The sequence below is a fragment of the Qipengyuania sp. 902 genome, assembly GCF_051195295.1.
Taxonomy (GTDB): Bacteria; Pseudomonadota; Alphaproteobacteria; order Sphingomonadales; family Sphingomonadaceae; genus Qipengyuania.
In genome coordinates, this window is record NZ_JBNJLJ010000003.1 from 55,831 (window position 1) to 110,720 (window position 54,890).

At 63.2% G+C, this 54,890-nt stretch carries 55 protein-coding genes, 4 tRNA genes and 1 other RNA gene (2 of these 60 only partly in view); 22 read left to right on the forward strand and 38 right to left on the reverse strand.

Going from position 1 to position 54,890, the window contains the following annotated elements:
• A protein-coding gene (gene frr, locus ACSH0F_RS09845) for a ribosome recycling factor (RefSeq protein ID WP_278327121.1) crosses the window boundary here: on the reverse strand, positions 1 to 477 show its 5' portion. Its footprint begins 81 nt before the window's first position; 477 of the gene's 558 nt are visible here — the first part of the coding sequence; the start codon lies at positions 475 to 477; the stop codon falls past the left edge of the window.
• Between the two features lie 12 nt (positions 478 to 489).
• Positions 490 to 1,215 (reverse strand): UMP kinase, encoded by a 726-nt coding sequence (gene pyrH / locus ACSH0F_RS09850; protein WP_435202315.1) that lies wholly within the window; start codon positions 1,213 to 1,215, stop codon positions 490 to 492.
• Positions 1,216 to 1,269: 54 nt separating this feature from the next.
• Between pyrH and ACSH0F_RS09855 the strand changes: the two genes are divergently transcribed.
• On the forward strand, positions 1,270 to 1,404 hold the full coding sequence (locus ACSH0F_RS09855) for a hypothetical protein (RefSeq protein ID WP_435202317.1): 135 nt from the start codon (positions 1,270 to 1,272) through the stop codon (positions 1,402 to 1,404).
• A 198-nt stretch (positions 1,405 to 1,602) separates the two neighbouring features.
• On the opposite strand, the gene tsf is transcribed toward ACSH0F_RS09855, so the two are convergent.
• Both tsf and rpsB read right to left on the reverse strand, forming a co-directional pair.
• Positions 1,603 to 2,529, reverse strand: coding sequence for a translation elongation factor Ts (gene tsf, locus ACSH0F_RS09860; RefSeq protein WP_435202319.1), 927 nt, complete (start codon positions 2,527 to 2,529; stop codon positions 1,603 to 1,605).
• Positions 2,530 to 2,646: 117 nt separating this feature from the next.
• Entirely contained in the window at positions 2,647 to 3,396 is a 750-nt protein-coding gene (gene rpsB, locus ACSH0F_RS09865; protein ID WP_278327124.1) for a 30S ribosomal protein S2, read from the reverse strand.
• Between the two features lie 121 nt (positions 3,397 to 3,517).
• Between rpsB and ACSH0F_RS09870 the strand changes: the two genes are divergently transcribed.
• Together ACSH0F_RS09870 and ACSH0F_RS09875 are read left to right on the forward strand one after the other, a co-directional pair.
• On the forward strand, positions 3,518 to 3,745 hold the full coding sequence (locus ACSH0F_RS09870; RefSeq protein WP_435202321.1) for a hypothetical protein: 228 nt from the start codon (positions 3,518 to 3,520) through the stop codon (positions 3,743 to 3,745).
• A 2-nt stretch (positions 3,746 to 3,747) separates the two neighbouring features.
• A complete protein-coding gene (locus ACSH0F_RS09875; RefSeq protein WP_435202323.1) occupies positions 3,748 to 3,990 on the forward strand; it encodes a hypothetical protein in 243 nt (80 codons plus the stop codon).
• Here ACSH0F_RS09875 and ACSH0F_RS09880 read toward each other — a convergent pair.
• The 4 genes from ACSH0F_RS09880 to ACSH0F_RS09895 form a co-directional block, all read right to left on the reverse strand.
• Positions 3,974 to 4,801, reverse strand: coding sequence for a CDP-alcohol phosphatidyltransferase family protein (locus tag ACSH0F_RS09880; RefSeq protein ID WP_435202325.1), 828 nt, complete (start codon positions 4,799 to 4,801; stop codon positions 3,974 to 3,976). The two genes, ACSH0F_RS09875 and ACSH0F_RS09880, sit on opposite strands and share 17 nt — an antisense overlap.
• A complete protein-coding gene (locus ACSH0F_RS09885; RefSeq protein WP_435202327.1) occupies positions 4,798 to 5,550 on the reverse strand; it encodes a phosphatidylserine decarboxylase in 753 nt (250 codons plus the stop codon). The genes ACSH0F_RS09880 and ACSH0F_RS09885 overlap by 4 nt, the downstream gene beginning before the upstream one ends.
• A gap of 39 nt (positions 5,551 to 5,589) precedes the next feature.
• Positions 5,590 to 6,732, reverse strand: coding sequence for a beta-ketoacyl-ACP synthase III (locus tag ACSH0F_RS09890; protein ID WP_435202329.1), 1,143 nt, complete (start codon positions 6,730 to 6,732; stop codon positions 5,590 to 5,592).
• Between the two features lie 63 nt (positions 6,733 to 6,795).
• Entirely contained in the window at positions 6,796 to 8,016 is a 1,221-nt protein-coding gene (locus tag ACSH0F_RS09895) for an MFS transporter (protein ID WP_435202331.1), read from the reverse strand.
• Between the two features lie 92 nt (positions 8,017 to 8,108).
• Between ACSH0F_RS09895 and ACSH0F_RS09900 the strand changes: the two genes are divergently transcribed.
• Entirely contained in the window at positions 8,109 to 8,447 is a 339-nt protein-coding gene (locus tag ACSH0F_RS09900) for a tRNA-binding protein (RefSeq protein ID WP_435202333.1), read from the forward strand.
• On the opposite strand, the gene ACSH0F_RS09905 is transcribed toward ACSH0F_RS09900, so the two are convergent.
• From ACSH0F_RS09905 to ACSH0F_RS09920, 4 genes are all read right to left on the reverse strand, one after another.
• Entirely contained in the window at positions 8,444 to 10,411 is a 1,968-nt protein-coding gene (locus ACSH0F_RS09905) for a tetratricopeptide repeat-containing sulfotransferase family protein (RefSeq protein ID WP_435202335.1), read from the reverse strand. The two genes, ACSH0F_RS09900 and ACSH0F_RS09905, sit on opposite strands and share 4 nt — an antisense overlap.
• A 79-nt stretch (positions 10,412 to 10,490) precedes the next feature.
• Positions 10,491 to 13,136 (reverse strand): TonB-dependent receptor, encoded by a 2,646-nt coding sequence (locus ACSH0F_RS09910; RefSeq protein WP_435202337.1) that lies wholly within the window; start codon positions 13,134 to 13,136, stop codon positions 10,491 to 10,493.
• 360 nt (positions 13,137 to 13,496) lie between these two features.
• A complete protein-coding gene (locus ACSH0F_RS09915) occupies positions 13,497 to 15,182 on the reverse strand; it encodes a BCCT family transporter (protein ID WP_435202339.1) in 1,686 nt (561 codons plus the stop codon).
• Positions 15,183 to 15,339: 157 nt separating this feature from the next.
• Positions 15,340 to 15,425, reverse strand: a tRNA-Tyr gene (locus ACSH0F_RS09920).
• Positions 15,426 to 15,577: 152 nt separating this feature from the next.
• Between ACSH0F_RS09920 and rlmB the strand changes: the two genes are divergently transcribed.
• Positions 15,578 to 16,372: a 23S rRNA (guanosine(2251)-2'-O)-methyltransferase RlmB gene (rlmB, locus tag ACSH0F_RS09925; protein ID WP_435202341.1), complete on the forward strand. Its 795-nt coding sequence runs from the start codon at positions 15,578 to 15,580 to the stop codon at positions 16,370 to 16,372.
• Between the two features lie 98 nt (positions 16,373 to 16,470).
• Here rlmB and ACSH0F_RS09930 read toward each other — a convergent pair whose 3' ends face one another.
• The 8 genes from ACSH0F_RS09930 to ACSH0F_RS09965 all read right to left on the reverse strand — a co-directional run bounded on the left by ACSH0F_RS09930 (position 16,471) and on the right by ACSH0F_RS09965 (position 25,873).
• Positions 16,471 to 16,743, reverse strand: a complete 273-nt coding sequence (locus tag ACSH0F_RS09930; protein ID WP_305932216.1) for an HU family DNA-binding protein — start codon at positions 16,741 to 16,743, stop codon at positions 16,471 to 16,473.
• A gap of 252 nt (positions 16,744 to 16,995) precedes the next feature.
• Positions 16,996 to 19,389 (reverse strand): endopeptidase La, encoded by a 2,394-nt coding sequence (gene lon, locus ACSH0F_RS09935; protein WP_435202343.1) that lies wholly within the window; start codon positions 19,387 to 19,389, stop codon positions 16,996 to 16,998.
• A 130-nt stretch (positions 19,390 to 19,519) separates the two neighbouring features.
• Positions 19,520 to 19,849 carry a YbaB/EbfC family nucleoid-associated protein gene (locus tag ACSH0F_RS09940; protein ID WP_305933467.1) on the reverse strand — a complete coding sequence of 110 codons (330 nt, stop codon included), beginning with the start codon at positions 19,847 to 19,849 and terminating at the stop codon, positions 19,520 to 19,522.
• A gap of 7 nt (positions 19,850 to 19,856) precedes the next feature.
• Positions 19,857 to 21,698, reverse strand: a complete 1,842-nt coding sequence (locus ACSH0F_RS09945; protein ID WP_435202345.1) for a DNA polymerase III subunit gamma/tau — start codon at positions 21,696 to 21,698, stop codon at positions 19,857 to 19,859.
• A gap of 93 nt (positions 21,699 to 21,791) precedes the next feature.
• Positions 21,792 to 21,886, reverse strand: an RNA gene (ffs, locus tag ACSH0F_RS09950) — signal recognition particle sRNA small type.
• Between the two features lie 34 nt (positions 21,887 to 21,920).
• Complete coding sequence (locus ACSH0F_RS09955) at positions 21,921 to 22,199, reverse strand: ETC complex I subunit (protein WP_435202347.1); 279 nt, start codon at positions 22,197 to 22,199, stop codon at positions 21,921 to 21,923.
• Between the two features lie 116 nt (positions 22,200 to 22,315).
• A complete protein-coding gene (hrpB, locus tag ACSH0F_RS09960; protein WP_435203151.1) occupies positions 22,316 to 24,787 on the reverse strand; it encodes an ATP-dependent helicase HrpB in 2,472 nt (823 codons plus the stop codon).
• A 69-nt stretch (positions 24,788 to 24,856) separates the two neighbouring features.
• Complete coding sequence (locus ACSH0F_RS09965; RefSeq protein WP_435202349.1) at positions 24,857 to 25,873, reverse strand: polyprenyl synthetase family protein; 1,017 nt, start codon at positions 25,871 to 25,873, stop codon at positions 24,857 to 24,859.
• Between the two features lie 67 nt (positions 25,874 to 25,940).
• On the opposite strand from ACSH0F_RS09965, the gene ACSH0F_RS09970 reads away from it, so the two are divergent.
• A complete protein-coding gene (locus ACSH0F_RS09970; RefSeq protein WP_435203153.1) occupies positions 25,941 to 26,249 on the forward strand; it encodes a chorismate mutase in 309 nt (102 codons plus the stop codon).
• Here the strand turns inward: ACSH0F_RS09970 and ACSH0F_RS09975 are convergent.
• The 4 genes from ACSH0F_RS09975 to ACSH0F_RS09990 form a co-directional block, all read right to left on the reverse strand.
• Complete coding sequence (locus ACSH0F_RS09975) at positions 26,246 to 27,724, reverse strand: ATP-binding protein (protein WP_435202351.1); 1,479 nt, start codon at positions 27,722 to 27,724, stop codon at positions 26,246 to 26,248. The genes ACSH0F_RS09970 and ACSH0F_RS09975 overlap by 4 nt on opposite strands.
• Entirely contained in the window at positions 27,675 to 28,352 is a 678-nt protein-coding gene (locus ACSH0F_RS09980; protein ID WP_278327142.1) for a response regulator transcription factor, read from the reverse strand. Before ACSH0F_RS09980 ends, ACSH0F_RS09975 begins: the two co-directional genes overlap by 50 nt.
• Before the next feature lie 97 nt (positions 28,353 to 28,449).
• Positions 28,450 to 28,752: a PepSY domain-containing protein gene (locus ACSH0F_RS09985; RefSeq protein WP_435202354.1), complete on the reverse strand. Its 303-nt coding sequence runs from the start codon at positions 28,750 to 28,752 to the stop codon at positions 28,450 to 28,452.
• Positions 28,753 to 28,824: 72 nt separating this feature from the next.
• Positions 28,825 to 29,559, reverse strand: a complete 735-nt coding sequence (locus tag ACSH0F_RS09990; protein ID WP_435202356.1) for an SIMPL domain-containing protein — start codon at positions 29,557 to 29,559, stop codon at positions 28,825 to 28,827.
• Positions 29,560 to 29,701: 142 nt separating this feature from the next.
• On the opposite strand from ACSH0F_RS09990, the gene ACSH0F_RS09995 reads away from it, so the two are divergent.
• Genes ACSH0F_RS09995 through ACSH0F_RS10005 form a run of 3 tightly spaced genes read left to right on the forward strand, consistent with a single transcriptional unit; the run spans position 29,702 to position 33,687 of the window.
• A complete protein-coding gene (locus ACSH0F_RS09995; protein WP_435202358.1) occupies positions 29,702 to 31,267 on the forward strand; it encodes an amidohydrolase family protein in 1,566 nt (521 codons plus the stop codon).
• Between the two features lie 42 nt (positions 31,268 to 31,309).
• A complete protein-coding gene (locus tag ACSH0F_RS10000) occupies positions 31,310 to 33,112 on the forward strand; it encodes an ABC-F family ATP-binding cassette domain-containing protein (RefSeq protein WP_435202360.1) in 1,803 nt (600 codons plus the stop codon).
• The gene (locus ACSH0F_RS10005; RefSeq protein WP_435202362.1) at positions 33,109 to 33,687 is read left to right on the forward strand and encodes a uracil-DNA glycosylase family protein; all 579 of its coding nucleotides are present in this window, start codon (positions 33,109 to 33,111) and stop codon (positions 33,685 to 33,687) included. Before ACSH0F_RS10000 ends, ACSH0F_RS10005 begins: the two co-directional genes overlap by 4 nt.
• On the opposite strand, the gene ACSH0F_RS10010 is transcribed toward ACSH0F_RS10005, so the two are convergent.
• Positions 33,672 to 34,145: a DUF6456 domain-containing protein gene (locus tag ACSH0F_RS10010; RefSeq protein WP_435202364.1), complete on the reverse strand. Its 474-nt coding sequence runs from the start codon at positions 34,143 to 34,145 to the stop codon at positions 33,672 to 33,674. The genes ACSH0F_RS10005 and ACSH0F_RS10010 overlap by 16 nt on opposite strands.
• A gap of 89 nt (positions 34,146 to 34,234) precedes the next feature.
• Between ACSH0F_RS10010 and ACSH0F_RS10015 the strand changes: the two genes are divergently transcribed.
• Positions 34,235 to 34,807: a helix-turn-helix domain-containing protein gene (locus ACSH0F_RS10015; RefSeq protein WP_435202366.1), complete on the forward strand. Its 573-nt coding sequence runs from the start codon at positions 34,235 to 34,237 to the stop codon at positions 34,805 to 34,807.
• Entirely contained in the window at positions 34,804 to 35,994 is a 1,191-nt protein-coding gene (locus ACSH0F_RS10020; RefSeq protein ID WP_435202368.1) for a glycosyltransferase, read from the forward strand. The genes ACSH0F_RS10015 and ACSH0F_RS10020 overlap by 4 nt, the downstream gene beginning before the upstream one ends.
• Before the next feature lie 9 nt (positions 35,995 to 36,003).
• Here ACSH0F_RS10020 and secF read toward each other — a convergent pair whose 3' ends face one another.
• From secF to yajC, 3 genes are read right to left on the reverse strand one after another with little or no spacing between them, the layout of a single operon-like run.
• Positions 36,004 to 36,981 (reverse strand): protein translocase subunit SecF, encoded by a 978-nt coding sequence (gene secF, locus ACSH0F_RS10025; RefSeq protein WP_435202370.1) that lies wholly within the window; start codon positions 36,979 to 36,981, stop codon positions 36,004 to 36,006.
• A 13-nt stretch (positions 36,982 to 36,994) separates the two neighbouring features.
• On the reverse strand, positions 36,995 to 38,593 hold the full coding sequence (gene secD, locus ACSH0F_RS10030; RefSeq protein ID WP_435202372.1) for a protein translocase subunit SecD: 1,599 nt from the start codon (positions 38,591 to 38,593) through the stop codon (positions 36,995 to 36,997).
• Between the two features lie 19 nt (positions 38,594 to 38,612).
• Positions 38,613 to 38,939: a preprotein translocase subunit YajC gene (gene yajC / locus ACSH0F_RS10035; RefSeq protein WP_278327153.1), complete on the reverse strand. Its 327-nt coding sequence runs from the start codon at positions 38,937 to 38,939 to the stop codon at positions 38,613 to 38,615.
• Between the two features lie 220 nt (positions 38,940 to 39,159).
• On the opposite strand from yajC, the gene ACSH0F_RS10040 reads away from it, so the two are divergent.
• Both ACSH0F_RS10040 and ACSH0F_RS10045 read left to right on the forward strand, forming a co-directional pair.
• Positions 39,160 to 39,236 (forward strand) — tRNA-Pro (locus tag ACSH0F_RS10040).
• Positions 39,237 to 39,370: 134 nt separating this feature from the next.
• On the forward strand, positions 39,371 to 39,784 hold the full coding sequence (locus ACSH0F_RS10045; RefSeq protein WP_435202374.1) for a holin family protein: 414 nt from the start codon (positions 39,371 to 39,373) through the stop codon (positions 39,782 to 39,784).
• Positions 39,785 to 39,901: 117 nt separating this feature from the next.
• Here ACSH0F_RS10045 and ACSH0F_RS10050 read toward each other — a convergent pair whose 3' ends face one another.
• Positions 39,902 to 40,180, reverse strand: coding sequence for a GIY-YIG nuclease family protein (locus ACSH0F_RS10050; RefSeq protein ID WP_435202376.1), 279 nt, complete (start codon positions 40,178 to 40,180; stop codon positions 39,902 to 39,904).
• A 150-nt stretch (positions 40,181 to 40,330) separates the two neighbouring features.
• Here ACSH0F_RS10050 and aroQ point away from each other — a divergent pair, with 150 nt between their 5' ends.
• From aroQ to accC, 3 genes are all read left to right on the forward strand, one after another.
• Positions 40,331 to 40,765 carry a type II 3-dehydroquinate dehydratase gene (aroQ, locus tag ACSH0F_RS10055; RefSeq protein ID WP_435202378.1) on the forward strand — a complete coding sequence of 145 codons (435 nt, stop codon included), beginning with the start codon at positions 40,331 to 40,333 and terminating at the stop codon, positions 40,763 to 40,765.
• Positions 40,766 to 40,838: 73 nt separating this feature from the next.
• The gene (accB, locus tag ACSH0F_RS10060) at positions 40,839 to 41,333 is read left to right on the forward strand and encodes an acetyl-CoA carboxylase biotin carboxyl carrier protein (protein WP_435202380.1); all 495 of its coding nucleotides are present in this window, start codon (positions 40,839 to 40,841) and stop codon (positions 41,331 to 41,333) included.
• A gap of 8 nt (positions 41,334 to 41,341) precedes the next feature.
• Complete coding sequence (accC, locus tag ACSH0F_RS10065; RefSeq protein ID WP_435202382.1) at positions 41,342 to 42,694, forward strand: acetyl-CoA carboxylase biotin carboxylase subunit; 1,353 nt, start codon at positions 41,342 to 41,344, stop codon at positions 42,692 to 42,694.
• 27 nt (positions 42,695 to 42,721) lie between these two features.
• Here accC and ACSH0F_RS10070 read toward each other — a convergent pair whose 3' ends face one another.
• The 7 genes from ACSH0F_RS10070 to ACSH0F_RS10100 form a co-directional block, all read right to left on the reverse strand.
• The gene (locus ACSH0F_RS10070) at positions 42,722 to 43,072 is read right to left on the reverse strand and encodes a c-type cytochrome (RefSeq protein WP_435202384.1); all 351 of its coding nucleotides are present in this window, start codon (positions 43,070 to 43,072) and stop codon (positions 42,722 to 42,724) included.
• Positions 43,073 to 43,294, reverse strand: a complete 222-nt coding sequence (locus tag ACSH0F_RS10075) for a hypothetical protein (protein ID WP_435202386.1) — start codon at positions 43,292 to 43,294, stop codon at positions 43,073 to 43,075.
• A complete protein-coding gene (locus tag ACSH0F_RS10080; RefSeq protein WP_435202388.1) occupies positions 43,291 to 44,859 on the reverse strand; it encodes an FAD-dependent oxidoreductase in 1,569 nt (522 codons plus the stop codon). The genes ACSH0F_RS10075 and ACSH0F_RS10080 overlap by 4 nt, the downstream gene beginning before the upstream one ends.
• A 1-nt stretch (position 44,860) precedes the next feature.
• On the reverse strand, positions 44,861 to 45,379 hold the full coding sequence (locus tag ACSH0F_RS10085; protein WP_435202390.1) for a hypothetical protein: 519 nt from the start codon (positions 45,377 to 45,379) through the stop codon (positions 44,861 to 44,863).
• A gap of 84 nt (positions 45,380 to 45,463) precedes the next feature.
• Positions 45,464 to 46,258 carry a class II aldolase/adducin family protein gene (locus tag ACSH0F_RS10090; RefSeq protein ID WP_435202392.1) on the reverse strand — a complete coding sequence of 265 codons (795 nt, stop codon included), beginning with the start codon at positions 46,256 to 46,258 and terminating at the stop codon, positions 45,464 to 45,466.
• A 316-nt stretch (positions 46,259 to 46,574) separates the two neighbouring features.
• Positions 46,575 to 47,003, reverse strand: a complete 429-nt coding sequence (locus ACSH0F_RS10095; RefSeq protein WP_435202394.1) for a GFA family protein — start codon at positions 47,001 to 47,003, stop codon at positions 46,575 to 46,577.
• Between the two features lie 12 nt (positions 47,004 to 47,015).
• Positions 47,016 to 47,483 (reverse strand): Lrp/AsnC family transcriptional regulator, encoded by a 468-nt coding sequence (locus tag ACSH0F_RS10100; RefSeq protein WP_278327162.1) that lies wholly within the window; start codon positions 47,481 to 47,483, stop codon positions 47,016 to 47,018.
• Between the two features lie 230 nt (positions 47,484 to 47,713).
• On the opposite strand from ACSH0F_RS10100, the gene ACSH0F_RS10105 reads away from it, so the two are divergent.
• The 4 genes from ACSH0F_RS10105 to ACSH0F_RS10120 all read left to right on the forward strand — a co-directional run bounded on the left by ACSH0F_RS10105 (position 47,714) and on the right by ACSH0F_RS10120 (position 50,764).
• Positions 47,714 to 49,489 (forward strand): sensor histidine kinase, encoded by a 1,776-nt coding sequence (locus ACSH0F_RS10105; protein ID WP_435202397.1) that lies wholly within the window; start codon positions 47,714 to 47,716, stop codon positions 49,487 to 49,489.
• Between the two features lie 35 nt (positions 49,490 to 49,524).
• Positions 49,525 to 50,526: a polysaccharide deacetylase family protein gene (locus ACSH0F_RS10110; protein WP_435203155.1), complete on the forward strand. Its 1,002-nt coding sequence runs from the start codon at positions 49,525 to 49,527 to the stop codon at positions 50,524 to 50,526.
• A gap of 57 nt (positions 50,527 to 50,583) precedes the next feature.
• Positions 50,584 to 50,660: transfer RNA gene (locus ACSH0F_RS10115), tRNA-Ile, on the forward strand.
• 27 nt (positions 50,661 to 50,687) lie between these two features.
• Positions 50,688 to 50,764: transfer RNA gene (locus ACSH0F_RS10120), tRNA-Pro, on the forward strand.
• 39 nt (positions 50,765 to 50,803) lie between these two features.
• Here the strand turns inward: ACSH0F_RS10120 and ACSH0F_RS10125 are convergent.
• The gene (locus ACSH0F_RS10125; RefSeq protein ID WP_435202399.1) at positions 50,804 to 51,427 is read right to left on the reverse strand and encodes a glutathione S-transferase family protein; all 624 of its coding nucleotides are present in this window, start codon (positions 51,425 to 51,427) and stop codon (positions 50,804 to 50,806) included.
• A 61-nt stretch (positions 51,428 to 51,488) separates the two neighbouring features.
• Here ACSH0F_RS10125 and ACSH0F_RS10130 point away from each other — a divergent pair, with 61 nt between their 5' ends.
• The gene (locus ACSH0F_RS10130) at positions 51,489 to 52,832 is read left to right on the forward strand and encodes an MATE family efflux transporter (RefSeq protein ID WP_435202401.1); all 1,344 of its coding nucleotides are present in this window, start codon (positions 51,489 to 51,491) and stop codon (positions 52,830 to 52,832) included.
• Here ACSH0F_RS10130 and ACSH0F_RS10135 read toward each other — a convergent pair.
• On the reverse strand, positions 52,804 to 53,961 hold the full coding sequence (locus ACSH0F_RS10135) for a diguanylate cyclase (RefSeq protein ID WP_435202403.1): 1,158 nt from the start codon (positions 53,959 to 53,961) through the stop codon (positions 52,804 to 52,806). The genes ACSH0F_RS10130 and ACSH0F_RS10135 overlap by 29 nt on opposite strands.
• A gap of 313 nt (positions 53,962 to 54,274) precedes the next feature.
• Between ACSH0F_RS10135 and ettA the strand changes: the two genes are divergently transcribed.
• Positions 54,275 to 54,890, forward strand: the start of a protein-coding gene (ettA, locus tag ACSH0F_RS10140; protein ID WP_278327167.1) for an energy-dependent translational throttle protein EttA. It continues 1,058 nt past the right edge of the window; the window shows 616 of its 1,674 coding nt (coding positions 1-616); it begins with the start codon at positions 54,275 to 54,277; the stop codon falls past the right edge of the window.

Consider the following 54,890-nt stretch of genomic DNA (forward strand, 5'->3'; position numbering starts at 1 on the left):
CTCGTCTTCGGACCGCTTGCGATCGTCTTCGGAGATTTCCTTCTTCTTCTCGTCTTCCTTCAGCGCTTCCATGCCGTCGCGGCGCACGTTGCGGATGGCGATCTTGCCCTTCTCGCCATATTCGCCCGCCAGCTTGGCGAGATCCTTGCGGCGTTCCTCGGTCAGGTCGGGCATCGGCAGGCGGATGGTCTGGCCGTCCTGCATCGGGTTTAGGCCGAGATTGGCCTTGGCGATGCCCTTTTCCACTGCGCTCACATTGGCCTTGTCCCAAACCTGCACGCTCAGCATGCGCGGTTCGGGTGCGCTGACCGTCGCGACCTGGCTCAACGGCATCATCGAGCCATAGACCTCGACCACGACCGGATCGAGCAGGCTGGTGTTCGCGCGGCCGGTGCGCAGGCCCGAAAGATCGCCCTTCAGGCTTTCGACGGCACCCTTCATGCGGCGCTCGATATCGGCTTTGTCGTATTTTGCCATGATGGCTTCCTCTTAGCTTTTTTCGTTGGTGACGACCGTCTGCACGCCCTCGCCCTTGAGAACGCGGGCCAGATTGCCCTTCTCGCGGATAGAAAACACGACGATCGGAATGTTGTTGTCGCGGCACAAGGCCACGGCGCTGGCGTCCATCACCTTGAGGTCGTCTGCCAGCACGCGGCTGTAAGTGACGGTATCGAAACGTTTCGCCTTGGCGTTCTTCTTGGGATCGCTGTCGTAGACCCCGTCGACGCTGGTGCCCTTGAGCAGCGCATCGCAGTTCATTTCCGCCGCGCGCAAGGCCGCGCCGCTGTCGGTTGTGAAATAAGGGGCGCCGACACCGGCGGCGAAGATCACTACGCGACCTTTTTCGAGATGACGTTCGGCGCGGCGACGGATCACCGGCTCGCACACCTGGTCCATTTGCACCGCGCTCTGCACGCGGGTCTGCACGCCCAGCTGCTCCAGCGCGTTCTGCATTGCCAGCGCATTCATGACGGTCGCTAGCATGCCCATGTAATCGGCCTGCGCGCGGTCCATCCCCTGCGCCGCGCCCGCCATGCCGCGAAAGATATTGCCGCCGCCGATGACGAGGCAGATTTCGAGGCCGGTTTCCTTCGCCGCCTTCACTTCCTCGGCCAGTTCCATGACGAAAGCCGGGTCGATGCCGAACGGCCCCTCGCCCATGAGCACCTCGCCCGAGAGCTTGAGCAGGACGCGCTTCATCGTGGAAAAGGGCATGGAGGCGAAGAATCCGTGTTGCGTGAGAGGCCTGCGGCTCCTTAGCCATGATGCATGGCGCGCGCAAAGGGAAAGCCCCGCATCGGAAAAAGGTGGGTCGCCGGGCCTGGCGCGAACATCCTACCGATGCGCCTGTTCACGCAGGCCGAGATATGGCTGATCGAACTGGTCGCACGCAGCGGCGGGTGAATGCCCGATTTCCTACACGATTATCGCCCGTTAGCCTCGCAACGGTTCTTTCAAATCGTGATTCGGCTATCTTGACGGACTTGCAGCGTTCACTCGCGTAAGTTTTGCGAAGTTCGGCTTTCGACTCGCCTCGTCGCGCAAGAAAAAGGCCGCCGAAGCGAACTCCGGCGGCCCAATTCCGTAGGATGCGGGGCTTGTTCAGCCGCCGACGGCAGCGGCCACTTCTGCAGCGAAGTCGCTCTCTTCCTTCTCGATGCCTTCGCCCAGCTGGAAGCGGACATAGTCCACCAGCTCGACCTTGGCGCCTACGTCCTTGCCGGCAGCTTCCACGACCTGCGCGATCGGGGTTTTGTTGTCGATCACGTAGACCTGGCTGAGCAGGGCGTTTTCCTTGGCGTATTTGTTGATTGCGCCTTCGACCATCTTTTCCTGGACGTTCTCGGGCTTGCCGCTTTCGGCCGCCTTTTCCTTGGCGATCGCGCGCTCGCGCTCGATCACTTCGGCGTCGAGGCCCTCGGCGGTCAGCGCCTGCGGGAAAGCAGCCGCGATGTGCATGCCGAGCTTCTTACCCAGCTCTCCCAGCTTGGCCTTGTCGCCTTCGCTTTCGAGCGCGACCAGCACGCCGATCTTGCCGAGGTCGGGCGCCACGGCGTTGTGCATGTAGGGGACGATCACGCCGTTGGTGACCGAGACGGTCTTGATGCGGCGGATCTGCTGGTTCTCGCCGATGGTGGCGACGTTACCGGTCAGCTTGTCGGACACGGTGCCGCCATCGGGATAGGCCGCGGCCTTGAGCGTATCGACATCGTCACCGTCGGTGCCGAGCGCGACCTGCGTGGTCTTGCGGACGAAGTCCTGGAACTGGTCGTTCTTGGCAACGAAGTCCGTTTCCGAGTTCACTTCGACGGCGACGCCCTTGGTGCCTTCCACGGCAATGCCGACGAGACCTTCGGCCGCGGTACGGCTCGATTTCTTCTGGGCGGTGGCGAGACCCTTGGCGCGCAGTGCGTCGACTGCGGCTTCGATATCGCCATTGCTGGCTTCGAGCGCCTTTTTGGCGTCCATCATGCCCGCGCCGGTCTTCTCGCGCAGGGCTTTTACGTCAGCAGCAGTGAATGCAGCCATGATGATTTCCTTCTTGGTATCTTGAATGCGGGGCACCGGGCCTGCTGGTATCAGCGGCCCGGCGCATAATTCGCTTGTGTGACGGGAGAATTGCGCTCCCGCCTCACGAATTGGGCATTAAGCCGCGGCTTCTTCCGGCGGATTTTCCATCGCGCCGACGTCTGCACCGCTGTCCTGCACGCCTTCGCCCTTGCCGGTGCGGGCCGCTTCGGCAACCGCATCGCAATAGAGCTTGATGGCGCGGCTGGCGTCGTCATTGCCCGGGATCGGGAAAGCGATGCCTTCCGGATCGACATTGGTGTCGAGCACGGCGACGACCGGGATGCCAAGAACGTTGGCTTCCTTGATGGCCAGGTCTTCCATGTTCGCATCGATCACGAACATCACGTCGGGAATACCACCCATGTCGCGGATGCCACCGAGGCTCATTTCGAGCTTGTCGCGCTTGCGCGTGAGATCGAGGACTTCCTTCTTGGTCAGGCCCTGTGTGTCGCCCGAAAGACGCTCGTCGAGCGTCTTGAGGTACTTGATACGCTCGCTGATCGTCTTCCAGTTGGTGAGCATGCCGCCCAGCCAGCGGTGGTTGACGAAGTGCTGGCCCGAAGCGAGCGCGGCTTCCCGGATCGCGTCTTGCGCCTGGCGCTTGGTACCGACGAACAGCACCTTGCCGCCCGAACGAGCGGTCTGGCTGATGAAGTCGAGCGCGCGCGCGAACAGCGGCACGGACTGCGACAGGTCGATGATGTGGATGCCGTTGCGCGCGCCGAAGATATACGGCTTCATGCGCGGGTTCCAACGGTGGGTCTGGTGGCCGAAGTGCGCGCCGGCCTCGATCAATTGCTGCATGGTGACGGTAGGAGCCGCCATAGTGTAATTCCTTTCCGGTTATGCCTCTGGAAAGCTGGAACCCGAATGCGGTCATGTCCCGCGGCGGGCACCGGTATGTGCGCCTTCCATGTGGATTTGCCCACCTGAAGAAACGCCTGAAATGGCCGAATCTATTGCGGACCGCGCGCCTTTAGCCGGTGGAGAGAGACAAATCCACCCTCCATTCACCGCAAAAAATGCAGCTTCGGCTCTAAAAGCGCTTGACGAACGAGAACAAAAAGAGAACATTGTTCTCATCGCCGGAACGTCCGGCGGGCAATCAGGGTTTTCCACCAGTTATCCCCGGCCTGTCAACAGTGATTTGAACAGTAAGGGGCAGGAGAATTAGAGATGTTCGCATGGTTCCTAATCGCTCTCGTCACCCTCACGGCTGTCGCCGCATTGGGCGTGCTCGCCGATAGCGGACTGCGCTGGTGGTCCGCTATCGGCCAATTGCGGCGCGAAATGAAGCGAACTTCGGTGATTGCCGAGCTTCCCGCATTTCGCGCAGGGATAGCTCAAGGCGGTACGGCTTTCGGCCGCTTGCCGTCGCGCCTGGACGTGGTTGTCCGCCCGGCTACGCGTGCCGCTTGATGCGCGAATACCGCAACAGCGTGAACGGCAGCAGGGTCAGGTAACCTATCCCGAGAGCGCTTAGTGTCCACCAAGGCTCGACGAGTAGCGCAGCGAAGAGCAGGCCAACGAAGGCCAGTACCCACAACCGGATGCCGCGGCGCGGACGCAGCGAGGTCCAGCTTGGCGTGGCCATGCTCGAAATCATCAGCAGCGCAGTTGCCAACAGCCAAGGCGCGACGAAGGCCGGCTCGCGAAAGAAGTCGATGCCGGTCGCCGACCACACGAAGAACGGCATGAAGGCGAGCCCTGCCCCCATGGGAGCGGGAACCCCAGTCAGGAATCCGAGCGATTTGTGCGGCTGATCTTCGGTGTCGATCTGAGCGTTGAAGCGCGCGAGACGAAGCGCGCAGCAAATTGTCAGCGCGAGCGCGGCGAACCAGCCCCAGCGCGGCTCGTTCTGCAGCGACCAGAGGTACAGGATGATGGCAGGCGCTGTGCCGAAACTCAGCGAATCGGCAAGGCTGTCCAACTCTGCGCCGAAACGCGATTGCGCCTTCAGCAAGCGCGCGATCCGCCCATCCATCCCGTCGAGAATGCCCGCGATGATGATGGCCACGGCGGCAGCCGCCCACTGTTCGGAAATCGCGAACCGTATGCCGGTCAGCCCCGAGCAGAGCGCCGCTGCGGTGATCGCATTGGGGGCCATCGCCCGGAGCGAAAGGCCCCGACCGGACGAACCCAGCACGGGCTTTTCGTCCTCGGCCGCCTTCGGCCCCAACCGGGCGCGTTCCTCGTGCTGGTCCGTCCCGTTGCGAGGTTCGAAATTCATTGCGACACACCTTCCAGAAGCTTGCGCGCGCCGAGGCGCGCGATAACCGTTTCACCCGCAACGACGCGTTGACCGAGCAGCACGTCCGATCCGGTCCCCGCAGGCAGATAGATATCGACCCGACTGCCGAACCGGATCAGTCCGACCCTCTGCCCCGCCCCGAGCGTGTCGCCGGGCTTTACGAACGGCACGATCCGCCGCGCCACAAGGCCGGCGATCTGGGTGAAGCCGACCTTGGTGCCGTCGCTCCGCTCGACAAGGATATGCTGTCGTTCGTTTTCTTCGCTTGCCTTGTCGAGACCGGCATCGGCGAAACTTCCGGGAATATAGACCACGCGCTGCACCGTACCCGCAATTGGCGTGCGATTGATATGGACGTCGAACACCGACAGGAAGATCGACACGCGCGTCACCGTGTCCGGTGACAATCCGCCGATACCGCTGCCATCGTCGATGACCAGCTCGCGCGGCGGCTCGACCTCGGCAATCATGGTCACCTGACCGTCGGCTGGCGCGAGAATTGCGGAATCGTCTTGCGGAACGACGCGTTCGGGGTCCCGGAAGAAGGCGAATATACCTGCGCTAAGGGCAAGTAGCGGCCAGCCGACGATCTCCCAGTCGAGACCAATTAGGAAGAACAGGCTTACCACCAAAGCGATCAGGCCGTATTTGCGACCCTCGGGATGGATCGGCGGCAGCGACCAACGGACGTCGCCGCGGCCCTGATTGTCGAGGAGGTCACCTGCCATCGGATAAGCCTACGCGCCGCATGGCGGCGTCACAAGGCATCACGCGGCCTTACGCACGAACACGGTTCCCGCAGAGTACCCCGCTCCGAAGCTGCAGATCAGCCCCGTATCGCCCTCCGCCAGATCCTCGCTGTGGAGGTGGAAGGCGATGATCGACCCGGCGCTCGAGGTATTGCCATAAGTGTCGAGCACGGTCGGGCTTTCGTCGGCGTCGGCTTCGTGGCCCAGCACGCGTTGGGCGATCAGCCGGTTCATGCCGGCGTTTGCCTGATGCAGCCAAAGGCGCCGCAGGCCCTGCGGATCGATGCCGAGCCGGTCCGCCTCGCTCACGATCATTTCGGCTACCATCGGTACCACTTCCTTGAACACCTTGCGGCCTTCCTGGACGAAGAGCTTGTCCGCCTTGCCGACTCCTTCGGGCGCAGCCCGGTTGAGGAAGCCGAAATTGTTGCGGATGTTGTTCGAGAATACCGTCTTCAACTTGGTGCCGAGAATGTCCCAATGCTCCGCCGGAGCGATTGCCGCGTCCTCTACCAGCACGGCCGTCGCCACGTCTCCGAAGATGAAGTGGCTGTCGCGGTCGCGCCAGTTCAAATGGCCACTCGTAATTTCCGGACTGACGACGAGCACGCTCTTCGCATTTCCGGCCCGGATGTAATCTGCCGCGGTCTGGATGCCGAAGGTGGCCGAGGAGCATGCGACATTCATGTCGAACCCGAAACCGTCGATTCCCAGCGCCTGTTGGATTTCGATCGCCATGGCCGGATAGGGTCGCTCCATGTTCGATGCTGCGCACAACACGGCATCGATATCAGCGGCATCGCGCCCCGCCCGTTCGAGCGCCTGGCGGCACGCTGCAACGCCGATCTCGGCCATCTGTGAAAGCTCGTCATTTCCGCGCTCTTCCAGGCGAGGCTCCATGATGGCCGGGTCGAGAATCGGCTCTTTCGACAAGACGTGGCGCGCCTTGATCCCGCTCGCCTTCTCGATGAATTCAACCGAACTCGGGTGCAGCGCTTCAACCTCGCCCGCAGCGATCGCATCGGCGTTCTGCGCGTTGAAGCGCTCGACGAAGGCGTTGAAGCTTGCGACCAGTTCTTCGTTGCTGATGCTCTGCTCGGGCGTGAACAGGCCGGTGGCGGAAATGACGGGGCGACCTGTCATCGATGTCTGTTGTGTCATGGCGCGAGGGATTAAGCCGAGCGGTGGCCTTGGGCAAGCCACCCGACTTGTTTTGGGCTGAGGCTACTCGTCTTCGGCCTCGAGCACCGCCGCCATCGGCGTGGTGCGCGGAAGGCTCTGGAAAGCCTGCTGCTCGGCGGAAGGCACCGGTGCACTGCGTGCCATGCGCCAGAAGCCGTAAAGGGCACCGATCAAGGCGAGCACTCCGATCACGACGAACAGGCCGGATGGCCCCATGATGCTCATTCCGGTTGAGCCGACGATCGGCCCGGTCATGGCACCCGCCGAGTATGTCAGGACCAAGCCTCCGCTCGCCCCCACCCGCTCGTCTTCGCTGAGATGGTCGTTGGAATGGGCGACGCACAGCGGATAGAGAGCAAAGGCGAAGCCGCCGAAAAATGCACCGGTGACAATGATCCCGAGCGCGGGCAGCGGGGCGAACGCCAGGACTGCACAGATCGCCGCCACTGCTGCCAGACAAGCAATGATCACGCGTCGGCGATCGAAGCGGTCGGAGAGCTGGCCAAGCGGATATTGCAGAGCCACGCCGCCCGCGATCACCGTCGACGTGAACAGCGCGACTTGCGAAAGACCCAAGCCTGTCCGTTGCACATAAACGGCACCCAGCGCGTAGAAGGCCCCGAGGATGGCCCCCGTGACAAGAGTGCCGACCATCCCCAGCGGAGAGGCTGAAAACAGTCGCTTGATGGAGAAGGATTCCACCCGTTCGATCCGCGGCTGCTCCATCTTGGTGAGCAGGACGGGGAGCAATGCGATCGAAAGAAGGATCGCAGACAGCATGAAGGGCAAGTCGGGCGAAATCTCCGCGGTGTTCAGCAGGAACTGTCCGACCGCCTGCCCTAGGTAAAGAGCGATCATGTAAGCGGCGAGGATACCGCTGCGATTGTGCGGCTGCGCCTGCTGATTGAGCCAGCTTTCGAGACAGACGAAAACGCCCGCCATCGCAAACCCGTCGATGAGACGCAGGCCTATCCAGAGTACTGGCAGATCGAGTATTGCATAGGCGAGGCTGCTCGCGGAGAAAACCGTTACGAATGCAGCGAATGCTCGAATGTGACCGATACGGGAAATCAGGGCCGCGACCCTGAGCGAACCCACCGTCAACCCGGCGAAATAGGCTGTCGCGACAAGGCCGATGAGCAGAGAACTCGCCCCGCCCTGCTCCAGGCGGATGGCGATCAGGGTCGACAGAAATCCGCTCCCCGCCATGAGGATGAAGATCGCCGCGAGGATCGTGCGGACAGAGAACGCGGAAGCGAGCATTCTCCCGCCAATAGGCACCGCGATTTTGCCGCGCAATCTTTGTGGCTCGGCGGCAATGGACACAGGCGCTTGGAACCCATACCCATGCGACCATGGACCAGATCGACATCGCCGACTTCCTCAAAGTCGACATTCGCAGCGGGACCGTGATCCGCGCCGAGCCCTTTCCCGAGGCGCGCAAGCCTGCGATCAAGCTGTGGATCGACTTCGGCGCCGAAATTGGTAAGCGAAAGACCTCCGCGCAAATCGCCGACCTCTATGATCCGGCTACGTTGCCCGGCCGCAAGGTCATGGCGGTGGTCAATTTTCCGCCGCGCCAGATCGGGCCGTTCATGTCGGAAGTACTGGTGCTGGGCTTCCCGGATGCAGAGGAACGGATCGTCCTCGTCTCGCCGGGGGAGACTGTGCCTAACGGCGCGCGAATGAGCTAGGTCGCGAGCGGACCGAGCGCGTCTCTCAGGTCGCCGAGCCACGGCTCATACTCTTTCCAGGCCCCCTGCCCCTTCCGGTTGATCGGCTGACGTACCTGCTCGCTGCTCGCGGTCCGCACGGCGCGATCGGTCTTGTGAAAGTCCAGGCAGGCCTCTTCGAATTCGAGCCCGCAGTGATCGAGCATGCGTCGGACCTGCCCTTCCAGATCGTCGAGCACATCCTCATGCTGGACCCGCAGAACCTTGCCCGGAAGAACGACATCCCAGTGGTCCATCAGATCGACGTAGTCCGTGTAATAGCGGCCTACCTCGGTCAACCCGTAGGTGAACTCCTGTCCCTCCGCGAAGAGCTGCTTGAAGCCGGAGAAACAACAATCCATCGGATCGCGGCGTGCGTCGATGATTTTCGCGTTCGGCAGGATCAGGTGGATCAGCCCAATGTGCCGGAAATTGTTCGGCATCTTGTCGATGAAGAAGGGTGCACCCTGCCGTTGGACGCGCGTATCCTCGATGAATTGCCGGCCGAACTTCGACAGCTGCTCATCGGATAGTTCATGCAGCACTTCGGGGTAGCGCGACTGGCCTGCCTTGCGGCCACGCAGACTGTGGGCAAGCGCAAGGATGTTCGGCAGTTCCAGCGTGCCGTCCACCTGGCTGTGGCTGGCAAGAATTTGTTCGAGCAGCGTCGATCCGGCACGCGGCAGTCCCAGGATGAAGATCGGGTCGGGTGACGGATCGCCTGCGCCCCCATGTTTGGCGAACAAATCTCGGGTGCAGACCTCTTTCTGCAGGGCACGTTCCTGCGACATGGCATCTGCGCTGTAGCGAGCCTGGGCGCGCTTCAGCGCATTGCCAGTTTGGTAGTAGCCGAAGCTGTCGCCATATTTCTTGCGGTCCTCGAGAGCCTTGCCGAGCGCGAAGCTGAGGTGCACGCGATCCATGAAAGCCAGATCTTCACGCGCGGTTTGCTCGCGCATCATGGCTATTTCGTCTTCGGTGAAGCTATAGGTCTTGAGATTGGCGAGCGCATACCAAGCATCGCCGTGATCGGGCTTCGCAGCGACGGCAGCGCGATAACTGGCCACCGCGTCCTCCTGCGCGCCAGTCGTCTTTAACGCATGCCCCCTGCTGGTCAGCGTAGCGACGTCCCCGGGAAGGCGATCGAGAACCGTGTCGAAGAGTTCGAATGCACGGTCGTAATCGCCTGTCTGCATGCTCTCGATCGCCAGATGCGACTGGAATAGCGGACTGGCCGGGTCGCGCGCATGCAACGCTTCCGCTTCCTCGCGCGCACGGTCGAACTTCTGGCGCCGCCGCAGCGCGTCGATATAGTCGAGCTGGACCTGCACATTCTCCGGCTCAAAGGCCCGCGCGCTTTCCAGCAAGAATTCCGCATCGTCGAGTATGCCGAGCTTGATGCCGATCTGGGCGAGCAGGCGCATGCCTTCGACATTGCGCGGATTGGTGCGGAGGAAATGCCGGCAGATCTCTTCGGCGCGCAGGATGCGCCCTTCGTGCAGGTGATGGGTGACCGCGACGAGTTCGCGCGGCAGCGCCGCAATTCTGCGAGCTTGCGCCTGCGCCGCTTGTGCCTCCGCGCCGTTGCCACGCGCCGCTTCCAGCTCCGCCAAGGCCCGCCAGCTGGCGTCCAGCGCCGGGTTGCAGCGGGTGGCTCTGGCGTAGGCCGAGACGGCGCGACCCATGTCACCTTGCGCACGTGCCAAATGGCCCGCCTCCTGCCACGCACGTCCGTATTCGGGCATGGCGGCATGAAGGCGCGCAAGATGCTCGTCGGCCTGCTCGAACCGTTCGAGATACCGCGCGGCTACTGCGGCGATATAAAGTGCTTCTCCGTCTCCAGGATTGGCTTGTAGCAAGCCTTCGGCAATTTGGAGACCATGCGCGAAGGCTCCCGCCTGCAACGCCTTTTGCGCTGAACCCAGTTGCTCTTCCCGTGACGCCATCCCTCGCCCCTACCAAAGCGAACGGCGGAGGCGAAGCTCTGCTTCACCCCCGCCGCCCTGATTTCGCGTTCGCGATCGATCAGTAGTCGTAGGAGACCCTGAGGCCGACCGTCAGCGGACGGTTGGTGGCGATCCGCGCACGGTCGTTCACGTAATTGCCCGAGATCTGCGCGCGCTCGTCGAACAGGTTCTCGCCGAACAGCTCGAACTTCCAGTTCGCCGAAGTGATACCCGCGGCCAAATCGAACAGCGTGTAGCCGTCAAGCCTGAGCTTGTTGATCTCGATCACATCGGTGAACTTCGAGGCCGAATGCGTGACCTGCGGCTGGATATAGGCACCCAGCGTATCGTTGAGATCCCACTCGTAGCGCACGCGGATATTGCCCTGAAAGGACGGAGCGAACGCCAGATCGGAACCTTCGACGACATCGTCGGTCGGGATCAGTACGTCGGTGATCTCGGTGTCGAGGATCGAGAATGCACCCGCGACCGTCAGGCCCGGAGCCGAATAAGGCGCGACGGTGAAATCCGCCTCGAGCCCCTTGATCTCCGCGTCCGCCGCATTGGCCGAGAAGAACAGGTTCGTGATCGACGGATCGAAAATCGTCGTCTGCAACCGGCTGATATCGACATAGAAGGCGCTGCCGTTGAAGCGGAACTGACCATCCAGCAGGTCCATCTTCCATCCGAGCTCGTAGTTTTTCACTTCGTCGGTTTCGAGCTCGAACGGGACGGTGAAGCCCGCGCCGTTGGTCGCGCCGCCCGGACGATTCAGCAATCCAGGGCGGAAGCCTTCCGAATAGGTCGCGTAGAACAGCAGGTCTTCGGTTGGGGTCAGCGTCAGCGTGCCCTTGTAGATGAAGCCATCGGTCGAGGCCGTGTCCGGCGCGCGAACCGCATTGAAGACCTGCTGCGCCTGAGAAGCGCTCAGACCGGCGTCCTGAATGTCCTGCAGGCTGTCATCCAGCGTGAAGGTCTGGCGCAGGTCCGCGTTGCACGAACCGATGAAAGTGTAGCTGCCGTCGCCGTCATACAGATCGTTCAGATCCGTACCGAAGGCATTAGCATCCTCGGCTGCGCCGCTGTTGCAGAAGCTGCCGTTGGCGCTGCCCTCGAAATCGACTTCGATATTGTAATACCGCGCGCCCACCGTCACAGTCAGCAGGTCGGGAACGATGTCGAACGCCGCTTCGCCGAAGATGCCGAACTGTTCGTCCGTGCGGCGAATATCGTTGCGGAAAATCGTCGAAGTAGGGAATGGGCCCGGCTGACTGGTATATCCTTCCTGCGGGAAGTTCGGCGCAAACGGGCCGAAGGGCTGTGCTGCGACATTCCCGGGATAGTTAAAGTCGTTGCGTTCCTTCAGTTCGAGGTCGGAATAAAAACCGCCCGCGGTAACCCGCCAGCGGTTCTCAGCCGGCGTGCTGAAGCGAAGTTCCTGCGTGAACACGTTCGTTTCACTGTCCGACGTCACGTAAAGATTTGGCGCCTGACAAGTGCCGCTAGGGTCCGCCGAACCGGGATAGCTCACCGAGCCGTCACAGATGTAGTACGGCAGGTACTGACCGACGAAGAGGTAGTCGGTGTAGTCGACCCGCTGCTCCGTCTCGCGGTCGGTATAAGCGCCCGTGTAGACGATATCGAGCATCGCGAGGCGGCCTTCGACCGTCCAGCTGGTGTTCGAAAAATCGTCCTCGAGGCGGTCTTCCTCGTACCGCTGGATTTCGAGATCATCCAATCCGCCGAGTTCCGGATCGGCGAAGAACACGCCATCGCTCTCGATGCTCTGGCGCGAATGAGCGACCGTCACGCGCCAGTCGGGCGTGATTTCCCACAGCGCAGTGGCGCGGAAGCCGGAATATTGCGTGTCGTTGAAATCTTCCTCGACGAGGCCGGCATTATCGGCATCGAGGAAAGTGACATCGCTCAGGTCGGCGGTCGACTGGAAACCGGCACGCAGCGGGCTGACCGGTACGCCGTTGGAGCGGACGGTGCCGACCGGGCGGAAGCGCGCGCTGTCGCGCAGGTTCTGCGTGCCCTGCACATTGTCGATGTAACCACCCTGGTCGTCGAGATAGAAGACGCCGCGCAGGCCGAAGGTGTCGGTGACCGGCACGTTCAGCATGGCTTCCGCCTTGTAGCTGGTCTCGCCGCCCTTGGTGAAGGACACGCCGGCGCTCGCCCCGGCATCGAAGCCGCCGAAGTCGGGCTTGTTGGTGATGAGGCGAACCACGCCTGCCTGCGAGCTTGCGCCGAACAGAGTTCCCTGCGGACCCGAGAGCACTTCGATGCGCTCGAGGTCGGCGGCGTACACGTCGAGGTTGCGGCCGGGCTGCGCCAGCGGCTGCTCGTCGAGATAGAGCGCGACATTCGGCGCGAGGCCGGCGACGCCGGCCGTCGTCAGGTTCGGCGTCGTCGATGCGAGGCCGCGAATGTAGATCGTGCTCTGGCCCGGCCCGCTACCGCCGGCAGTGACCGTCGGCAGCTGGTCGAGATAATCTTCGAACGTGTCGATGTTGAGCTCTTCGAGCCCCTCTTCGCCCAGTGCCTGGACCGATACGGGCACGTCCTGCAGATCCTCGCTGCGCTTCTGCGCAGTCACGACGATCACGTCGACGCCGCCGCGGCGTTCCTGCGCTGCGGGCGCAGCATCCTGCGCCATCGCGGGAGTTGCAAGTGCCACAGCCAGCGCACCAGCCGATGCGCCGCTAACAAACTTCTTCATGGTGGATAGCCCCTAACCAACTACATTCAGAGACAGCGACGCGGCAGCTGAGGCGGCATCGCATGAGAATAGTCCCGCTTTCGGAAAATCAACGAAAGCGACGGGGGGCGATAGCAATCGAAAATTGCTCAGGCCACCGGCGCCGGGGAGAATTGCGGAATGCAACCCAGCCTGTTGCAAAGATTCCACGCACCACAAATTTAGCTGAATAATGTTCAATGCCGTGTGACTATTATAAACTACGGTGTGAGCTTATCTTTGGGTATTCTTTTTCTCTCTAAACCCTTTCAACAGTAAGACTTAAGTATCGAATTTTTCACTTCAAATGGCTAAAGGGTAGCTCGGCTCGATACTGTTTTCCTACTCTACTCGAGCGAGCTCAGCGCAACCTTCCGCAGTTGTCGGTACGCCATGGCGCTTACGGACCAGATCGAATGCGATCGCTTTGAGGATTGCGACGGCCATCAGCGCCACTACGAACGAGAATGGCAGCGCGCCGATGATCATGGTAATGCGGATCGCGTCGATCCCGCCAAGGATCAACATGCTGCCGACCACGAACGCCAGCGCCCCGCCCCAGAACAGGATGTGGTGTCGGCGCTCCCCGTCAGTTTCGCCTGCGCCATTGATCGTATTGACGATCAGGATCGCGCTGTCGGCGGATGTTATGAGGTAGGTCATCAGCAAGATTACGACGAGGCCAGACACGAGACTGGCGACAGCGGGGTCCAGCAGCACCGCAAGCGTCGCGTAGAGCTGGTCGGATATGCCGGTCTCGACGATCGTCCCGCCCGCGACGCCGCTCAGCTCAAGGTCGATCGCCGTACCGCCGACGATGGCCATCCAGACGAAACACATCAGCGACGGCACAAGGACCACGCCGAAGACGTATTCGCGCACCGTGCGCCCGCGCGAGATACGTGCGATGAACATACCGACGAAAGGTGCGAAGGCGATCCACCACGCCCAATAAAACACCGACCAGTCCAGCTGCCACTGCAGCAGGGCCTGAGCGGTCTCACCCTGCACATCGGGGAACAATCGCAGTGAATTGGGCACGAGCGCGACGAAATAGTCCCACAGCGCCGTCCCCAGAAGGCTCAGCCCGTATAGACCCGACCCGACGATGGCGAAGAGCGCCAGCAAAGCGAAGGACAGGCCCATATTCAGGTTGGACAGCCATTTGATGCCCTTCCCCACGCCAGAAAGCGCGCTGAGCGTCGAGGAGCCGACCAGCAGGACCAGCGCCAGTACGATGGCGATCACCGACGATGTGCCGTCTTCTGCCAGCAGCCAGTCACCCAGACCGAGCCGCGCCAGCCCGGCGATGAACTGCTCGACGCCGAGGCCCATGGTAACCGCCACACCGAGGATCGTCGCCACGACTGCGACGATATCGACCAGATGGCCGGAGAAACCGGACAGGACGCGACCGAACAGCGGCGCGAGAGCCGAGCGGATGGTCAGCGGCAGGCCCCGGCGATAAGCAACATAGCCGATTGCCAGCCCGACCAAGGCATAGGTGCCCCAAGCGGCAAATCCCCAGTGCAGGAAGGTATAGATATAGGCCGGCCGAACCGCCTCCTGCGACAGCGGCTCGATCGTGCCGCGGATGATGTCGGGATTGTTCGCGAAATGCGCGAGAGGCTCCCCGGTGGAATAGGTCAGCATGCCGATGCCGATGCCCGCCCCGAACAGCATCGCGAACCACGAGAACCGCCCGAACTCGGGCTTCTCGTCCGGGGCGCCGATGCGCAGGCGGCCCGACTGGGCGATAACCGCCACCATGAAGCATGTGAACATCAGGAAGGCTACGAGATAGACGTACCAGCCGGCGAAGGTTCGGATGATCGAGGAATTGGCCGCCGTAAGCGTCTCGTTCGCGCTGACCGGGAAGAAAATCGCCCACATGATGATGAGCGAGACGATAATCTTGGAGGGGATAGTCACCGCCCGGCTGAAGCCGTCGTAAAAACCGCGGTTCGCAGTCCGGATCGGGAGATCGACCAGCGGCGGATCGATCGGTGCGTCGTTGGTGCTGCTCATGTGCGGAATCGTGCTCGCTTTTCTGGCGCCCGTGCGTTCATGCTGTCGGCTGATGCTTAGGGAGAGGCCGCCCGCGGTTCGCGGGCCAGCATAGGAAAAGGGCCGCGGAATGCAAATCGCGCTGCCGGATTTCTGCGGTTGGGGATATGAAGCGAGGTGGTGGACAGGGCTGGATTCGAACCAGCGTACGCTTGCGCGGGCAGATTTACAGTCTGCTGCCTTTAACCACTCGGCCACCTGTCCACACGGGCTCGCTCAGTCTCTGTCGAGAGAGAAATGCTGGGGAAGCCGCATGGCTCCCCGGCCGAGAGGCGCCCCTTTGGCGAAGCGGCGCTTGCCTGTCAATGCCCTCGCTGGCAGGAGCCGCAGCCAATGTTTCAGACAGGACGGACATGATGGCCAAAGGCGAACGAAAAAGGGCCCTGCGCGGGCGAGCAGGCAGGATGAAAGGCGGGCGCGGCAGTGGCCGGGCCAGCACCGGTCATGTGCGTCTGTGGGGTCGCCATGCGGTGGAGGCCGCGTTGAAAAACCCTGACCGCGTGCACCGCAAGCTATGGGCCACGCGTGAGGGGATCGAAACCCTCGATGGCGAGCTGCCCGCAGATTTCCCGGTCGAATATGCCGATGTCGCGGATCTCGCGCGTCTGGTGGCAAAGGACGCCCCGCACCAAGGTCTGGTGCTCGAATGCGCGGCGCTGGAAGATGTGCATCTCGATGAGGTCATAGGCGGCGAGGCCGATGTGCCGTTGGTCTTTCTCGACCAGGTCACCGATCCGCACAATGTCGGCGCGATCATGCGCTCGGCGGCCGCTTTCGGCGCCGCTGCGATCGTCACCCAGGATCGGCACGCTCCACCAGAAGGCGGCGTGGTTGCCAAGTCCGCTTCGGGTGCGCTCGAAACCGTGCCGTGGGTTCGCGTGGTAAATCTCGCTCGCGCGCTCGAGCAGGCGGCGGACGCCGGGTACTGGCGGATCGGGCTAACCGGAGCGGCGGACGCCACACTGGCCGAAGCTTTGCCGGCAGGGCCGGTGGCGCTGGTCCTCGGTGCGGAAGGTCCGGGCATGCGCCATAATATCGAGGGGCATTGCGACGCGCTGGCTCGCCTCCCGATCGGCGATGCGGTCGAAAGCCTCAACGTTTCGAACGCCGCAGCGATCGCGCTCTATGCGATCGTTACGCGCCAAGCCTAGACCAAACCAAAAACGCCGCGCCCCTTTCGAGGCGCGGCGTAATTTGCATCTCCGGCCGCTGCCGAGGCGTTGGCAGATTCGGACAGATCGTCGATCGCTTAGTTGACCGCGTCCTTGAGGCCCTTGCCGGCCTTGAACTTCGGCTGGTTCGATGCCTTGATGGTCATCGGTTCGCCGGTGCGGGGATTGCGGCCGGTCGATGCCTTGCGCTTGGCGACCGAGAAGGTGCCGAAGCCGACGAGGCGAACTTCGTCGCCGCTCGACAATGCCTTGGTAATCGAATCGAAAACGCCTTCGACGGCGCTCGATGCATCGCTCTTGGAAAGGCCGCTCGCATCGGCAACCGCGCTGATCAGGTCGTTCTTGTTCATTCTGGGAACCCCCTCAATATAATTTTGAAAACTGTTCGGTGAATCGCCTCTCCGAAGGCGCACGAATTGAGAGAGTTTTCCGGGCTCTGTCAAAGGCAAATATGGCCAAAATGCGCGATTTTCGGGGCGAAATTCGCCACAACCACGGTTAACGGCGTATTCACCGCTCGCAGCGGTGACGCAGTCCTGATTTGCAACTCAAAATGATCCCGCTCGCAACCGACGAGTCGCTGCGACGCAATATATCTTTTGTTAGTGTGCCGTCGCGGAGGGGCCGCCGTTCTGACCATGGTCGGGCTGGCTGGCGAGATCGTCGGCTTCGGACCATTCGATCGGTTCGGGCAGCTCGCAAAGAGCATGCGCAAGGACCTCGTCGACATGGCGCACCGGAACGATCTCGAGACCTTCCTTCACATTATCGGGAATTTCCGCGAGGTCCTTAACATTCTCTTCCGGGATCAACACTTTCTTGATCCCGCCGCGGAGTGCTGCGAGCAGCTTCTCCTTGAGGCCACCGATGGCGAGCACCCGACCGCGCAGCGTGACCTCGCCCGTCATCGCGACATCTGCCCGCACGGGAATGCCCGACAGCGTCGAGACGATCGAGGTGACCATGCCGACACCGGCGCTTGGCCCGTCCTTCGGCACCGCGCCTTCGGGCAAGTGGATGTGGATGTTGCGGCGCTGGAAGAGGCTCGGGCGGATGCCGTAATGTGGCGCCCTTGCCTTCACGAAGCTGAAGGCTGCAGCGACGCTCTCGTTCATAACGTCGCCGAGCTTGCCGGTCGTCTTGACCTCGCCCTTGCCCGGCGTGGTGACGCTTTCGATGGTCAGCAGCTCGCCGCCGACTTCGGTCCACGCCAGACCGGTCACGGCACCGACCTGCGGCTCGTCCTCACTCATGCCATGCTTGAACTTGCGGACCCCGGCAAAGTCGCTGAGGTTGTCCGGTGTAATGGTAACGCTTTCCGCCTTGCCCTCGAGGATCTTGCGCAGGCTCTTGCGCGCAAGCCGCGCCAGTTCGCGTTCCAGCGTGCGGACGCCGGCTTCGCGCGTGTAATAGCGGATGAGATCGCGCAGGCCGTCTTCGGTCAGCTCGAACTCGTCGTCCTTGAGCCCGTGATCCTTGACCTGTTTCGGCAGGAGGTGGCGCGTTGCAATCTCTACCTTCTCGTCTTCCGTATAGCCTTCCAGCCGAATGATCTCCATCCGGTCGAGCAGCGGTTGCGGCAGGTTGAGGCTGTTCGCCGTGGTCACGAACATGATGTCCGACAGGTCGAGATCGAGCTCCAGATAATGGTCCTGGAACTTGCTGTTCTGTTCCGGGTCGAGCACTTCGAGCAGGGCCGAGGCCGGGTCCCCGCGGAAATCCTGACCAAGCTTGTCGATCTCGTCGAGTAGGAACAGCGGATTGATCTTGCCGGCTTTCTTGAGATTGCTGACGATCTTACCCGGCAGCGAGCCGATATAGGTACGCCTGTGGCCGCGGATTTCCGCTTCGTCGCGCACGCCGCCCAGCGACTGCCGGACGAATTCGCGGCCTGTAGCCTTGGCGATCGATTTGCCGAGGCTGGTCTTGCCGACACCCGGCGGGCCGACGAGGCACAGGATCGGCCCCTTCAGCTTCCGCGTGCGCGCCTGCACGGCGAGATATTCGATGATCCGGTCCTTGACCTTCTCGAGGCCGTAGTGATCGGCATCGAGGACCTTCTGGGCCTCGCCGATATCTTTCTTGACCTTGCTTTTCTTGCCCCAGGGCAGGCCGAGCAGCACGTCGAGATAATTGCGGATCACGGTCGCTTCCGCGCTCATCGGCTGCATGCTCTTGAGCTTCTTAAGCTCGCTCTCGGCCTTCTCGCGCGCTTCCTTCGACAGCTTGGTCTTGCCGATCTTCTCGGTAAGTTCGGCGATCTCGTTGCCGCCATCCTCGTCGCCATCGCCCAGCTCGTTCTGGATCGCCTTGAGCTGTTCGTTGAGGTAATATTCGCGCTGGGTCTTCTCCATCTGGCGCTTCACGCGGCCGCGGATGCGCCGCTCCACCTGCAGCACCGACAGCTCGCCTTCCATGAAGGACATGACCATTTCGAGGCGCTTCAGCGGGTCGTGCTCGACCAGCAGGGCCTGCTTGTCCGAAACCTTGGCGTTGACGGCGGCGGCGATCGTGTCGGCCAGTTCGCCGGCGTCGTCGATGTCGGCCAGCTGGTCGGCAGCGTCCTCGCCGATCTTCTTGTTGAGCTTGGCATATTCGCCGAATTGTTCGACAACCTGGCGCATCATGGCCATAACTTCGCTGCCCGAGGCTGTCATCGAATCGCGCGAGGAAACCTCGGCAATCACGTGATCCTCCTGCTCCACTAGGGCGTCGAGTGTCGCCCGGCGCGTACCTTCGACAAGGACCCGCACTGTCCCGTCGGGCAGCTTCAGCAATTGCAGCACCTGCGCCACCACGCCGACCTCGTAGAGATCGCTGCGCTCGGGATCGTCGCAGCCCGGATCGAGCTGGGCGAGCAGGAAGATGTCCTTCGACCCTTCCATCGCAACTTCGAGCGCCGCGACCGATTTGTCGCGGCCGACGAACAGCGGCACGACCATACCGGGAAACACCACGATGTCGCGCAGGGGGAGGAGGGGAAATGCGTTGCTCATAGAAATATTCCGTCATGTGGCCGAAGCCGTTCTGAGGGAATATGGTGACGCATCCGCCCTTTCGCAACGCAGCGCAGGCAGAAGTGTGTGGACGGCAGAGCCCGTCTTGCGCAGGCTCCGCCGAGCCGAATTACATTCCGGGAAGCTTCATGCCCGGCGGAAGGCCCATGCCCTGCTGGACCTTGGCCATTTCCTCGCCAGAAACGCGGTCCGCCTTGTCGCGCGCGTCGTTGAACGCAGCGGCCACCAGGTCCTCGACCATCTGCTTTTCTTCCGGCTTCATCATGCTTTCGTCGATCGTCACGCCGATGATCCGGCCCCGGGCCGTGGCGCGGACCTTGACGAGACCGCCGCCAGCCGCGCCCTCGACTTCGATTTCGTCGAGCTTCGCCTGCGTTTCGTTCATCTGCTTCTGGATCGTCTCGGCGGCCTTCTGCGCCTGAGCCAGCATTTCTTCCATATCCATCTTACGCGTTCCTACTCCAGGGTATTTCGCGCCGCGAGGGGGGAGCGGCGCCGTCTTCGATCAGTTCGGCATCGGGAAATGCCTCGAATGCGGCCTTTACCAGAGGATGCGCGCGAAGTGCAGCCGCGTCCGCATCGCGCTGTGCGATTTCCTGCTCGACCAGCGAGGGAGTGCCCTCTCCGCCAGGCACTTCCTCGACGTCCCAGCGCTTGCCAGTGTGGCGGAACAGCGTGTCCTTGACGATCGGCAGGATTTCGTCACCGAATTTCGCATCGCGGCCATAGCGTAGCATACCGTCGCCGAGTTCTACCACGCGGACCTGCAGGCGCAGGACATTGGCTTCCTGCATCATCCCGCTCGCGTCGATCGCCTCGACCAAGGCACGCCAGTCCGGCCTCGCTACGGCGCTCGGCGCAGTTTGCTCGGACGCGGAGGAAGGGTTCGAGGTCGTAGCCGGTGCGCGCTCCGCCAGCGTTTCTAGCTTCTTCGCGAGCTTGCCCGGATCGGGCATCTGTCCGGCATGGAGGACGCGCAGCAGTGCCATCCGCAGCGAGACTAGCGGATCAGGCGCAAGGCGAACTTCTTCATGCCCTTTCAGCAGCAACTGCCACAGGCGGTGAACCTGCCCGACATCGAGCCGGGTGGCCCACTCACCCAGCGCTTCGCGCTCGTCCTGTGAAGCGCCCTCGGCGTCCCCGCCCGACACCTGCGCCAAGGCAATCCGGTGCGCGAGATCCATCTGCGCGCGCATCAGCGCCAGCGGCTCGACGCCCAGCGCGTATTGTTCGTCGATGGCCGCAAGCAGCGCAGAGCCATCGCCTTCAAGCATGTGCCCAAAGAGCCGGCGCTGGGCGGATTTGTCAGCGAGCCCGAGCATGTCGCGCACTCGCTCGGCTGAGACCTTGCCCTCGGTGTCGAGATCGGCATGGGCAATCGCCTGGTCGAGGATCGACAGCCCGTCGCGCACGGAACCTTCGGCGGCGCCGGCGATGATGTGCAACGCCTCCTCGTCGGCTTCGACGCCTTCCTTGCGGCAGATCTCGGCAAAGTGCGACTGGAGCAGTTCCACCGGAATCCGGCGCAAGTCGAAGCGCTGGGTCCGGCTGAGAACGGTAACGGGAAGCTTTTCCACCTCGGTGGTCGCGAAGAGGAACTTTACATGCGCGGGCGGCTCCTCAAGTGTCTTGAGCAAGGCATTGAACGCATTGCGCGAAAGCATGTGAACTTCGTCGATAATGTAGATCTTGTAGCGCGCCGACACCGCCGCATAGCGCACCGCCTCGATGATCTCGCGCACGTCGTCGACGCCGGTGTGGCTGGCGGCATCCATCTCGATCACATCGATGTGGCGGCCTTCCGCAATTGCACGACACGGCTCGCATTCGCCGCAGGGGCTGATCGTCGGCCCGCCCTGCCCGTCGGGACCGACGCAGTTGAGCGCCTTGGCGATCAGGCGCGCAGTCGAGGTCTTCCCCACCCCGCGAACGCCGGTCATCAGGAAGGCATGCGCCAGCCGGTCGCGCGCGATGGCATTGGCCAGCGTGCGTACCATGGCATCCTGCCCGATCAACTCGGCGAAGGTCTGCGGGCGATATTTGCGAGCAAGGACGCGATAGGGCTGCTGCGCGGTCGTGGCGGGAGGCGCGGCGCGAGTTTCGGCGGGAGGGGGCGCCGCGACCGGCGCGGGAGCGGCCGCCACCTCTGCGGGAGGGGCCGGATCCGCTACCGCGTCACCGAACATCGAATTCTGCCCCGCGGCTTCCAGTTCGGCAGCGCTCGGCGCGGCCTCTTCGGCCTCGCTTTCCCATGGCAGCGAGTCGGAATTGTCCGGTGAATCACCCATGCGACATTAGGTAGGCACTGACGCGCCGAATGTCATGCAGACATCTCATCCAACATGTGGGTGAATAGGAGCGGTCCCGATCGTAGCTCCTTACAAGAAGGAGCCGGGCGACCCGCCGCAATTCACCTGGGCTGCTTCCTTCCGGACCTGACCCGGTGAGCGAACGCAAACGTCCACCCGACTCCCGGCGCGCCATATGGCGGCGCTTGCCGGAGAAATCAACTACCTGAAATTGTCGGCGTAGGCTTGCAGCTTGAGGCTCTTGGGGGGCGTGGCGTGAACGCGGGCGGTGATGCCGTATTTTTCAGCGTAGGCCTTGGCCACATCCTTGCTCGGGAAGGTCAGCTGCACCTGCGCCTGCGTATCGCCGCTGCCGGTCCAGCCCATCAGCGGATCGGGGCGGCGCGCTTCGGACTGCTCGAATTCGAGCACCCATTCGTCCACCCGGGCCTTGCCGGACTGCATTGCGCTCTTGGGTCGCTGGTAGATACGTGCTGCCATTCTTTTTGTCCCTCAGACGCCGGGCGGTGGCCATCCGGCCACCTTGGCTTCCTCGCATTGGCTCGGGCGGGCGGTCGCCCTTGCCTCCCGCTGTGCGGTCGGAAATGCCCTCTAATTCAGCCGCCGGATTTTTGGAAGGCGTTCTTGGTCTTCAAACTCGGCTTTTCCGTCCAGGGTTCCTCGGGCCAGCGGTGCTTGGGATAGCGGCCCTTCATGTCCTTGCGAACATCCGCCCAGCTGCCGCGCCAGAAGCCCGGCAGGTCGCGCGTCGCCTGGATCGGGCGGGCGGCGGGGCTGGTCAGCTTGAGCAGCAGCGGCGTCTCGCCGATCATCGGGTGGCGGTCGAGGCCGAACAGGGCCTGCACCCGCACCTCGACACTCGGCGCGTCGTCGCCGGTATAGTCGATCGGGTGGTGCGTGCCCGCAGGCGACACGAACTCGCGCGGGGCCAGCCGATCGAGCGCCTGCCGCGCATCCCAGTCGAGCTGGCCGAGAAGCGCATCGGTGACCTTGCCTTTCGGAGCCGCAAGATCGCGCCTTCCGGCCAGCAGCGGCGCAAGCCAGAGCCCGGCGGTTTCGGCCAGCCGCTCCGGTGCCAGTGCATCGATCCCGGCGTAGTCCGCCCGCGCCAACAGCGCCTGCGGAATGAGTTGTGCCGGGTTTTCCAGCGCTTTTTCCACAAGCATGTCCACAATTGCGCCCTCATCGGGCTCGGGATTCGGCCCCTTGGAGAGGAGTATCGCACCCAGCCGCCGTTCGCTCAGCGTTTCGACCCGCTGGCCGGTCCAGCGCAAAACCGCGCGCCGCTCGATCCGGTCGGCGAACCATTCTTCCACTTCTGCAATGTCGAGCGACGCGGCGGAGGTGATACGCGCGCCCTTGGCCTGACCTTGTGCATCGCCGATGGCGAGGAATTCGGCGCGGGCCAGCGGCGATGCCGGATCGAGCTGGAAGCCGCGTCCACCCGCTGCGATCCACTGCTCGCCCGACGCATCGCGCCGCTTCGCAAGAAACTGGGGCCGACCTGCGGCGAGGATGACACCTGTGGATGGTTCGCCCGTGCCCTCCCTATCGACCAGCTTGCGTGCCGTGTTCGCCCAACGCTCAGCAAGCTTGCGGCTTGCCTGTGCGCGCTGGCTGCGATCGCCGTTCCAGCGAGACAGCCGCGCTTCGACATCCTCGCCGCGCCCGCCAATTCCGCGTTCCTGCAACAGCAGGGCAATCTGCGCTGCCGTCCCCGCCGCACCGTGCCGCGCCCCGAACAGGACCATCGCCGCGCTCTGCGGATCGAGCGGAAGTTGTGCGAGCCTCTCGCCCAGCGGCGTGATGCGCCCATCCCCGTCGAGCGCGCCAAGCGCGATAAGCCTCTCGCGCGCCGCGGCAACCGATGGTTCGGGCGGGCTGTCGAGCCACGCGAGCGTCCCTGGATCGGTCGTCCCCCAGCGCGCCAGGCCGAGCACCAGCGGCGCGAGATCGCTTGTCGTGATCTCCGGCGGATCGTAGGCGGGTCGCCCGGCATGACCGCCCTGCTTCCATAGGCGATAAGCCACGCCCGGCCCCTGCCGTGCGGCTCGTCCCGCCCGCTGAGTCGCGGCAGCCTGGCTGGCGCGGTGGGTGACAAGATGCGTCGTTCCCGCGGCCCGGTCGAACTCGGCGCGGCGCGAAAGGCCGGAATCGACCACGACCGAAACGCCGTCCAGCGTGAGCGATGTTTCCGCAATCGCCGTCGCCAGCACGATGCGCCTGCGCCCCTCAGGATCGCGGCGGATGGCGGTGCGCTGGTCGGCCGGCTGCACTTGACCGTGCAACGGAAGGACCAGTGCCGTCGGCAGCCGCTCTTCCAACCGCTCGCGGGTCCGCTCGATTTCGCCGACGCCCGGCAGGAAGGCGAGGATGTCGCCATCCTCCTCGCGCCAGGCAATTGCGATGGCTGCCGTCATGGCGTCCTCGATCCGCGCCTGAGGGGAAGAGCCGAGCCAGCGAATGTCGAGCGGATGGGCTCGGCCCTCGCTCTCGATCACCGGCGCATCGCTGCCGAGCAGCTCCCCGAAGCGCGCACCGTCGATGGTAGCCGACATCACCAGCACGCGAAGGTCTTCGCGCAGCACGGCACGACTTTCGAGCGCCAGCGCCAAGCCGAGCTCGCTGTCGAGATGCCGCTCATGCGCCTCGTCGAACAGGACGGCGGAGATGCCGTCCAGCTCGGCATCGGCCAGGATCATATTCACGAAAATCACCTCTGTGACCACCAGCACGCGGGTCTTCGCCGAACGCTTGCTGTCGAGGCGGGTGATGTAGCCGATGGTCTCGCCCGGCTTCTCGCCGAGCGCTTCCGCCATCCGCTCGGCCGCTGCGCGCGCTGCCACACGGCGGGGCGAGGTCAGGACCACAGTGCCGCTGCACCAGTCCTCGCCGATCAACGCCGGGGCAACTGCGGTGGTCTTGCCAGCGCCCGGCGGCGCTACCAATACGGCGGCGGTGCCCTGGCTTAGTGCAACGAGGACATCAGGCAGAACGGTTTGGATGGGAAGGGAGTCAGAGCGCTCCTCTCCCGTTTGCCCTGAGCTTGTCGAAGGGCTGTCCTTCACTTCATCCGCCACGCTGAAAGTAAGTACGGGGCTTCGACAAGCTCAGCCCGAACGGAGGCCAGACATTGCCTAATATCCCCGCGCCACCGCGAACAGCGCAGCCTCGGTCATCGCGCGGCGGGCCTGGCCGTCGGGAAAGATCGAGAGCGCATCGATCGCGCGCTGCGCGAAATGGCGGGCGCGCAGCTTGGTGTCGGCAACCGCGTCATGTTTATCGATCAGCGCGATGGCATGGTCGAGATCCTCGTCCGACGTTTTGAAGCCGCCGATCGCCAGCTTCCAGAAGGCGCGCTCTTCCTCGTCGCCGCGCGCATAGGCGAGGATCACCGGCAGCGTCATCTTGCCTTCGCGAAAGTCGTCCCCCCGGTCCTTGCCCATGGCAGCTGCATTGGAATCGTAGTCGAGCGCATCGTCGACCAGCTGGAATGCCACGCCCAGATTGCGGCCATATTCGTCGAGCGCCTGCTCCTGCTCCTCGTTGCATTCGGCCACTACGGCGGCGATGCGGCTGGCAGCGGCGAATAGCGCGGCGGTCTTGGCGCGGATGATGTGGAGGTAGCGTTCCTCGCTGGTGTCGATCTTGCGCTGGGCGGTCAGCTGGTCGACCTCGCCCTCGGCAATGATCGCCGAAGCGCCGGAGAGGATCTTGAGCACCTTCAGGCTGCCGTCTTCCGTCATCAGCTCGAACGAACGGCTGAACAGGAAATCGCCGACCAGCACGGTGGCAGGATTGCCGAAGATGATGTTGGCCGCCGCCTTGCCGCGCCTGAGATCGCTGCCATCGACGACATCGTCATGCAGCAACGTCGCCGTGTGGATGAACTCGACCGCCGCGGCGAGCTTGTGGTGGCGCGTGCCGCTGTAACCCACCAGCTCGGCGGCGGCGAGCGTCAGCATCGGGCGAAGGCGCTTGCCACCGCCCGAGATCAGATGCCCCGCCAGCGCCGGGATCAGCGGCACTTCGCTCTGCATCCGGTCGAGGATGACCTGATTGACCTGATTCATGCCCTGCGCTGTCAGCGCGAGCATCGGTTCGATCGAGCCCTCGGGCTGTCGGCGCGGCAATTGTACGACGTCGGCTGTCATTTCGGCTTGGCCATGCTCTTGCTATGCTTTCTTGGCAAGAGAACGATTGGCGTTAATCTGGCAAATGATGACGCAGGACGTGCACCAATCGGGATCGGAAGACGCGACGCTGGCGGGCTTCCGCAAGAGCATCGACAATATCGATGCCGCGCTGGTTCACATGCTCGCCGAACGGTTCCGCATTACGCAGGCGGTGGGCGAGTACAAGGCGAAGACCGCCCTGCCCCCTGCCGATCCGGGCCGCGAGAAAGAACAGATCGCGCGGCTGCGGCGGCTAGCCGAGGAAAGCGAGCTCGATCCCGAATTCAGCGAGAAATTCCTGCGCTTCATCATCGATGAAGTAATCCGCCACCACGAACAGGCGCGGGACAGCTAGATACCGGCGCGCGGCAGGGTAAGCTTCACCAGCAGGCCGCCCAAATCCTCGCTTTCGTCCAGTTCGACCGATCCGCCGTAGATTTCCGCGACATCGCGCACGATCGCGAGGCCGAGGCCGGTGCCGGGCTTGCCCGTGTCCAGCCGCGCGCCGCGGTCGAAGATTCGGCTGCGTTCGCTTTCGGGAATGCCCCTGCCGTCGTCCTCGACCCAAATGGTGCAGCACTCTGCCTCTGGTTCAGCATCGATGGTCACGAATACGCTCCCGCCGCCGTATTTGGCGGCGTTCTCGATCAGGTTGCCGAGGATTTCGTCGAGGTCCTGACGTTCTATCGAAACAGCGGCTAGCTTGTTGCCGTCGAGGTCGAAGCGGGCGTCTTCGTAAATGCGCGTGACGGCGCGCAGGACGCTTTCGGCGCTTGGCCAGACGTCGGCACGGCTATGCCCCGAAGCGCGGCGGCCGACTGCGCGGGCGCGAGCGAGGTGGTGCTCGACATGGCGCTGCATCGTCTTCGTTTCGCGGAACACGAGGCTGGCGAGCTTCGGATCGCGGGCCGTCGCCGCATTGGTCAGCACGGTCAGCGGAGTCTTGAGCGCATGGGCGAGATTGCCGGCATGCATGCGCGCTTCCTCGGCCTGCCTTTCGGTGTGGGCGAGCAGCGCGTTGATTTCCTCGACCAGCGGTTCGACCTCGAGCGGCAGCGGCTCGGTAATGCGATTGCTGCCCTGGCTGCGCATGGACTGGATCGCCGCGCGCACCCTGCGCAAGGGCGAAAGGCCGTAATAGCTCTGCACCATCGCCATCGCCATCAGGCCGAGTGCGAGCAGGGCGAAGCTCCAGATCAGGATCGAGCGGATACGGCTGATTTGGAAATCCAGTTCCTCGCGCGCCGAGGCGACGGCGAAGGTCCAGCGCGTGTCGCTGTCGGGCAGCAGCACGGTGCGCTCCACGATGCGCAGCGGTTCGGCGTCGAACTGGGCGGAATCGTAGAAATGCGGCTCCATATCGAGATGGTCGGCCTGAAGTTCGAGCTGCGTGTCCCACAGCGAGCGCGACGGTGTGTCGAGCTGCCCTGCCCCGCTGATCTGCCAGTAAAGGCCGCTGTTGGGCTCGAGGAATCGCGGCTCGCCCAAAGGACGGTTGAAATACACCTCGCCATCCGGGCCGATCTCCGCCGTGACGATCATCGCGTTGAGGAGATATTCGAGCTGATCGTCGAAATTGCTTTCGACCATGCGAGCCAGCGTACGATCGAGCGCAAAGCCGCCGCCGAGCAGCAGAACGCCGATCCACAGCGCGGCGATCGCCATCATGCGCGCGGCGAGGCTGCGGCGCGCAGGCTTGGGTGTGTCTATCGTGACGGGCGCGTCCGCGGGCTCGCCAGCCCGCGCGGCATGCGCCTCGCTTCCCGAAGGAGCGTCGGCGTCAGGCGCGCGGCTGGTCGGCGGGATCGTCGAGGCTGTAACCGAGTCCACGGATGGTCGTGATGACTTCCGCACCCAGCTTCTTGCGGATGCGGGTGACGAAGACCTCGATCGTATTCGAATCGCGGTCGAAATCCTGATCGTAGATATGCTCGATCAGTTCGGTGCGGCTGACCACCTTGCCCTTGTGGTGCATGAGGTAGCTCAGCAGCTTGTATTCCTGCGCGGTCAGCTTGACCGGCTCTCCCGCCAGGGTGACGCGGCCCGATCGTGTGTCGAGACGGACGTCGCCCGCCGTCAGTTCGGACGAGGTATTGCCCGAGGCACGGCGAATGAGCGCGCGCAGTCGGGCGATCAGCTCTTCGGTCTGGAACGGCTTGGCGAGGTAATCGTCCGCGCCCGCATCGAGGCCGGCAACCTTGTCGCTCCAGCTATCGCGCGCGGTGAGCACCAGGACGGGAAAATCGCGCCCTTCCTTGCGCCACATGCCGAGCACCGTAAGCCCGTCGATCTCCGGCAAGCCCAAGTCGAGGATCACGGCGTCGTAATCCTCCGTGCTGCCGAGGAAATGGCCATCCTCGCCATCGGCCGAGAGGTCGACGGCGTAGCCGTTCTGCTCCAGCGTCGATTTCAATTGCTGGCCGAGCGTGGGCTCGTCTTCGACAATCAGGATTCTCATGAAGGCTTTGTCCCTGTTTCGTTGCGACGCGTGTCGTTCATGTAGATGAACGCGTCAACCTGAACGGGGTTTCTGCGCATGAAAATCGGATCCGGGTTCAGCGACTGCGACGCAGGATACGGCCGGTTCGCGCGTCGACATCGACGAAGATCACGCGGCCCTTCTTAATGAACTTGAGGCGATAGGCCTTGGCCGTCGGATCATAAGCCGGGCCGAGATATTCGGCATCGCCCATAGTCGGCACCACGCGGCGTTCGATATCGCGCAGCTTCAGCGCATTGCCCGCGCTCATCTCGCGGCGTGCTTCGCCCTGCTCGCTACGCTGCGCGAAGGCAGGCGCAGAGGCGATCGGACCGGCCACGAGGCCGGCTGCGAGGATCGAGGCGAGGAAGCGTTTCATGATGCGATCCTGCTTAAGCCTATCCCATTGAACAAGGTGTGAATGTTCGCTCTCACCCGAGTTCAGGCCGGATCAGCGGGTCATTTCATAGGTCAATGCGATGCCTACTCCAGTCGAGACGACGCCAGGTGCGACCGGCGGCGGTGGTGCCGCAGCCATGCGCGAGCCGGACACCAGGATCGCTTCGTCCTTGGCCATCGAGCCGCTCGACCCACGGATCGCTTCGGCAACTTGCAGCAGGCGAACGCCCGAATATCCTGCCAGCCGCGCGTATTCCTCTGCCTGCGCACGGCCGCGCTCCAGCGCATTGCTCCGCGCCTGCGCCTTGGCCGCCTCGTCGTCCTCAATGGAGAACTGCGGCCCGTTGATATTCGTCGCACCCGCTTCGACCATCGCGTCCAGCACCTCGCCCACACGGTCGAGATCGCGCAGCTTCACCGTCACCTGATTGCTGGCCTGGTATCCGAGGAAGCGCGGCGGCTGATCGCCGCGATTGTTGTAGTCGTAACGCGGGTTCAGATTGATGCTCGCCGTCTGGATATCGCGTGCCGGGATGCCGAGCGCGCGGATCAGCGCGACCAGCCGCTCCATTTCCGCAGAATTGCGCCGCAGCGCCTCCACCGCCGTGTCCGCGTCGGTCTGCACGCCGGTCGAGATCGTCGCCATGTCGGGCTCGACCTCGATCTGCTCGAACACCGACAATTCGATCACCGGGTTCTGCGTGGTGATCTGAACCTCCGCAGCCTGCACCGGAGCGGCGACGGTGGTGGCGGTTGCGGCGAGCAAAGCTATGGCGAGACGTTTCATCGGCGGATCTCCTTAATAAGCGCGCATGGTCGGCCCGTCCTTGTTACAGCTGACTGAACGAGCGGTTCCCCGCCGTATATCGACGCACGCTTCACAGCCATGTGCTCCTGATCTAGGGCGCAGGACAGGCAGGGAGATTTCGATGACATTCCGCAAACTGGCACTCGCGGCGCTGCTGGCGCTCGCCCCGGCAGCCCTATCCGCGCAACAGATGGATGCCGTGCCCGACCGCGCGGCCGGCGAAGGCGAAGGGCCGTTCCCGCGCATGCTTATCGCGGGTGCAACCGTGATCGAGGGCAGCGGCGCGCCGCCGGCCGGGCCGATCGACATTCTCGTCGAGAACAACCGCATCGCCGCGCTCTATCCCGGCGGCGCGCCTGCCAATGTCCGCAGCTCGGCCAGCAAGGTTGTCGAGGCGGGAGGCATGTACGTCCTCCCCGGTTTCGTCGACACGCATGGGCACAATGGCGATTCGTCGAAAGCCAACCAGCCGTCCTACGGTTACAAGCTGTGGCTTGCTCACGGAGTGACCATGGTGCGCGGGGTCAGTTTCTATTTCGGCCCGAACCAGCCCGACCTGACCGACACCGCGCGCAGCGCGGCAAACACGATCGCCGCCCCGCGGCTGATCCCCTATGCCGTGTTCGGCGACAAATGGTCGCGCGGCGCGCCCGACACGCCTGCCAAGGCGCGCGAATGGGTCCGCTGGGCCAAGGCGCAGGGCTATTGGGGCATCAAGTTCTTTAACTCCGCTACTCCCGATGTGCTGGAGGCCGCGCTGGACGAGGCGGAGACGCAGCAGATGGGAACCGTTGCCCACCTCGCGCAGACCGGCGTCGCCGAAATGACCGCCGCCGAAGCTGTCGATCTCGGCCTCGACGGGGTTACGCATTTCTACGGCCATTTCGAAAGCCTGCTGAAAGACGGCGCGCTTCCCTACTACCCCGAAGACTACAATTATTTCGACGAGCAATCGCGCTTCGGCTGGGTCGCACGGCTGGCTCCGCAAGCGGTCAAACCGGGCAGCGAGGAATGGGACGCCTATGTCGATGCGCTGGTTGAAAGCGGAGTGACGTTGAGTCCCACCTTCAACATCTATTCCGCCAGCCGCGACGTGATGGCAGCCAAGAACCGAGACTGGCATGCGCGCTACAGTCTGCCGTCGCTGATGGATTTCTATGCCCCCAGCGCCACCAATCACGGCAGCTATTACAAGGACTGGAGCACCGAGGACGAGGTCGCCTGGCGCAATTTCTATGACAAGTGGTTCCAGCTGACGAAAGACTTCCACCGGAAGGGCGGCCGCGTAACCGCCGGCTCGGACCCCGGCTATATCTACCAGACCTGGGGTTTCGCTTATATCGGTGAGCTGGAAATGCTGCGCGAGGCGGGGCTTGCGCCGCTGGAGGTAATCCGCGCCGCGACGCTGGATGGCGCGCGCGAAATCTTCGAGCCGCGCGGCGTCGAGCCGCCGATGGGCCGTATCGCAGTGGGCCAGCTGGCAGATCTCGTGATCGTGCCGGAAAATCCGCTCGCCAATTTCAAGGTGCTGTACGGCACCGGCCATACGCGGCTGAATTACGAGACCGGCGCGATCGAACAGGTCGGCGGGGTGCGCTGGACCGTCAAGGACGGGATCGTCTACGACGCGCCCAGGCTGCTCGAGAGCGTCGCCGCGATGGTCGAGGCGCAGAAGGCGGCGCGCTAACCGCTTGCAGCATCGGGGCCGCGCGCCTACCTCGCGCGGCCTATGGCACAGCCCCCGATCCTCAGCCTCGAAGGCATGGCCCTGCAGCAGGGCGGCAAATGGCTGTTCGGCGGTCCCGACCACGACGCGCTCGACCTCCACATCGGCCCGCGTGACCGGCTCGCGCTGATCGGCCGCAACGGCGTCGGCAAGACGACGCTGTTCCGCATGATCGACGGTCAGATCGAGACCGATGCGGGAGAGCGCAAGATCAAGCCCGGCACGCGGATCGTGCTGCTGGAACAGGACCCGGACCTCTCCGGCCATGCGACGTTGATGGAGTGGGCGCTCGACGGCACGCACGCGCCGCAGGAACACGAGGTGGAGGCCATCGCCGGCCAGCTCGGCATCGACATGAGCCGCGAAACCAAGGGCGCCAGCGGCGGCGAGAAACGCCGTGCCGCCATCGCCCGCGCGTTGGCGCAGGACCCCGACCTGCTGCTGATGGACGAGCCGACCAACCATCTGGACCTCGGCGCGATCGACTGGCTCGAAGGCTGGCTCGACCGCTACAAGGGCGCCTTCGTCGTCATCAGCCACGACCGGACTTTTTTGAAGCGCCTGACCCGCGCGACCATCTGGCTCGACCGCGGCAGCCTGCGCCGCAAGGAAGTCGGCTTCGGCGGGTACGAGGCTTGGGAAGAACAGGTCTATGCCGAGGAAGCGCGCGCGGCGGAAAAGCTCGATGCCAAGCTGAAGCTGGAGGCGCACTGGCTCGAACGTGGCGTGACCGCGCGGCGCAAACGCAACCAGGGGCGACTGGAAAAGCTGTGGCAGATGCGCGCCGAGCGGGCTTCGATGATTTCGGCGGGCGGAACGGCCAAGCTGAAGCTGGCGACCGAGGAGGACTTCAAATCGAAGTCGGTCATAGTCGCGGAAAATATCACCAAGAGCTATGACGATCGTACGATCATCAAGCCCTTCAGCCTGCGCATCCAGCGCGGCGACCGGATCGGTATTGTCGGCGCAAACGGCGCAGGCAAGACGACCTTGCTCAAGATGCTCACCGGCGAGTTGGAGCCCGACAGCGGCACGGTGGAGATCGCCAAGACGCTGACCGGCGTGATGATCGACCAGCAGCGCCAATTGCTGACCGCCGACAAGACGGTGCGTCAGGTGCTGGCCGAAGGCGGCGACTGGATCGACGTGCGCGGCAATCGCAAGCATGTGCAGGGCTATCTCAAGGAGTTCCTGTTCGATCCCAAGATCGTCGACATGAAGGTCGCTGTGCTGTCGGGCGGCGAACGCAGCCGGTTGCTGCTGGCGCGCGAATTCGCCAAGGCCTCGAACCTGCTGGTGCTGGACGAGCCGACCAACGATCTCGACCTCGAAACGCTCGATCTGCTGCAGGAAGTGATTGCCGATTACGAAGGCACGGTGCTGATCGTCAGCCACGACCGCGACTTCCTCGACCGCACGGTGACGGTGACGCTGGGCTTCGACGGGACGGGCCGCGTCGATGTGGTCGCGGGCGGATACGAGGACTGGCAGGCGAAGCGGCAGAAGCCGGTCGAGAGCAAGGCGAAATCCGACAAGTCGGAGAGCGCGCCGCCCCCTCCCCCGCCGCAGAAACCGACAAAACTGAGCTACAAGGACCAGCGCGACTTCGAGCAACTGCCCGCGCGGATCGAGCAACTGGAAGCCGCCATTGCCAAGGGTGAGACGATCCTCTCCGACCCCGACCTCTACACTTCCGACCCGCAGCGTTTCGCGACCATCTCGCGAGGCATCGAGAATGCGCGGACCGAGAAGGATGCCGCGGAAGAACGCTGGCTGACGCTGGCCGAGCAGGTCGAGGCGATGTGAGCGCACGGGCACTCAAACGCGAAATCCGCGGCTGCACGCTGTGCGCGGAGCACCTTCCACTCGGCCCCAAACCCATCGTCCAGTTCAGCGAGACAAGCCGCGTCGTCGTGATCGGGCAGGCACCCGGGCGGATCACGCACCAGACAGGCCTCGCCTTCGACGACAAGTCCGGGCACCGGCTGGCAGAATGGCTCGGCGTGGATTTCGATACGCTGCATGATCCCGCGCACTTTGCCATCGTTTCGATGGGCTTTTGCTATCCCGGCAAGGCGAGCGGAGGCGACAAGCCGCCCCGCCCTGAATGCGCGCCGACCTGGCACGAGCGAGTTTGGCACGAGTTGCCCGCCGACCGCCTGACCCTACTCGTCGGCACCTACGCCCAGCGCGCCTATCTGCCCGAGACAAAGAGCTGGACCATGCTCGAGCGCATACGGCGCCGGCGCGATTTCCTTCCGCACATCCTGCCCCTCCCCCACCCTGCTTGGCGCAGCACGCTGTTCATGCGCGACAACCCGTGGTTCGAAGCGGAAGTGCTCCCCGCGCTGCGCCGCGAAGTCGCTCAGCGTATCCGGTAGAAGTCCGCTACCCGATCGAGCGCGAGCCTAAGCACCAGCTTGCCGCTGCGCGCCGGCCATTCGAGTGCCTTTTCCGCATCGGGCAGCCCCTCGCAGGCGCAGGCGACGCGCCAGAGGATATCCTTCAGCCCCGGCTCCGCTTCCGCCATCGCGCCGTCGAAGCGCGACTTCGCCGATAACTGCCGCTCCGATGGCGTCAAGCCGTCGCCACCGCCGCCGTCGACACGCACCGGATCCCAGCGCATGGTCACCGACGGCGAAAGCTGCGCGCGCTCGTAATCCGCGCGGAGCCGCTCGCCCGCATCGAATTGTCGGTCGGATAGATGGCCACGCGAATGCAGCCAGGTCAGCGGTGATTCTGCGAGGTTCACGGTGACACTGCGACGGCGGACGCGCGTGCCGCCTGTTCGGCGCGGCCCCTCGGATGTGAGTACGCGTTCGACGAGTTTGCGGGGCATCGGGTTCTCCTGTGGTTGGAAAAACCGCTTGCGTCGAAGAGGTTCGTGTAGGAAAGTCGAAAAACCAAATCGGTTATCGGGACCAGGCGATGATCAACCGCATTCGCGACATTCGCAAGCAGAAGGGCATGACCCTCGCCGACCTCGCGGCAGCCTGCGATCCGCCTACGACCCCGCAGACCGTCGGGCGGTTAGAGACGGGGATGCGCAACCTTTCCATCAAGTGGATGGACCGTATCGCCGCCGCTCTCGATGTCGACCCGGAGCTGCTGGTCCGCTCCGAGAAGGCAGCGCAGCCCCAGATCGTGGCGTCACTCGAGAAAACCGGACCCGAAGCGCTCGCTTCACCGCGCGACGCAATCCTCGCTACCGATCTGGGCAGCGAAGGTGCGCTCATGGTGCTCGACATCGCCTACCCCCATGGCGAATACCGACCCGGCGACCAGCTATGGCTGCGCCAGCTCGACCCGTCCGAGGCCTCCCGCGCGATCAATCGCGATGTGCTGGTGCCCAAGAAGGGCGGCCGCTTCGCCTTCGGGCGGCTGATCGACCGACAGGGCAATCTGCTCGGCGTACTGCCCCCGGGACAGGGGCAAAAACAGGACGTCATCAAGGACGCGCCCTGGATTGCCGTGGCCGAAATGCTGGTCCGCAAGCTGTGAGTGTCATCAAGACCCGCCGGGTTCTCTCGCTCTCGACCCTGTTCCCCAACGCCGCCCAGCCCCGCTTCGGTATCTTCGTCGCGAAATCGCTCGAAGCCCTGCAGCGCGACACGCATTGGGACGTCACGCTCGTCAACCCGATCGGACTGCCGCCAGTCGTATTCGGCCATTATCGCGACCTGCGCAAAGCTGCCGTCGACAGCCAAGAGTTCGGTCTGTCCGTCCATCGCCCCACCTTCCGGCTCATCGCCAAGGTCGGCGGACGGCTCAACCCCGCAAGCATCGCCCGCGCCGTCTTGCCGCTGGTAGAGCGGCTCCATCGCGAAAATCCGTTCGATCTGGTCGATGCGCAATTCTTCTATCCCGACGGGCCGGCGGCGATGGCAATTGCCGAAGCGCTGGGCCTGCCCTTCACCGTGAAGGCGCGCGGGGCGGATATCCATTACTGGGGCTCGCGCAATTACGGGCGCAAGGCGCTGCTCGAGACCGGAAAGCGTGCAACAGGCCTGCTCGCGGTGTGCGAGGCGCTGGCCGACGATATGGCGTCTTTGGGCATGCAGCGCGAGTCGATTGCGATCCACTATACGGGTCTCGACCGCGATCTGTTTCGGCCGCTGGGCCATACGGGGCTGCGGCGTACGATCGCTGGGACCTACGGCTTTCCCTACGATCCGGAGGAGCGGCTGCTAGTCACCGTCGGCGCGCTGATCGAGCGCAAGGGTCAACGCATCGTGATGAAAGCGATGGGCGATCTGCCCGACGCGCGGCTCCTGCTGGTCGGCAAGGGCGAGGAGGAAGATTGCCTCAGAAAGCTCGCGGGCGAGCTCGGCATTGCCGACCGGGTGCATTTCCTCGGCAGCCAGCCGCCGTCGAGCCTGCCGCCGATCCTGTCGGCAGCCGACGCCATGGTGCTGCCGTCGAGCAGCGAGGGGCTGGCGAACGCCTGGATTGAGGCGCTCGCCTGCGGCACGCCGCTGGTGATCACCGATGCCGGAGGCGCGCGCGAGGTGGTGCAATCGCCCGATGCGGGGGTGATTGTCGCCCGCACACCCCGTGCCGTGCGCGAAGGCATCCATCGCGTTCTCGATCGGCCGCGCGATCCGCAAAAGGTTGCGCAGACGGTCGAGAATTTCAGCTGGGAGGCCAATGGCAAGGCCTTGGCCGCCTATTACGATACGCTGGTCTAGCCCCGCACCCTAGACGACGCCGCGTGCTTTCTTCTCCTGCACGTCGGCAACCGTCTCCTCCGGCACGAAGCTGTCGCTGGTGACACCAAGCCAGACCAGGATCGGCGCGGCCATATAGACCGAGCTGTATGTCCCCACGAACAGGCCGAGCGTGATGCCTGCAACCATGCCGAACAGGCTGGCCGGGCCAAAGATGAGCAACGGCAACAGCGCAACGAACAGCGTCAGCGAGGTCATCACGGTACGCGCCAGCGTCTCGTTCACAGACAGGTCCAGCAGCTCGGGCAGCGGCATCTTGCGATACTTCTTCAGGTTCTCGCGGATACGGTCGTAGATGACGATGGTATCGTTCAGCGAATAACCGATAATCGCGAGGATCGCGGCAATGATCTGCAGGCTGAATTCCAGCTGGAAGAGCGCGAACATGCCCAGCGTCAGGCTGACGTCGTGAAACAGTGCGAAGAGCGCGCCGACGCCGAATTGCCATTCGAACCGGATCCAGATGTAGAGCGCGATCGCGGCCATGGCAGCCAGCAACGCATAGATCGCAGTCATGCGGAACTCGCCCGACACCTTGCCGGACACATTGTCGTTCCCGTCGAGGCGGAAGTCGGGATATTCCGCCTGCAACGTGCTCACGACCTCATTGGCGGCTTCCTGCGCGGCTTCCTGATCGGCAGCAACATCGTCGGGCAAGCGCACGCGGATCGAGACCTGGTTGTCCTCGCCGAAGCGCTGGACGACGGGGGAACCATAGCCGAGCGCTTCGACGTCGTCGCGCAGCTGCGCCACCGGTGCCTCGGCGCTTTGCGTGAAGGTGGCGCGCACTTCCAAGCCGCCAGCGAAATCGACGCCGTAATTGAGGCCCTTGGTCATCACCAGCGCCCAGCTCGCCGCGATCAGCAGGATACTGACCACGAAGAACGGGATGCGCCACTTGAGGAACTTGATGTTCGTATTGTCGGGGACGAGTTTTAGAAGTCGCATATCTCGCCTCCTCCTATAGGTTCAGATCGCTGGGCCGCGCCTTGCGCAGCCAGGCGGCGACCCACATGCGGGTGAGCGTCACCGCGGTGAAGACGCTGGTAAACAGGCCGATGATCAGCACCACCGCAAAGCCGCGGATCGGGCCGGAGCCGAACAGGAACAGCAATACACCAGCGATGAAGTTGGTGACATTCGCATCGTAAATGGCGCGGCTGGCTTCCTTGTAGCCGGTTTCGACCGCAGCGACCACGCGGCGGCCCCGCGCGCGTTCTTCGCGGATACGCTCGTTGATCAGCACGTTGGCGTCCACCGCCGCGCCGATGGTGAGTACGAAGCCGGCGATGCCCGGCAGGGTCAGCGTGGTGCCAAGCCCCGCCATGATCCCGAGCAACATCAATATGTTGATGACCAGAGCTATCGTCGCATAGACCCCGAAGCGGCCGTAGCTCGCGATCATCAGCGCGATGACCAGCAGCGAGCCGATGGCCATGGCCAGCATGCCGCTGCGGATCGAGTCGGCGCCAAGATCGGGTCCGACGGTGCGTTCCTCGACCACGGCCAGCTCCACCGGCAGTGCGCCGGAGCGCAGCGAGATGGCGAGGCGGTTAGCCGTTTCGACGCTGAATCCACCGGAAATCTGCGCGGTCCCGCCACGGATCGGTTCGTTGATATTGGGGGCGGACAAGACCTGTCCATCGAGTATGATAGCGAAGGGTTTACCGACGTTTTCGGTCGTCAGCTTGGCAAAGCGACGGCCGCCATCGCTATCGAACTGGATTGTAACCACAGGTTCGTTGGTCTGCGGATCGAAGCTTTGCTGCGCGCCGGTGAGATTGTCGCCGCGGATACCACCCAGGCGACGCACGGCGAGATTCTGCCCGGCAAAGTCGGAGGTCTCGGCGTATGGATAAATCTCGCTTCCCGGAGGCGCGCGTCCTTCGGCCACATCGCTCGGCAGGGCGTTCTGGTCGACCAGCTTGAATTCCAGCTCGGCCGTTTCACCCAGCAGCGCCTTCAACTGGTCCGGATCTTCGAGACCCGGCACCTGCACCACGATACGTGTATCGCCCTGGCGGATAATCGTCGGTTCGCGCGTGCCGAGTTCGTCGATACGCTTGCGGATGACCTCGATCGCGCTTTCCATCGCGTCGTTCACGGCAGTATCGGTGCCGTCTGCCGTGGGCGAGAGGATCATGCGATTGCCGTCCTCCATCGTCAGATCCCACTCGCGAACGAGGCCGGTTCCGTTGATCGACGGCAGCATGACTTCGCGCGCCTGGTCCATCTGCGAGGGATCGTCGAGGATGAAGCTCAGCTGCCCGCCACGGGTCGAAACGTCGCCGATGCGGATGCGCGGCTCGGCATTGCGCATCAGGCTGCGGACGTTCTCCTCCATGTTCTCGAGCCGCTGCGCCGCGACATCGGCGGGATCGGCTTCCAGGAGGATGTGGCTACCGCCGGCAAGGTCGAGGCCGAGGTTGACCATCGGCTGCGGCAGCGCGTCGGGCCAGCGAACGCTGGTCGCCGACAGCAGCGAGGGCAGCGCAGCGAGCATGGCGATGATCGCGATGGACCACAGCCAGACCTTACGCCAGGTGGGAAAATCGAGCATGTTTGCTTTGGTCCCCGGCTCAGTCGTTTGCAGCGGGCTTGCCGCGCGAGGACAGCACTTCGCCGATGGTGGTGCGGACTGCTTTCACGGTCATGCCCTTGGCGAGTTCGACATGGACGAAGTGATCCTCGACCTTGGTGATCTTGCCGACGAGGCCGCCCTGCGTGACGACTTCATCGCCCTTCTGGAGGCCGGCGACACGCTCGCGATGCTGCTTCTGCTGGCGCATCTGCGGCCGGATGATCAGGAACCAGAGGATCAGCAGCATGCCGAGCGGCAGGATCCAGCCGGTCCATGCGGGAGGCGCGCTTCCAGCGGAACCGGCGGCGGCAAGAAGATCGAGCATTGAAATATACCTGTCGAAATGAATGAACGACCGGTCGCAGATGGGCGGCGAACGCAGGCCGTTCAAGCCCGCCCCGCACCCTCACGTCCGAAGTGCGGGCGCGGTTAGCAGCAATGCCGGGCACTAGCAACGAATTGGACGCGAGGCCGTGTGCAAACTTGCACAGACAGGCGCTTGCCATGCACGGACGTGCCGCCTATAGGGCCGCCTCCACTGGTTTCGGGATGTAGCGCAGCCTGGTAGCGCACCATACTGGGGGTGTGGGGGTCGCTGGTTCGAATCCAGTCATCCCGACCAGTGGTTTCCCTCCTTTCGAACAGTTTTTGCCAGCGGTGCCGCTTCGCCGCCGGCCACGCATCCTTGGAACCCCTTTCCTACACGAACCGATCTGGTTAGCTATCGCTCCGTTCCTAACCGACGGAGACAGCGCCATGCCCCTCATCGATTCGCTCATCGGCCCAATCGCCTCGATCATCGACAAGGTGGTCCCGGACAAGGAAGCGCGCGCCAAGGCCAAGCTCGAACTCATCGCCTTGGAGGGAACGCAGGAACTGAAGGCCATCGAAGCGCGCCTCTCCGCCATCGTCGCCGAGGCGCAGAGCGCCGATCCCTGGACCAGCCGCGCCCGCCCCAGCTTCCTCTACGTGATGTATGCGCTGATCCTCTTCAGCGTGCCGATGGGCGTGATCGCCGCCTTCGACGCGCAGGCCGCGCACGACATCGGCACCGGCATGACCCGCTATCTCGCGGCGCTGCCGGATGCGCTGTATGCGCTGTTTGGCACGGGCTACCTCGGCTACACGGCGGCGCGGCAGTGGGGGAAGGTGAAGGGAACTGACCAGTAATGGTATCGTGATTGCGCGTGTTGGCTGGTCTACCAACATAAGACTTAAATCAGCCGCCCAAACCCGCTCAGCCTGAGCTTGTCGAAGGCCACGCGCTATCCTTAGCTCCAAGCACCATTACATTTGCCGGTTCCGGGCGAGCACCCAGATCCTTTCCCAATCTGGCGATAAGGGCCCGCTTTTTTGCCCTGCTCCAGCCTTTGAACTGCCGCTCAGCATCGAAAGTTCGTCGCGCGTGGAGAAATCCTGCGACCATTCGAGCAAGACAGGCAGCCGACCGGCGGCGTACCCGCCTAGCGTCTCGGAGCGATTTTGCGCCACGCGGTATTCCAAGTCTTCGGTGTGCCCGACGTAACTGCCATCGTGGCAGCGCAGCAGATAGTCGAAGAACGTCATCCCTTGCCTTCAGGATTGGCGCGTGGCCTTCGACAAGCTCAGGCTGAGCGGGGTGGGAAAATAACAGCTAAGCTATTAATAACGCCGCTGATGGGATCTTAAGCTGGCTGCCACCTTCTCACCCACCCGTTCTCCCGCTAACCCACTCCCATGACGCCCACCGTCTTCGTCCTCAACGGCCCGAACCTCAACCTCCTCGGCACGCGCGAGCCGGAGATTTACGGCTCCGACACGCTCGACGATATCGCCCGGATGCTCGAGGAGAAGGCGCAGGAGCTCGGCCTTGCCATCGACATGCGGCAGACCAATCACGAGGGCGTGCTGGTCGACTGGCTGCACGAGGCGCGCGAGGCCGGGGCGAAGGCGGTTTTGCTCAATGCCGGGGCCTATACCCACACCTCCATCGCGCTTCTGGACGCGATCAAGGCGATCGGCGTGCCGGTGATCGAAGTGCACCTCTCCGACCCCGCGAAACGCGAGGAATTCCGCCACATATCCTATGTCGGAATGGGCGCGGTGGACGAGGTCAAGGGCCTGGGCCCCCGCGGCTATGCCGTAGCGTTGGAGAAGGCTGCGGCACTCTAAAACCAAACCGCCACCCCTTGTCTTGCGCGCCGCTGCGGCGCATAGGCGCTGCAAAGCTACAACAAGGGTAACCATGGCCGATCACAAGGGCAGCGCCGGCAAGTCCGGTATGAACATCGACATCGTAATGGTCCGCGAACTGGCGGAAATGCTGGCCGACACCGGCCTCACCGAAATCGAAGTGGAAGACGGCGACCGCATGATCCGCGTATCGCGCGGCGGCGGCGTGGCGATGGCTCCGGCGCAGGTGGCCGCTCCGGCAGCGTTACCCGCAGCCGCTCCCGCCCCTGCATCTGCCGCTCCCACCCCTGAAGCGGCGCCCGCTGCGGATCATGCCGGTGCAATCAAATCGCCCATGGTCGGCACCGTCTATCTCGCGCCCGAGCCGGGAGCGTCGGACTTCGTCAAGGTCGGCGACAGCGTGAAGGAAGGCCAGACCCTCGTCATCGTCGAGGCGATGAAGGTGATGAACCCGATAACTGCCGACAAAGCCGGCACGGTCAAGGCGATCCTCGTCGAGAACGCCCAGCCGGTCGAATTCGACCAGCCGCTCGTCGTCATCGGCTGAGGTTTCCCGTGTCAGATATCAAACGTATCCTCATCGCCAATCGCGGCGAAATCGCGCTGCGTATCCACCGCGCGGCGCATGAAATGGGCATCGAGACGGTCGCGGTGCACTCCACCGCCGACGCCGATGCGATGCACGTCCGCCTCGCCGACCATGCGATCTGCATCGGCCCGCCAAGCGCGACCGACAGCTATCTCAACATTGCCAACATCATCTCGGCCGCGGAAATCGCCGAAGCGGATGCGATCCACCCGGGCTACGGCTTCCTCTCCGAAAACGCCAAGTTCGCCGAGATCGTCGAGGCACACGACATCAAGTGGATCGGCCCCAAGCCCGAACACATCCGCACCATGGGCGACAAGGTCGCAGCCAAGAAGAGCGCCGGCGACCTCGGCCTGCCTTTGGTGCCCGGCTCCGCAGGCGCGGTCTCCGACGTCGACGAGGCGCGCGAGATCGCCGAGGAGATCGGCTATCCCGTCATCATCAAGGCCGCCAGCGGCGGCGGCGGGCGCGGGATGAAGGTCTGCGAGAGCGAGGACCAGCTCGAAACGCTGATGCAGCAGGCCGGCAGCGAGGCGAAGGCCGCCTTCGGCGATGCCACCGTCTATATCGAAAAATACCTCGGCAATCCGCGGCACATCGAGTTCCAGGTGTTCGGCGACGGCGAAGGCAATGCCATTCACCTGGGCGAACGCGACTGCTCGCTCCAGCGGCGACACCAGAAGGTGCTCGAGGAAGCGCCCTCCCCCGTCATCACCCACGAAGAGCGCATGCGCATGGGCGAAGTCTGCTCGAAGGCGATGCGCGACATGGGCTATCGCGGCGCGGGCACGATCGAATTCCTGTGGGAAAACGGCGAGTTCTACTTCATCGAGATGAACACCCGCCTGCAGGTGGAGCACCCGGTCACCGAGGCCATTACCGGCGTCGACCTGGTGCGCGAACAGATCCGCATCGCGGCGGGCAAGTCCCTGTCGGTCACGCAGGACGAGATCGAATTCAAGGGCCACGCGATCGAGTGCCGCATCAATGCGGAAGACCCATTCACCTTCGCGCCCAGCCCCGGCAAGGTCACTCATTATCACCCTGCCGGCGGCATGCATGTGCGCGTCGATAGCGGTCTCTACGCCGGCTACTCGATCCCGCCTTACTACGACAGCATGATCGCCAAGCTGATCGTCTACGGCCGAGACCGCGACCGCTGCATGATGCGCCTGAAGCGCGCGCTGGAAGAGATGGTGGTCGAGGGTGTGAAAACGAACATCCCGCTGCACCAGGAACTGCTGCTGCAGGAGGACGTCCGGACCGGCGACTACACGATCAAATGGCTCGAGAACTGGCTGAAGGAGCGCGAGGATTAGGGAACCTCGCGCATCGCAGCCAGATATCTACTGGGATCGTAGATACTCCGCGACGTTGTTGGCTTCTTCCTCGTTAAGACCGGCAAAGGCCATGTTCGTCCCTTCGACCACAGCATTCGGGTCCTGGAGAAATGCGGCCACGGTTTCCTTGTCCCAAACGATGCCCGATTGCTTCATCGCATCGGAGTAAGCGAAACTGTCGAGCGAGCCCGCACGGCGGCCAATAATACCATTGAGCGTCGGCGCGATTTCCGTGACGTGACATGCCGCGCAATTGCGTTGGAAAACCAGTTCTCCAGCCTTGGCTGCATCGCTATCGATGCTCGGGCCGCAGGCAGTCAACAGCAGCCCGAAGGAAACACAGAAGAAAGTTCGCATCTATTTCTTCCTTTTTCTCACGAAGATTACGGCAGCTGCCATTAAAACGCCGGTAATACCGTAAAGGATCAAGCCGACCCCTGCATAGAGCAGAAAAAATATCGCTACAGCGGCAATTGTAAGTAGAACCGCAAGAAACAGATAGGCTCTGCCGAGCCCGGCGAGCAGCACACCAAGCGGTGGAAAGATGAGCGCCACAAAAGCTGCCAGTGCAGTCTTCATGCCTCTACCCTTCCGATATGATCCGCTAGTCGCAACGATAGAGCTATCAGCATCATCGTCGGCCCCGAATAACCAGCCGAGGGAAACAGAGAGCTTCCGGCCATGTACAGATTGTCCACACCGAACACCTGAGAATCCGAATTGCAGACGCCGTTTGTGGGATCCGATGCCATCCGGGTTGTGCCTATATTGTGATAGTGACCCAGGAAACGACTTTCGACGAGCGATCGATCGATAGTTTCGAGCTGGAACCTTCCCCAGCCCAAAGCCGACACTTCGCGTGCCATCAGTTCCTGGGCTCTGGCCAGGGTGTCGATGTCGTAATCGCTGATCTTGAAATCGAGGTCCGCGATTCTCGAACCCAAGACGTCCGTATTTTCCGACAGGACTACGCGGCAATCCGCATTTGGCGCCTGTTCGATCCGATGCTCCAGATCGTAATGGTCGGGTACGAACCGCCCAGGGGATCGCTTGGAATAGGCGAGCTTCAACGCGCCGATGGGATCTGTCGCCACGGCAGCCAGATCGCGGAGATATTGCAGAGACCCCGGCTCGAAAAAGCCTGCTTGGACATTTTCGAAGCTCGACCGATTAGTTTCGGAAAGAAAACGCGGAATAAATCGCAGGTAATACTGTAATAGCCCGCTCTTCTGCAGTTCCTTGTCCGTAAAGCCGAGGTTCGCGTTCAGACGCTCCTTCCTCAACACCATGCGATCATACAATTTCGGGAAGGACGCGGAGGGATAAAACCTCGAGGCGGTGATGTATATGTGATCCATGAAATGTCGACCGACATGGTCCGACGCGTTGCCGATCCCCTCTTTCGCGACGTCGTTCGACGACAGCAAGAGCCTGGCATTCTCGATTGCGTGGCAGGCGATTATGAACCTTTTCGCCCTGACCCTGAACGATCTGCCATTCAGCGTCCGGATCGCGATATGATCGACCGCGTTTCCGGATGGAACGAGATTGATGTTCGTCGCATTCGCGTGGAGGAAGATACGCACATTGGGATTGGCTTGCAGTTCGTCGCGATGGTTCTTGCCGAGCCTGATGTCTTCCGCAATTTGCGCGACCTTGGTTTCGAGAATCGGCGATTGCCTCTCGCCGAGGTCGTCGACGGCGAAACCCTTGTCTGCGATCAGCTTGGCAGGATCAAAGAAATCGTCGGCGATGCCCAGAGACGTTGCTGCCCTCGCGACATATGGGGCCAGATCGTCATGCGTGATCGGCCATCCCGGAAGCCCGACCTCCGGGCGCTCCATATAGTCAACCTCGTCATTCGCGCGGCAATAACCAGCCCAGTGGTTCGTCGTCCCACCGAAATACCGGAGGCGGCAAGCGGCCAGATTGAAATAGGGCAGACCGAGGTTCTGCCCAGCGTAGAGGGCCTGCGTGTCACCCTCAAGCTCCAGACCGCCGGACTCGATAAGGATCACCTCCCGATTGGCTTTGGACAGTTCCCGCGCAAGGGTTATTCCGGCTGCCCCGGCGCCGATGATCGCAATCGAACCTTCGACTTCTTCGCCGTCGAAGTCGGTCCTGGCATCAATGAAATCCGCCATGTTACGCTTTCGCCCAGCCGTTCGATTTAAGGATGTAACCAGCTTCCGTTTCCGAAAGCATGATGTTGTTCACTAAAATGGTCTGTCCGCTGCGATAATCCGCAGCAATCACAGCTTGTAGGTCGGACGGTTCCGGTTGGCTGTTCCCCACCCGCGCCGCAAGCCGCTGCTTTTGACCCTCATCGAGCGACCGATCGAGCCAGATCGCCAGCCTGGCAAGCCGGTCCGCCGCATCGCCCCGGAGAACCGCGCCCGATAGAACGGGAGCGCCTGCGGTAACGCCCACGACAGTGAATGCGGCGGCTATCGAACTTTTTTTGAAGAACGACCGGCGGGTTCCGCCCCAAACCCGCCCTCGCCATTTGCTAAACGTGCGCATTTCGATCCTGTAGCTCCATGGTTCCCCAGCCGGTTTGGAAAACGACCGCTCTCGTTCGGCGGCCAGTCGCGATGTGACGCCGACAGCCTTAAGGCAGCCAATGTGAGAGATAAAGCGTTCAGTATGTTCCTGACGTCGCACGTACATTTCCGACTAAAGGAAGCACTGTGTCGGGAGCGGTTCTGTGGCGCCGGGTGCCGGGCGAATCATATCCCGGCATAAATCTCAATCCCTGAAACTCGGATCGATCCGGTCCAGCTTGCGCAGCAATGCGGGCCAGGCGAGCCCGTCTGCGACCATGCCCATGCCGGCGGCGGGCGTCTGGCTCTCGACCTTTTGCGGCGTGCCCTGCGGGGGATTGTTCAGGTTCTCGCGGCCCACGCTCAGCATGCGGACCTGCGCGGTGCAGGCGCGCTCGATGAAATAGAGGCGAAGGAAACACTGGGCCACCGTCTTGCCGATCGCCAGCGTGCCGTGATTGCGCAGGATCATAGCGTGCTTGTCGCCCATGTCCTCGACCAGCCGCTCGCGCTCCTCGAGATCGGTCGCGATGCCTTCGTACTCGTGATAGGCGATGTCGTGGCGCGCGATCATGCCGGTTTGCGTGTGCTCCATCAGCCCTTCGGACATAGCGCTGACCGCCTGCCCGTCGGGCGTGTGGAGGTGCATCACGGCATGGGCGTCATCGCAATTCATGTGCAGCGCGGAATGGATCGTGAAACCGGCCGGATTAACCGGATGCGAGGTCTCGATCACCGGCTGGCCCTCGGTGTCGATCTTGACCAGGCTGGAGGCGGTGATCTCCTCGAACATCATGTCGTAGGGGTTGATCAGGAAGTGATGCTCCGGCCCCGGCACGCGCGCGGACAGGTGGGTAAAGATCAGATCGTCCCAGCCGTAGAGCGCCACCAGCCGGTAGGCCGCCGCGAGATCGACGCGGACCGCCCATTCCTCTTCGCTGACCGAGCCGCGAATGTGGCTGTCGTCATTGGCGGATTTGGTTTCGAGTACGGTGGCCATGGGTCTCTCTCCGGATGTAGCTTTGTGCGCACCGTACACGTCGGCGCCGCCCTGCTCAAATCCAAACCTTCGCGAAATCTGCCGCGAATTGGTGGTTCGACATGCAGGACCCTAAAAACCACTAGCCTTCATGCGTTTCGACGACACGCCTGCACCAAGACCTGTTGGTGAAACTGCGCGCCGGCAATTCAGAGGGTATCGACCTAATATCAAGGGTATCGAACTCATATCGGGCGAGGACGGCTTGCGGTGGCCGGCCGCCTTTTACGACGCCCTCCCCAACCGACCGGATCTGTCCACTATCGAGCAGTTGCGCTTAGTCGAAGGTGAAGCCTGCCGCTTCGGCCTCGGCGATGACCTCGGCGCCGGTCTGGCGGGGATGATCGCCTTGGATGCGACACCAGTCCGCAGCCTCGTCGACGAAGATTTCCTTCTCGATCGTGTGCGAGGAGGCCGCATCGAACAATCCGGCGGAGAAGCTCCGATTGCCGGTCGGCAGGAAGCGGAACCACAGGTGGCTGCCGCACGTCCCGCAAAAGGCTCGCTCAGCCCAGTCGCTCGAGCGGTAGACGCTGGCCTTGTCCTCGCCCTCGATCGTGACCGATTTACCCGTCTGCGCAGTATAGATCGCCCCGCTCCAGCGGCGGCACATGTTGCATTGACAGATCTCGATCTCGCGAGCGGGTGCTTCGATGGTGATCTCGACCGCTCCGCACAGGCAGTGTCCCCGCATTGTGTCGGTCATCGCAGCGCTTCCCTATTTACCCAGCGGCACGCCCGGCTCGCTCTTGCTGGTGCGGATCGTCAGGGACGTCTTCACACTCGCCACATTGGGCGCCGGAGTCAGCTTGCTGGTAAGGAATTCCTGGAAGCTTTGCAGATCCTTGCTGACGATCTTGATGATGAAATCGATCTCGCCGTTGAGCATGTGCACCTCGCGCACCTCTGGCAGGTCCCGCATGGCTTCCTCGAACTCGCGCAGCGCGTCCTCGGCCTGGCTCTTCAGGCTGACCATGGCGAAAACCGTGATCGAGAAGCCCAGCTTGCCCGGATCGAGATCGGCGTGATAGCCCTTGATCACGCCCTCGTCCTCCAGCGCGCGGACGCGGCGCAGGCACGGCGGAGCGGTCAGGCCGACCCGGTGGGCCAGCTCGACATTGGTAATGCGCCCTTCGGCCTGCAATTCGCCCAGCAGCTTGCGATCGATTTCGTCGAGATTGGCCATGACCCATGAGCCCCTAAAATGCGTTCATCCGTTATCCCGGTCCGGCATGCATCGCGAAATGTTAACAACGCATCTGGAGCCTCTTGGCTAACATTATTATCTTTGCCAGCAATTGTCCCGCTTTGCAACGCGAAGGCAAGTTTCCGTTCATCGTAAACCTTACACGGATAGAAAGCGAAAAAGCGTCATGGTTTACCCTTCGCAAACCTTGATGCTGCACCGGAGTATCCATGCATTTTGACGACCGCCTTGCCACAGTGTTGCGCCACCGCGCGACGGGCGAGCGTGCGGGCAAGACACAATTTCGCCAACTGATCGACCTGCTCGGCGAGCGTCCGCAGGCGGGCGACCCGGCGTTGAAGGCGGCGGCCTATCTGCGCCTGATCGCTCTAGCGGAGATGATCCCGGTCGATGAGCGCGCCCGCATCGTGGGCGAGAACGGCTGGCGTTTCCGCAATCCCGAACTGGTGAAATGGTTCGGCGAGGCGCATCCGAAGATCGCCGCCGCGGCGCTCTACCGCGCGCATCTGACGGGCCAGGAATGGGAAAGCCTCATCCCCCGCCTGCCGATCCGCGCGCGCGGCTTCCTGCGGCACCGTCGCGACCTGCCCGATGCTGCCGTGCGTGTGCTCGACCGGCTGGGCGTGCAGGACCGTGCACTGCCCCTACCCGACATCCTGGAGCTGCTGGACGAGGCGGAGCCGACCGAAGCGATCGAAGCCGTTCTGCCCGCAGAGCCACCGCCGCTGGTGCTGTCGGCAGCGAACGATGGCGACGACACAAAAACCGATGTCCCGGCGGATGGAGAGCCTGAAGTGGACGTTCCCGCCGCTGCTCCCGCCCCCTCTCCCGCCACGACCGGCGGCATCCGCGCCCTCGTCGACCGGATCGAGGCATATAAGCGTAACCGCGGAAGCACCGGCGGCGAGGCCCCGTCCCTGCCGATGGGCGAACCGGAGGCGGCGGTGCAGCGCAAGCCTGTCGCCACCTTCCTGTTCGGCACCGATGCCGAGGGCCGGATCGACTGGGCAGAAGATGGGATCGCGCCCATGGTGGTCGGTACCGCACTCGCCCAGCGGCGTGGGGATGGCGCGGGCGGAGACGAATTCGCCGCCGCTTTCCTCAATCGCAGACCTGTACGCAGCGCCACGCTGACGCTGCGCGGCGGCGAGGCCATCGCGGGCGAATGGACGGTCGATGCCGCGCCCCGCTTCACGCGCGGCGAGGGCCGGTTCTACGGCTATGTCGGACGCTTCCGCAGGGCTGTCGCGGCGAGCGACGACCGCCGCCATGACAGCGCCGACCGCCTGCGCCAGTTGCTCCACGAGCTGCGCACGCCAGTGAATGCGATGCAGGGCAATGCGGAGGTCATCCAGCAGCAGGTCTTCGGTCCCACCCCGCACGAATATCGCGCGCTCGCCGCTTCGATCGCGGGCGACAGCGCACGCATTCTTGCCGGCTTCGACGAACTCGACCGGCTGGCACGGCTCGAAACCGGCACGCTGGATCTGGAGCCCGGAACGGCGGATTTCGCCGCTATTGCCCATGCGCAGATCGACCAGCTGCAATCGGTTCTGAAGCCCCGCGTAGCCAGCTTCGCCACGCAGCTTGAAGCCGATGCCGCGCTGCTGCCAATAACGAGCGGCGATGCCGAGATGCTCGCCTGGCGCGTACTGGCCACGATCGCGAGCGCGACCGGTGCAGGCGAGACGATCAAGCTCTACTTGCGCACGGAAGACGGGCAGGCGACCCTGCGCGCCCAATTGCCGGCTACGCTGGCCAGCGCAAACGACGTCTTCTCTCACGAAGCGCGCGGCAGTACCGGAGCGGTAAGCGCCGGAATCTTCGGCGCGGGCTTCTCCCTCCGCCTTGCCCGCGCGGAGGCGCGCGCAGCGGGCGGCGAATTGTCGCGCGACGACCAGTGGTTGATCCTCTCGCTGCCACTCTTGACCGGGGAAGAGGCGCTGCCTAGCCCAGCCAATACGCCGGGTCGCGCGGCGGGCTGATCATCCGCCAGTGGACACGCCGGGGGGCAAGCGACATTCAACACGCGAATCTTCTCCAGCCGCCGTCGCGCAATCAGACCGTCCGCTTTGCACCCGATTTCGGGCAGCGGGCGCTTCTGACCGTCGATGCCGAGGAGGAATTCGACTGGACGGGCGATTTCTCGCGCCAGGGTTATACGCTCGACCACGTGCCGCGGATCGCGAAGTTCCAGCAGTTCTGCGGTTCGCTTGGGATTTCGCCGGTGTATCTGATCGACTGGCCCATCGCGCAGTCACCGATCGCGCAAGACATTATCGGCGGTGCTGTAGCCAGGGGCGAGGCCGAGGTGGGCGTCCAGCTGCATCCGTGGGTCAATCCCCCCTTCGACGAAGAACTGACCCGCCGCACCAGCTTTTCCGGCAATCTGCCGCTCGACCTCGAGCGCGCCAAATTCCGGGCCTTGCGCGATCTGATCGAGGAAAAATTCGGCGCCGTCCCCCGCATCTACCGCGCAGGTCGCTATGGCGTCGGGCCTGCAACCGCCGCGATGCTTTCGGAGACCGGTATCGCCATCGACAGTTCGGTGCGCTGCCGCTTCGATTACAGCGCCGAAGGCGGGCCCGATTTCCGCGGCCATCCTTGCACACCCTATTGGACCGATGCGCAACGCAAGCTGCTGGAGCTCCCGCTGACCACGGTCTATTGGGGCATGCTGCGCAAGCAGGGCGACGCGCTGTTTCCGCTCGCCCGGAACTCGGCAGTACTCACCAGTCTTTTTTCGCGGCTCGGTATGCTGGAGCGGATTGCGCTGACGCCCGAAGGCACGTCGGCGGACGAGGCGATAAAGGCCGTCGACATCGCGCTCGACGACGGGCTGCCGGTGCTCACGCTCAGCTTCCACAGCCCGTCATTGTCGCCGGGCCACACACCCTATGTGCGCAGCGAAGACGACCTCGACCGTTTCTACGACTGGTTGCGGACTGTCTATGCCTACCTCGACCAGCGCGGTGTTCGGTCGACGACGGTTGCGGAAATCATCGATTCCGTCGTCGTCTAGCGGCTTGCCAGTCCGACGCCGTGCCGCTAGGCGCTTGCCTCCGCATGCGGTGCATGGGGGCCTGTAGCTCAGTTGGTTAGAGCTGGCCGCTCATAACGGCTAGGTCGCGGGTTCGAGTCCTGCCGGGCCCACCATCTATAGCGAATTGCGGGACATCCGGTCGGGGAGTGGCGCAGCCTGGTAGCGCACTTGTTTTGGGTACAAGGGGTCGCTGGTTCGAATCCAGTCTCCCCGACCATTTGTCTTTAAGCTTGTTCTGCTCGAGCTGGGCGCACGCTTAGAGGGGCTCCATGTCCTGCCGGGCGAGAGCCTGCTTCACGCCCTCGTCCTCCTGCATGCGAGTGCGGAATGCCCGCAGGGTCGGGTAGTCGTCGATCGACAGCGGGGTCTGCTCGATCCACCGCGTGACGACATAGAGATAGGCATCGGCGAAGCTGCGCTCGGATAGATACCACTCGCTATCGGCCTCCTGGAAATTGGCTTCCAAGCGCTCGAAATGTTTACGCAGCTTGTCGTAAGCCGCTGCCTTCACTTCGTCTTGTGCGTCGTTGCTTTCAGCATAGGTTTTCGCGGCGAAATGCGGTCCGAAATCGGCATGCACTTCACTTGTGAGGTAAGATAGCGCCTCGGCTTCCTTGCGCCCCAGTACCTTGTCGCGTGCATAGCCCTCGGTGCCGTATTCCGCGCCGAGCCAGCTCAGGATCGCTGCGGCCTCGGTCAGGACGTCGCCGTCTTCGAACGCAACGGCAGGCACCTTCCCCTTGGGATTGATCGCGAGATATTCGTCCTTCTTGTGGTCGCCATAGGCCATGTTCTTCACCTCGACGGGAGCATCCAGCCATGCAACCGCGATATTGGTGGCAAGGGCACAGGTGCCGGGCATCGTGTAAAGTGTGGGCATATTATCGTCCTCGGGTTTCGGTGGTCTTGCGTTCAATGGCCCGCTCCTGTCTCAAGTTCCGGTGAGCGCGACCTCGACACCTGCCAAACTCGATCGGACGGCGATCCTGGCGATCTGGGCCATCGCCCTTCCTGCAATGGTCACCAATGTTGCGACTGCGCTGATCGGGATTGGCGACATGTGGATTGTCGGCCAGCTTGGCGACGCCCCCACGCAAGGTGCGGTCGATGTCGGCGCCAAGCTGTTCGCGGCGCTGTTCACGGTCATGAATTTCCTGAAGACCGGCACGACCGGCCTCGTCGCGCAAACCGGCACGCGGTCGGGTCCGGCAGAGCAGGTAGCTGTGCTGATCCGCGGGCTGGTGGTCGGCCTCGCCATCGCTGCGTTGCTCCTCATAGCCAAACCGATCCTGCTGCCTGCACTGCTCGACGCGCTGGGCGCGCAAGGCGAGGTTCGCACTGCTGCCGTGATCTATGCCGACATCCGCTACTGGAGCGCCCCCGCAGTGCTCGCCAATTTCGCCATGGTCGGTTTCCTCGTCGGGCGGCGGCGGATGAAGACGGTGCTGGCGATCGAGGTGGGCTACAACCTCCTCAACGTCGCGCTCGGGTTGTGGCTGGCGCTGGGCCTCGAGTGGGGCATTGCCGGGATCGGTTGGTCGAGCTTCATCGCGGAATTCGCCAAGCTGGCTGCCTGTGTCGCAATCGTCGTTGCACTTACCGGATCGGACCTTCGCGATGCAGTCCGTGACCGTGCTTCGATCTCGCTTGCGGCGCTTAAACCCTTTCTCTCGGTCAATCGCGACCTGTTCCTGCGGACCGTGATCCTGATGGTCGCAATCTCGGCCCTCACGCGGCTCGGCGCGGAGCGCGGTGCAGTGGTGCTGGCCGCCAACGGCATCCTCTATCAGCTGTTCGTGTTCTCCGCGCTGTTGCTCGACGGGTTCGAGAATGCGGCGCAGGTACTCAATGGCGAGCGGCATGGCGAAGACGACCGCGACGGCTTCTTGACTTATATGCGTGCTATCCTGCTGCGCGGGCTCGGCATTGCCGCAATCCTGGCCGGAGTTTTTGCCGTCGCCGGTGGCTGGATCCTCGGGTCATTTGCAGCGACCGAGGCAGTGGCTGTCGAGGCTCGCGCTCTCGTGCCATGGCTGGTGGTCATACCGTTTGCGGGCGTTGCCGGGTTCGTGCTCGACGGCGTGTTCGTCGGGGCCAGCTGGACGCGCGCCCTGCTGCTCAGCATGGCAGGAGCGTCCGTAGGCTATGCGCTTTTACTGTGGGTTACCTGGCCGCTGGGAAACGACGGCTTGTGGCTGTCTTTCGTGGCGTTCCTGGTGCTCAGAGCGATGCTGCAGCTGGCCCTGATCCCGCGGCTCATGCGCGCTGCGCGTCCTTCGGCCTGAACTCGGTCACGACGTTCGCCTTCTTCTCGCGGCAGACGCGGTTGCGACCGCTTTCCTTGGCACGGTAAAGTTCGGCATCGGCACGTGCGAACAGCTTGCCATAGCCCTCGCCCGCCTCGCGCCCGGCAACGCCGAAGCTGGCAGACAGGCGGTTGTTACTCGGCATACCCGGCACCGCCGTCTCCGAGAACCGCCGGCGGACGCGCTCGGCCATCGCCTCCGCGCGTTCATCATCGCAATTCCATGCGAGGATACAGAACTCCTCGCCGCCGATGCGCCCGGCAATATCGCTGTTACGGATCATGTCGGCAATGACGCCCCCGAACGCTGCGATCGCCTTGTCGCCGACCTGGTGGCCGTAGACGTCATTCACCGCCTTGAAGTGATCGATATCGGCGACCACCAGCCCCACTGGTACGCCTTCCTGCTTGGCCCGCTCGATGATGGCGATTGCGTCCTGCTCGAAAGCGCGGCGCGCGCGCAGGCCGGTGAGCATATCGCGTTCCCCGCGCTCACGTTCGGCAATCACCATGTCCCATGCGCACGCCCCGATCAGGGCCACGCCGGTCATCAGCGAGGCGACCGTCACCGCCACGCTCAGCACCGAGTAATAGATGGACTCGCGATAGGCCGATGCGTCCGATCCACCCGCGATGATCAGCGTCAACACCGGCCGGACGAGAAAATTGACGGCCGCGAAAGCGAATAGCACCGCAATCAGCGTGTCGATTGCATTGCGGCGTTGCACGTTGAACAGCGCCATCGTGCCGATGACCATCATCACGCCATAGCCCGTATTGATGATGTAGAGCCGCGGCCCCGTATCGTTCGACAGGAATATAGCCGCGGCCAGCGTGAGGGCGGAGATCACGTAGACCACGGCCAGCGCCCGGATCGAGACATGCTGCCCCACGCGCTTCGCGGCTGCCCAGATCAAAGCGCCCGTCCCCAGCGTATAAAGCACCTGCGTTGCGTGAAAGACGTAGAACGCCCCCGGATCGGGCACGAGATGGGTGACCAAGAAACCGAGGCCGAGGCAGAAATAGGCGGACGCAAAGCCGAGCACGTATGAACCCATGTTCCCGCGCTTCCACAGCACGAGAAACATCGCCATGAAAATCAATGCCATGGCCGGTGTAATAAGTCCGAGTATCTGCTCGCGCATGATGTCGCGTAAAACCCCCTGTCGGCGTCCTAGAGACCGTTACTTAATAAGTCCTCACTTTTTTCTTGGTTTTGTCCGGAAATCCCGAACGAAATCAGTGGCTGCATGCAACCCGATGCAAGCTCGCCCCGCAAGAACGTCGGACGCCCTGTGATATCGGGCAACGGTTCTCGCACACCGCGCTTGCCCCTGCGCCCTGCGGCCATTATCTGGCCCAACATACCTGCCGGGCGCGCGCCGTCCGCTTATCCCATTTAGATCACGAAGGACCCGCCCGATGGCCGCGCAATACGCATTCGTCATGAAGGACATGACCAAGACTTTCCCCGGCGCGCAGAAGCCGGTGCTGAGCAATATCAACCTGCAGTTCTATCGCGGGGCGAAGATCGGCATCGTCGGGCCTAACGGCGCGGGCAAGTCCACCCTCATCAAGATCATGGCCGGCATCGATACCGACATTTCGGGCGAGGCCTGGCCGGGCGAGAACATCACTGTAGGCTATCTGGAGCAGGAACCCGAGCTGGACGAGAGCAAGACCGTGCTCGAAAACGTCAAGGACGGTGCGCGCGACATCGCCGACAAGGTCGATGAATACAACGCGATCGCCGCGCAGATGGCCGAACCCGATGCCGATTTCGAAGCGCTGGGCGACAAGATGGCCGCGCTCCAGACCGAAATCGACGCAGTCGACGGCTGGACGCTCGACAACCAGCTCGAAATCGCGATGGAGGCCCTGCGCTGCCCGCCGGGCGACAGCCCCGTCACCGATCTTTCGGGCGGCGAGAAACGCCGTGTCGCGCTGACCCGCCTGCTGATCCAGAAGCCCGACATCCTGCTGCTGGACGAGCCGACCAACCACCTCGATGCCGAAAGCGTCGAATGGCTCGAAAACC

Bases quoted from the DNA above. Each gene is read 5' to 3' on its own strand.
- ACSH0F_RS10015 (WP_435202366.1), top strand. From the start codon at position 34,235: ATGATCAACCGCATTCGCGACATTCGCAAGCAGAAGGGCATGACCCTC.
- ACSH0F_RS09970 (WP_435203153.1), top strand. From the start codon at position 25,941: ATGACGCAGGACGTGCACCAATCGGGATCGGAAGACGCGACGCTGGCG.
- tsf (WP_435202319.1), bottom strand. From the start codon at position 2,529: ATGGCTGCATTCACTGCTGCTGACGTAAAAGCCCTGCGCGAGAAGACC.
- ACSH0F_RS09980 (WP_278327142.1), bottom strand. From the start codon at position 28,352: ATGAGAATCCTGATTGTCGAAGACGAGCCCACGCTCGGCCAGCAATTG.
- rpsB (WP_278327124.1), bottom strand. From the start codon at position 3,396: ATGGCGGCTCCTACCGTCACCATGCAGCAATTGATCGAGGCCGGCGCG.
- pyrH (WP_435202315.1), bottom strand. From the start codon at position 1,215: ATGCCCTTTTCCACGATGAAGCGCGTCCTGCTCAAGCTCTCGGGCGAG.
- ACSH0F_RS09930 (WP_305932216.1), bottom strand. From the start codon at position 16,743: ATGAACAAGAACGACCTGATCAGCGCGGTTGCCGATGCGAGCGGCCTT.
- ACSH0F_RS10105 (WP_435202397.1), top strand. From the start codon at position 47,714: ATGCATTTTGACGACCGCCTTGCCACAGTGTTGCGCCACCGCGCGACG.
- ACSH0F_RS10080 (WP_435202388.1), bottom strand. From the start codon at position 44,859: ATGGCGGATTTCATTGATGCCAGGACCGACTTCGACGGCGAAGAAGTC.
- ACSH0F_RS10010 (WP_435202364.1), bottom strand. From the start codon at position 34,145: ATGCCCCGCAAACTCGTCGAACGCGTACTCACATCCGAGGGGCCGCGC.
- ACSH0F_RS10090 (WP_435202392.1), bottom strand. From the start codon at position 46,258: ATGGCCACCGTACTCGAAACCAAATCCGCCAATGACGACAGCCACATT.
- ACSH0F_RS09990 (WP_435202356.1), bottom strand. From the start codon at position 29,559: ATGAAACGTCTCGCCATAGCTTTGCTCGCCGCAACCGCCACCACCGTC.
- ACSH0F_RS10045 (WP_435202374.1), top strand. From the start codon at position 39,371: ATGCCCCTCATCGATTCGCTCATCGGCCCAATCGCCTCGATCATCGAC.
- ACSH0F_RS09880 (WP_435202325.1), bottom strand. From the start codon at position 4,801: ATGAATTTCGAACCTCGCAACGGGACGGACCAGCACGAGGAACGCGCC.
- ACSH0F_RS09890 (WP_435202329.1), bottom strand. From the start codon at position 6,732: ATGACACAACAGACATCGATGACAGGTCGCCCCGTCATTTCCGCCACC.
- ACSH0F_RS09885 (WP_435202327.1), bottom strand. From the start codon at position 5,550: ATGGCAGGTGACCTCCTCGACAATCAGGGCCGCGGCGACGTCCGTTGG.
- aroQ (WP_435202378.1), top strand. From the start codon at position 40,331: ATGACGCCCACCGTCTTCGTCCTCAACGGCCCGAACCTCAACCTCCTC.
- ACSH0F_RS09940 (WP_305933467.1), bottom strand. From the start codon at position 19,849: ATGGAAGAAATGCTGGCTCAGGCGCAGAAGGCCGCCGAGACGATCCAG.
- ACSH0F_RS10100 (WP_278327162.1), bottom strand. From the start codon at position 47,483: ATGGCCAATCTCGACGAAATCGATCGCAAGCTGCTGGGCGAATTGCAG.
- ACSH0F_RS10135 (WP_435202403.1), bottom strand. From the start codon at position 53,961: ATGGCATTGATTTTCATGGCGATGTTTCTCGTGCTGTGGAAGCGCGGG.
- ACSH0F_RS10000 (WP_435202360.1), top strand. From the start codon at position 31,310: ATGGCACAGCCCCCGATCCTCAGCCTCGAAGGCATGGCCCTGCAGCAG.
- rlmB (WP_435202341.1), top strand. From the start codon at position 15,578: ATGGCCAAAGGCGAACGAAAAAGGGCCCTGCGCGGGCGAGCAGGCAGG.
- ACSH0F_RS09895 (WP_435202331.1), bottom strand. From the start codon at position 8,016: ATGCTCGCTTCCGCGTTCTCTGTCCGCACGATCCTCGCGGCGATCTTC.
- ACSH0F_RS10095 (WP_435202394.1), bottom strand. From the start codon at position 47,003: ATGACCGACACAATGCGGGGACACTGCCTGTGCGGAGCGGTCGAGATC.
- ACSH0F_RS09910 (WP_435202337.1), bottom strand. From the start codon at position 13,136: ATGAAGAAGTTTGTTAGCGGCGCATCGGCTGGTGCGCTGGCTGTGGCA.
- ACSH0F_RS09915 (WP_435202339.1), bottom strand. From the start codon at position 15,182: ATGAGCAGCACCAACGACGCACCGATCGATCCGCCGCTGGTCGATCTC.
- ACSH0F_RS09875 (WP_435202323.1), top strand. From the start codon at position 3,748: ATGTTCGCATGGTTCCTAATCGCTCTCGTCACCCTCACGGCTGTCGCC.
- yajC (WP_278327153.1), bottom strand. From the start codon at position 38,939: ATGCTCGATCTTCTTGCCGCCGCCGGTTCCGCTGGAAGCGCGCCTCCC.
- ACSH0F_RS10075 (WP_435202386.1), bottom strand. From the start codon at position 43,294: ATGAAGACTGCACTGGCAGCTTTTGTGGCGCTCATCTTTCCACCGCTT.
- secD (WP_435202372.1), bottom strand. From the start codon at position 38,593: ATGCTCGATTTTCCCACCTGGCGTAAGGTCTGGCTGTGGTCCATCGCG.
- ACSH0F_RS09965 (WP_435202349.1), bottom strand. From the start codon at position 25,873: ATGACAGCCGACGTCGTACAATTGCCGCGCCGACAGCCCGAGGGCTCG.
- ACSH0F_RS10070 (WP_435202384.1), bottom strand. From the start codon at position 43,072: ATGCGAACTTTCTTCTGTGTTTCCTTCGGGCTGCTGTTGACTGCCTGC.
- accB (WP_435202380.1), top strand. From the start codon at position 40,839: ATGGCCGATCACAAGGGCAGCGCCGGCAAGTCCGGTATGAACATCGAC.
- ACSH0F_RS09870 (WP_435202321.1), top strand. From the start codon at position 3,518: ATGGCCGAATCTATTGCGGACCGCGCGCCTTTAGCCGGTGGAGAGAGA.
- ACSH0F_RS10125 (WP_435202399.1), bottom strand. From the start codon at position 51,427: ATGCCCACACTTTACACGATGCCCGGCACCTGTGCCCTTGCCACCAAT.
- ACSH0F_RS09955 (WP_435202347.1), bottom strand. From the start codon at position 22,199: ATGGCAGCACGTATCTACCAGCGACCCAAGAGCGCAATGCAGTCCGGC.
- ACSH0F_RS09855 (WP_435202317.1), top strand. From the start codon at position 1,270: ATGGCGCGCGCAAAGGGAAAGCCCCGCATCGGAAAAAGGTGGGTCGCC.
- ACSH0F_RS09995 (WP_435202358.1), top strand. From the start codon at position 29,702: ATGACATTCCGCAAACTGGCACTCGCGGCGCTGCTGGCGCTCGCCCCG.
- ACSH0F_RS10050 (WP_435202376.1), bottom strand. From the start codon at position 40,180: ATGACGTTCTTCGACTATCTGCTGCGCTGCCACGATGGCAGTTACGTC.
- secF (WP_435202370.1), bottom strand. From the start codon at position 36,981: ATGCGACTTCTAAAACTCGTCCCCGACAATACGAACATCAAGTTCCTC.
- lon (WP_435202343.1), bottom strand. From the start codon at position 19,389: ATGAGCAACGCATTTCCCCTCCTCCCCCTGCGCGACATCGTGGTGTTT.
- ACSH0F_RS09900 (WP_435202333.1), top strand. From the start codon at position 8,109: ATGGACCAGATCGACATCGCCGACTTCCTCAAAGTCGACATTCGCAGC.
- ACSH0F_RS09945 (WP_435202345.1), bottom strand. From the start codon at position 21,698: ATGGGTGATTCACCGGACAATTCCGACTCGCTGCCATGGGAAAGCGAG.
- ACSH0F_RS09905 (WP_435202335.1), bottom strand. From the start codon at position 10,411: ATGGCGTCACGGGAAGAGCAACTGGGTTCAGCGCAAAAGGCGTTGCAG.
- ACSH0F_RS09985 (WP_435202354.1), bottom strand. From the start codon at position 28,752: ATGAAACGCTTCCTCGCCTCGATCCTCGCAGCCGGCCTCGTGGCCGGT.